At 68.7% G+C, this 56,183-nt stretch carries 50 protein-coding genes (2 of these 50 only partly in view); 16 read left to right on the top strand and 34 right to left on the bottom strand.

Annotation, left to right across the window (positions count from 1 at the left end; all coding sequences use genetic code 11):
- The 6 genes in view from galE to rfbC are tightly spaced (at most 4 nt apart) and all read left to right on the top strand, a layout consistent with a single transcriptional unit that may run on beyond the window.
- Positions 1-920: the 3' portion of a UDP-glucose 4-epimerase GalE gene (galE, locus tag JOY88_RS02495; RefSeq protein WP_293500096.1), read on the top strand. The gene continues 100 nt to the left of window position 1, outside the view; the window shows 920 of its 1,020 coding nt (coding positions 101-1,020); its start codon lies beyond the left edge, outside the window; it ends in the stop codon at positions 918-920.
- Between the two features lie 3 nt (positions 921-923).
- A complete protein-coding gene (locus JOY88_RS02490) occupies positions 924-2,357 on the top strand; it encodes a mannose-1-phosphate guanylyltransferase/mannose-6-phosphate isomerase (RefSeq protein WP_293500094.1) in 1,434 nt (477 codons plus the stop codon).
- Entirely contained in the window at positions 2,354-3,409 is a 1,056-nt protein-coding gene (gene rfbB / locus JOY88_RS02485) for a dTDP-glucose 4,6-dehydratase (RefSeq protein ID WP_293500092.1), read from the top strand. The genes JOY88_RS02490 and rfbB overlap by 4 nt, the downstream gene beginning before the upstream one ends.
- 4 nt (positions 3,410-3,413) lie before the next feature.
- Complete coding sequence (rfbD, locus tag JOY88_RS02480) at positions 3,414-4,310, top strand: dTDP-4-dehydrorhamnose reductase (protein ID WP_293500090.1); 897 nt, start codon at positions 3,414-3,416, stop codon at positions 4,308-4,310.
- Positions 4,311-4,312: 2 nt separating this feature from the next.
- Positions 4,313-5,200: a glucose-1-phosphate thymidylyltransferase RfbA gene (rfbA, locus tag JOY88_RS02475; protein WP_524539178.1), complete on the top strand. Its 888-nt coding sequence runs from the start codon at positions 4,313-4,315 to the stop codon at positions 5,198-5,200.
- A 3-nt stretch (positions 5,201-5,203) separates the two neighbouring features.
- Positions 5,204-5,755: a dTDP-4-dehydrorhamnose 3,5-epimerase gene (gene rfbC, locus JOY88_RS02470; protein WP_293500087.1), complete on the top strand. Its 552-nt coding sequence runs from the start codon at positions 5,204-5,206 to the stop codon at positions 5,753-5,755.
- Between the two features lie 3 nt (positions 5,756-5,758).
- Here the strand turns inward: rfbC and JOY88_RS02465 are convergent, their stop codons facing one another.
- Complete coding sequence (locus JOY88_RS02465; protein WP_293500085.1) at positions 5,759-7,084, bottom strand: UDP-glucose dehydrogenase family protein; 1,326 nt, start codon at positions 7,082-7,084, stop codon at positions 5,759-5,761.
- A 140-nt stretch (positions 7,085-7,224) separates the two neighbouring features.
- Entirely contained in the window at positions 7,225-8,232 is a 1,008-nt protein-coding gene (locus tag JOY88_RS02460; RefSeq protein ID WP_293500083.1) for an NAD-dependent epimerase, read from the bottom strand.
- Positions 8,233-8,426: 194 nt separating this feature from the next.
- Between JOY88_RS02460 and wecB the strand changes: the two genes are divergently transcribed.
- Complete coding sequence (gene wecB / locus JOY88_RS02455) at positions 8,427-9,533, top strand: non-hydrolyzing UDP-N-acetylglucosamine 2-epimerase (RefSeq protein ID WP_293500081.1); 1,107 nt, start codon at positions 8,427-8,429, stop codon at positions 9,531-9,533.
- Between the two features lie 190 nt (positions 9,534-9,723).
- Positions 9,724-12,216, top strand: coding sequence for a heparinase II/III domain-containing protein (locus JOY88_RS02450; RefSeq protein ID WP_293500080.1), 2,493 nt, complete (start codon positions 9,724-9,726; stop codon positions 12,214-12,216).
- Between the two features lie 22 nt (positions 12,217-12,238).
- Here the strand turns inward: JOY88_RS02450 and JOY88_RS02445 are convergent, their stop codons facing one another.
- The 21 genes from JOY88_RS02445 to pstS form a co-directional block, all read right to left on the bottom strand.
- Positions 12,239-12,916 carry a class I SAM-dependent methyltransferase gene (locus tag JOY88_RS02445; protein ID WP_293500079.1) on the bottom strand — a complete coding sequence of 226 codons (678 nt, stop codon included), beginning with the start codon at positions 12,914-12,916 and terminating at the stop codon, positions 12,239-12,241.
- Positions 12,913-14,217, bottom strand: coding sequence for a phenylacetate--CoA ligase family protein (locus JOY88_RS02440; protein ID WP_293500078.1), 1,305 nt, complete (start codon positions 14,215-14,217; stop codon positions 12,913-12,915). The genes JOY88_RS02445 and JOY88_RS02440 overlap by 4 nt, the downstream gene beginning before the upstream one ends.
- A 131-nt stretch (positions 14,218-14,348) precedes the next feature.
- Complete coding sequence (locus JOY88_RS02435; protein WP_293500077.1) at positions 14,349-15,101, bottom strand: WecB/TagA/CpsF family glycosyltransferase; 753 nt, start codon at positions 15,099-15,101, stop codon at positions 14,349-14,351.
- Positions 15,098-17,047, bottom strand: coding sequence for a heparinase II/III family protein (locus JOY88_RS02430; RefSeq protein ID WP_293500076.1), 1,950 nt, complete (start codon positions 17,045-17,047; stop codon positions 15,098-15,100). Before JOY88_RS02430 ends, JOY88_RS02435 begins: the two co-directional genes overlap by 4 nt.
- On the bottom strand, positions 17,044-18,105 hold the full coding sequence (locus JOY88_RS02425; RefSeq protein ID WP_293500075.1) for a glycosyltransferase family 4 protein: 1,062 nt from the start codon (positions 18,103-18,105) through the stop codon (positions 17,044-17,046). The genes JOY88_RS02430 and JOY88_RS02425 overlap by 4 nt, the downstream gene beginning before the upstream one ends.
- Positions 18,102-19,430, bottom strand: coding sequence for an AMP-binding protein (locus JOY88_RS02420; RefSeq protein WP_293500074.1), 1,329 nt, complete (start codon positions 19,428-19,430; stop codon positions 18,102-18,104). Before JOY88_RS02420 ends, JOY88_RS02425 begins: the two co-directional genes overlap by 4 nt.
- Positions 19,430-20,524: an NAD/NADP octopine/nopaline dehydrogenase family protein gene (locus JOY88_RS02415; RefSeq protein WP_293500073.1), complete on the bottom strand. Its 1,095-nt coding sequence runs from the start codon at positions 20,522-20,524 to the stop codon at positions 19,430-19,432. The genes JOY88_RS02420 and JOY88_RS02415 overlap by 1 nt, the downstream gene beginning before the upstream one ends.
- Positions 20,521-21,780 (bottom strand): glycosyltransferase, encoded by a 1,260-nt coding sequence (locus JOY88_RS02410; RefSeq protein ID WP_293500072.1) that lies wholly within the window; start codon positions 21,778-21,780, stop codon positions 20,521-20,523. The genes JOY88_RS02415 and JOY88_RS02410 overlap by 4 nt, the downstream gene beginning before the upstream one ends.
- A 22-nt stretch (positions 21,781-21,802) precedes the next feature.
- Positions 21,803-22,213 (bottom strand): serine O-acetyltransferase, encoded by a 411-nt coding sequence (locus JOY88_RS02405; RefSeq protein ID WP_293500071.1) that lies wholly within the window; start codon positions 22,211-22,213, stop codon positions 21,803-21,805.
- A gap of 11 nt (positions 22,214-22,224) precedes the next feature.
- Positions 22,225-23,154, bottom strand: coding sequence for a glycosyltransferase family 2 protein (locus tag JOY88_RS02400; protein WP_293500070.1), 930 nt, complete (start codon positions 23,152-23,154; stop codon positions 22,225-22,227).
- Positions 23,147-24,592 carry an O-antigen ligase family protein gene (locus JOY88_RS02395; RefSeq protein ID WP_293500069.1) on the bottom strand — a complete coding sequence of 482 codons (1,446 nt, stop codon included), beginning with the start codon at positions 24,590-24,592 and terminating at the stop codon, positions 23,147-23,149. The genes JOY88_RS02400 and JOY88_RS02395 overlap by 8 nt, the downstream gene beginning before the upstream one ends.
- Before the next feature lie 57 nt (positions 24,593-24,649).
- Complete coding sequence (locus tag JOY88_RS02390) at positions 24,650-26,167, bottom strand: lipopolysaccharide biosynthesis protein (RefSeq protein ID WP_293500068.1); 1,518 nt, start codon at positions 26,165-26,167, stop codon at positions 24,650-24,652.
- 84 nt (positions 26,168-26,251) lie between these two features.
- Positions 26,252-26,932 (bottom strand): exosortase-associated protein EpsI, B-type, encoded by a 681-nt coding sequence (gene epsI / locus JOY88_RS02385; protein WP_293500067.1) that lies wholly within the window; start codon positions 26,930-26,932, stop codon positions 26,252-26,254.
- Positions 26,929-27,786 carry an exosortase B gene (gene xrtB / locus JOY88_RS02380; protein ID WP_293500066.1) on the bottom strand — a complete coding sequence of 286 codons (858 nt, stop codon included), beginning with the start codon at positions 27,784-27,786 and terminating at the stop codon, positions 26,929-26,931. The genes epsI and xrtB overlap by 4 nt, the downstream gene beginning before the upstream one ends.
- 70 nt (positions 27,787-27,856) lie before the next feature.
- Positions 27,857-28,738 carry a polysaccharide biosynthesis tyrosine autokinase gene (locus JOY88_RS02375; protein ID WP_293500065.1) on the bottom strand — a complete coding sequence of 294 codons (882 nt, stop codon included), beginning with the start codon at positions 28,736-28,738 and terminating at the stop codon, positions 27,857-27,859.
- Positions 28,739-28,780: 42 nt separating this feature from the next.
- Complete coding sequence (epsF, locus tag JOY88_RS02370) at positions 28,781-30,202, bottom strand: chain length determinant protein EpsF (RefSeq protein WP_293500064.1); 1,422 nt, start codon at positions 30,200-30,202, stop codon at positions 28,781-28,783.
- A 21-nt stretch (positions 30,203-30,223) separates the two neighbouring features.
- A complete protein-coding gene (gene epsE / locus JOY88_RS02365) occupies positions 30,224-31,054 on the bottom strand; it encodes a polysaccharide export protein EpsE (RefSeq protein ID WP_293500118.1) in 831 nt (276 codons plus the stop codon).
- Positions 31,054-32,022, bottom strand: a complete 969-nt coding sequence (locus tag JOY88_RS02360; RefSeq protein ID WP_293500063.1) for an EpsD family peptidyl-prolyl cis-trans isomerase — start codon at positions 32,020-32,022, stop codon at positions 31,054-31,056. The genes epsE and JOY88_RS02360 overlap by 1 nt, the downstream gene beginning before the upstream one ends.
- A 239-nt stretch (positions 32,023-32,261) precedes the next feature.
- Positions 32,262-32,993 (bottom strand): bifunctional demethylmenaquinone methyltransferase/2-methoxy-6-polyprenyl-1,4-benzoquinol methylase UbiE, encoded by a 732-nt coding sequence (gene ubiE, locus JOY88_RS02355; RefSeq protein WP_293500061.1) that lies wholly within the window; start codon positions 32,991-32,993, stop codon positions 32,262-32,264.
- 4 nt (positions 32,994-32,997) lie between these two features.
- Positions 32,998-33,390, bottom strand: a complete 393-nt coding sequence (locus JOY88_RS02350) for a gamma-butyrobetaine hydroxylase family protein (protein WP_293500059.1) — start codon at positions 33,388-33,390, stop codon at positions 32,998-33,000.
- Between the two features lie 14 nt (positions 33,391-33,404).
- The gene (pstS, locus tag JOY88_RS02345; RefSeq protein WP_293500057.1) at positions 33,405-34,451 is read right to left on the bottom strand and encodes a phosphate ABC transporter substrate-binding protein PstS; all 1,047 of its coding nucleotides are present in this window, start codon (positions 34,449-34,451) and stop codon (positions 33,405-33,407) included.
- A 105-nt stretch (positions 34,452-34,556) separates the two neighbouring features.
- Between pstS and JOY88_RS02340 the strand changes: the two genes are divergently transcribed.
- From JOY88_RS02340 to JOY88_RS02330, 3 genes are all read left to right on the top strand, one after another.
- Positions 34,557-36,593 carry a M13 family metallopeptidase gene (locus JOY88_RS02340; RefSeq protein WP_293500055.1) on the top strand — a complete coding sequence of 679 codons (2,037 nt, stop codon included), beginning with the start codon at positions 34,557-34,559 and terminating at the stop codon, positions 36,591-36,593.
- A 210-nt stretch (positions 36,594-36,803) separates the two neighbouring features.
- On the top strand, positions 36,804-37,301 hold the full coding sequence (locus JOY88_RS02335; RefSeq protein ID WP_293500054.1) for a hypothetical protein: 498 nt from the start codon (positions 36,804-36,806) through the stop codon (positions 37,299-37,301).
- Between the two features lie 241 nt (positions 37,302-37,542).
- Positions 37,543-38,040 (top strand): hypothetical protein, encoded by a 498-nt coding sequence (locus JOY88_RS02330; RefSeq protein WP_293500052.1) that lies wholly within the window; start codon positions 37,543-37,545, stop codon positions 38,038-38,040.
- Here JOY88_RS02330 and JOY88_RS02325 read toward each other — a convergent pair.
- The 3 genes from JOY88_RS02325 to JOY88_RS02315 are packed head-to-tail and all read right to left on the bottom strand — an operon-like array spanning position 38,013 to position 42,665.
- The gene (locus tag JOY88_RS02325) at positions 38,013-38,453 is read right to left on the bottom strand and encodes an HIT family protein (protein WP_293500050.1); all 441 of its coding nucleotides are present in this window, start codon (positions 38,451-38,453) and stop codon (positions 38,013-38,015) included. The two genes, JOY88_RS02330 and JOY88_RS02325, sit on opposite strands and share 28 nt — an antisense overlap.
- Before the next feature lies 1 nt (position 38,454).
- Positions 38,455-38,817 carry a 2OG-Fe(II) oxygenase family protein gene (locus JOY88_RS02320; protein ID WP_293500048.1) on the bottom strand — a complete coding sequence of 121 codons (363 nt, stop codon included), beginning with the start codon at positions 38,815-38,817 and terminating at the stop codon, positions 38,455-38,457.
- On the bottom strand, positions 38,817-42,665 hold the full coding sequence (locus JOY88_RS02315) for a DUF3683 domain-containing protein (RefSeq protein ID WP_293500046.1): 3,849 nt from the start codon (positions 42,663-42,665) through the stop codon (positions 38,817-38,819). The genes JOY88_RS02320 and JOY88_RS02315 overlap by 1 nt, the downstream gene beginning before the upstream one ends.
- Positions 42,666-42,713: 48 nt before the next feature.
- Here JOY88_RS02315 and ugpQ point away from each other — a divergent pair, with 48 nt between their 5' ends.
- Positions 42,714-43,451, top strand: coding sequence for a glycerophosphodiester phosphodiesterase (gene ugpQ, locus JOY88_RS02310; RefSeq protein ID WP_293500044.1), 738 nt, complete (start codon positions 42,714-42,716; stop codon positions 43,449-43,451).
- 16 nt (positions 43,452-43,467) lie between these two features.
- Positions 43,468-44,316, top strand: coding sequence for a hypothetical protein (locus tag JOY88_RS02305; RefSeq protein ID WP_293500042.1), 849 nt, complete (start codon positions 43,468-43,470; stop codon positions 44,314-44,316).
- 6 nt (positions 44,317-44,322) lie between these two features.
- On the opposite strand, the gene JOY88_RS02300 is transcribed toward JOY88_RS02305, so the two are convergent.
- The 4 genes from JOY88_RS02300 to JOY88_RS02285 form a co-directional block, all read right to left on the bottom strand.
- Positions 44,323-44,901 (bottom strand): GNAT family N-acetyltransferase, encoded by a 579-nt coding sequence (locus JOY88_RS02300; RefSeq protein ID WP_293500041.1) that lies wholly within the window; start codon positions 44,899-44,901, stop codon positions 44,323-44,325.
- Positions 44,898-46,175, bottom strand: coding sequence for an MFS transporter (locus JOY88_RS02295; protein WP_293500039.1), 1,278 nt, complete (start codon positions 46,173-46,175; stop codon positions 44,898-44,900). Before JOY88_RS02295 ends, JOY88_RS02300 begins: the two co-directional genes overlap by 4 nt.
- 140 nt (positions 46,176-46,315) lie before the next feature.
- A complete protein-coding gene (locus JOY88_RS02290) occupies positions 46,316-46,693 on the bottom strand; it encodes a PPC domain-containing DNA-binding protein (protein ID WP_293500038.1) in 378 nt (125 codons plus the stop codon).
- Positions 46,693-48,297 (bottom strand): gamma-glutamyltransferase family protein, encoded by a 1,605-nt coding sequence (locus tag JOY88_RS02285; RefSeq protein WP_293500036.1) that lies wholly within the window; start codon positions 48,295-48,297, stop codon positions 46,693-46,695. The genes JOY88_RS02290 and JOY88_RS02285 overlap by 1 nt, the downstream gene beginning before the upstream one ends.
- Before the next feature lie 133 nt (positions 48,298-48,430).
- On the opposite strand from JOY88_RS02285, the gene JOY88_RS02280 reads away from it, so the two are divergent.
- Entirely contained in the window at positions 48,431-48,697 is a 267-nt protein-coding gene (locus JOY88_RS02280) for a hypothetical protein (RefSeq protein WP_293500034.1), read from the top strand.
- Between the two features lie 193 nt (positions 48,698-48,890).
- Complete coding sequence (locus JOY88_RS02275) at positions 48,891-49,799, top strand: choice-of-anchor A family protein (protein ID WP_293500032.1); 909 nt, start codon at positions 48,891-48,893, stop codon at positions 49,797-49,799.
- On the opposite strand, the gene JOY88_RS02270 is transcribed toward JOY88_RS02275, so the two are convergent.
- Genes JOY88_RS02270 through JOY88_RS02255 form a run of 4 tightly spaced genes read right to left on the bottom strand, consistent with a single transcriptional unit; the run spans position 49,800 to position 52,764 of the window.
- Positions 49,800-50,789 carry a S49 family peptidase gene (locus JOY88_RS02270; RefSeq protein WP_524539176.1) on the bottom strand — a complete coding sequence of 330 codons (990 nt, stop codon included), beginning with the start codon at positions 50,787-50,789 and terminating at the stop codon, positions 49,800-49,802. It abuts the gene before it with no gap.
- Between the two features lies 1 nt (position 50,790).
- On the bottom strand, positions 50,791-51,177 hold the full coding sequence (locus JOY88_RS02265) for a Rieske (2Fe-2S) protein (protein ID WP_293500030.1): 387 nt from the start codon (positions 51,175-51,177) through the stop codon (positions 50,791-50,793).
- Complete coding sequence (locus JOY88_RS02260; protein ID WP_293500028.1) at positions 51,170-51,829, bottom strand: HAD family hydrolase; 660 nt, start codon at positions 51,827-51,829, stop codon at positions 51,170-51,172. Before JOY88_RS02260 ends, JOY88_RS02265 begins: the two co-directional genes overlap by 8 nt.
- Positions 51,826-52,764 (bottom strand): RluA family pseudouridine synthase, encoded by a 939-nt coding sequence (locus JOY88_RS02255; RefSeq protein ID WP_293500026.1) that lies wholly within the window; start codon positions 52,762-52,764, stop codon positions 51,826-51,828. Before JOY88_RS02255 ends, JOY88_RS02260 begins: the two co-directional genes overlap by 4 nt.
- Positions 52,765-53,436: 672 nt before the next feature.
- Between JOY88_RS02255 and JOY88_RS02250 the strand changes: the two genes are divergently transcribed.
- Positions 53,437-56,183, top strand: the 5' portion of a protein-coding gene (locus JOY88_RS02250) for an Rne/Rng family ribonuclease (protein ID WP_293500024.1). It continues 133 nt past the right edge of the window; only the first 2,747 of its 2,880 coding nucleotides appear in the window; its start codon is at positions 53,437-53,439; its stop codon lies beyond the right edge, outside the window.

The raw sequence follows: 56,183 nt of genomic DNA, 5'->3' as shown, positions 1-56,183 counted from the left end.
TCGCCAACAGCTCGCCCATCGTGCTGGAGCGCCTGGCCGAACTGGCCAGCGCACCCATCGAGTTCGAGCGCGCCGACGTCTGCGACGCCGCCGCGCTGGACGAGATCTTCGCCAGCCACCGGCCGGCGGCGGTCGTGCATTTCGCCGCCTACAAGTCCGTCGGCGAGTCGGTCAGCCAGCCGCTGGCCTACTACCGCAACAACCTCGGCGGCCTCATCAACACCTGCGAGGTGATGAAGCGCCACGGCTGCACGCGCATGGTCTTCAGCTCCAGCGCCACCGTCTACGGTGCGCCGCAGGAGCTGCCGCTGCGCGAGGACGCGCCGACGTCGGCGACCAACCCCTATGGCGCCACCAAGCTGATGGGCGAGCAGATCCTGCGCGACCTGGGCGCCAGCGAGCCGGCATGGCAGACCGCCTGCCTGCGCTACTTCAACCCGGTTGGCGCGCATGAGAGCGGCCGCATCGGAGAAGACCCGCGCGGCACCCCCAACAACCTGATGCCCTACGTCGCCCAGGTGGCCGTGGGCCGGCGCAGCCGACTGTCCGTCTTCGGCGGCGACTACGCGACGCCGGACGGCACCGGGGTGCGCGACTACATCCATGTGACAGACCTCGCCGAGGGTCATGTCGCGGCGCTGCACTGGCTGCTGGACCAGCCCGGCTCGCTCACCGTCAATCTCGGCACCGGCCGGGGCTACAGCGTGCTGGAACTGGTGCGCGCCTACGAGGCCGCCAGCGGCCGCAGCGTGCCCTATGACATCGTGGCGCGCCGCCCCGGCGACGTGGCCGCCTGCTGGGCCGACCCGGCACAGGCCCGCGAGGCCCTCGGCTGGCAGGCCAAGCTGGATCTCGCACGCATGTGCGAGGACAGCTGGCGCTGGCAGCATCTCAACCCCCACGGCTTCAAGCCCGCCTGAACAATGATCCAGGTCCAACCCGTCATCATGGCCGGCGGCTCCGGCACGCGGCTGTGGCCGCTGTCGCGCGCCGGCTATCCCAAGCAGTTCCTCGTGCTGTCGGGCAACGAGAGCCTGTTCCAGCTTGCCGCACGCCGCCTCGCCGCGCTGGCCGCGCCCGACCTGGCGCTGGCCGCGCCCTGCATCGTCGGCAACGAGGAGCACCGTTTCCTCGTGCTGGACCAGTTGCGCGAGGCCCGCCTGGAGCCCAGCAGCGTGCTTCTGGAGCCCTGCGGACGCAATACCGCGCCGGCGATGACGCTGGCGGCGCTGGCGGCACTGGAAGGCGGCCAGGACCCCGTCCTCGTCGTCACGCCGGCCGACCAGACCGTCACCCGGCCGACCGCCTTCACGGTCGCATTGCAGCAGGCGGTACGCATCGCCGCGGATGGCGCCATCGCCATCCTGGGCATCACGCCCGACCGGCCCGAGACCGGCTACGGCTATATCCGCACGCTGGAAGACGGCACCGGCCTGGCCGTGGCGCAGTTCGTCGAGAAGCCCGACCTGGAGACGGCCCAGCGCTACCTCGCCGAGGGTGGCTACTACTGGAACAGCGGCATGTTCGTATTGCGGGCCAGCGTCTGGATGCAGGCGCTGGAGCGCTTCCGCCCCGACATCGCTGCCGCCACCCGCGCCGCCTGGGCGCAACGCCAGACCGACGCCAAGTTCGTCCGGCCGGGCAAGGCCGAGTTCGCCGCCGTGCCTGCCGAGTCCGTCGACTACGCCGTCATGGAGCGCTGCCCCGGCACCGACCTCCCGCTGCGCATGGTGGCGCTGGACGCCGGCTGGAACGACCTGGGCGCCTGGGAGGCCGTCTGGCAGGTGGCCGACAAGGACGCCGACGGCAACGCCTTTGTCGGCGACGCACTGATCGCCGACAGCCAGAACACGCTGGTGCATGCCACCAGCCGACTGGTCGGCGTCGTGGGCCTGAAGGACGTCGTCGTCGTCGAGACGGCCGACGCCGTGCTGGTGAGCGACCGCGCACGCAGCCAGGAGGTCAAGCAGATCGTCAGCCGCCTGGGCGCCGAGCAGCGCGGTGAGCACGCACTGCACCGCAAGGTGCACCGCCCCTGGGGCTGGTACGACAGCATCGACCACGGCCCGCGCCATCAGGTCAAGCGCATCATGGTCAAGCCGGGCGCCAGCTTGAGCCTGCAGATGCACCACCACCGCGCGGAGCATTGGATCGTCGTCAGCGGCACGGCCGAGATCGTCAACGGCGACAAGACCATCCTGCTGACCGAGAACCAGTCCACCTACATCCCCCTCGGCCAGACCCACCGCCTCGCCAATCCGGGCAAGGTGCCGCTGGAGATCATCGAGGTGCAGTCCGGCTCCTATCTCGGCGAGGACGACATCGTCCGCTTCGAGGACACCTACGGCAGAACATGACCCTCCTCGTCACCGGCGGTGCCGGCTTCATAGGCAGCAACTTCGTGCTGGACTGGCTGCGCCAGTCCGACGAGCCGGTCGTCAACCTCGACGCGCTGACCTATGCCGGCAACCCGGAGAACCTGGCGACGCTGGCAGGAGATGCGCGCCATGTCTTCGTCAGGGGGGACATCTGCGACCGCGCGCTGGTGGACCAGCTGCTGGCGACGCACCGGCCGCGCGCCATCGTCCACTTTGCGGCCGAGAGCCATGTGGACCGCTCCATCCACGGCCCAGGCGCCTTCGTGAAGACGAATGTGGAAGGTACGTTCACCCTGCTGGAAGCGGCTCGCGCGCACTGGAACGGGCTGGAGGGCGATGCCAAGCAGGCCTTCCGCTTCCATCATGTGTCCACCGACGAGGTCTACGGTTCGCTCAGGCCCGAAGACCCGCCCTTCGCCGAGACCCACCCCTACGAGCCCAACAGCCCCTACTCGGCCAGCAAGGCCGCCAGCGACCACATCGTGCGCGCCTGGCACCACACCTATGGCCTGCCGGTCATCACGACCAACTGCTCCAACAACTACGGGCCCTTTCACTTCCCGGAAAAGCTGATCCCGCTGATGATCGTCAACGCGCTCGCGGGCAAGCCCCTGCCCGTCTACGGCGACGGCCAGCAGATCCGCGACTGGCTGTACGTGACCGACCACTGCAGCGGCATCCGCGCCGTGCTGGCCGGCGGCAGGCCCGGCGAGACCTACAACATCGGCGGCTGGAACGAGAAGGCCAACATAGCCATCGTGAAGACCGTCTGCGCGCTGCTGGACGAGCTCAAGCCCTCGGCGGACGGCCCCTACGAGCGCCTCATCACCTATGTGAAGGACCGCCCGGGCCACGATCGCCGCTACGCCATCGACGCCCGCAAGATCGAGCGCGAGCTGGGCTGGCGCCCGGCCGAGACCTTCGAGACCGGCATCCGCAAGACGGTGCGGTGGTACCTGGATCACCCGGAATGGGTCGCCCGCGTGCAGAGCGGCGCGTACCGGGATTGGCTCAGCAAGCAGTACGGCTGACGCCATGAGGATTCTTCTGCTCGGCAAGGGCGGTCAGGTCGGCTGGGAACTGCAGCGTTCGCTGGCGGTGGCCGGCGAGGTCGTCGCGCTGGACTTCGACGATGGCGCCGACTTCACGCAGCCCGAGGCCCTGCTGGCCCGGGTGCGGGCCGTCGCGCCGCAGGTCATCGTCAATGCCGCTGCCCACACGGCGGTCGACAAGGCCGAGAGCGAACCCGAGCTCGCACGCCAGATCAACGCGCAGACGCCGGCCCTGCTGGCCATCGAGGCCCGGCGCATGGGTGCCCTGCTGGTGCACTATTCGACGGACTATGTCTTCGACGGCAGCGGCAGCCATCACCGCGACGAGGAGGCCGCCATCGGCCCGCTGAGTGTCTACGGCGCCACCAAAGCCGAGGGCGAGGACGCCATCCGCGCGAGCGGCTGCCAGCACCTCATCCTGCGTACCAGCTGGGTCTATGCGGCCCGCGGCGGCAACTTCGCCAAGACCATGCTGCGCCTGGGCCAAGAACGCGAGCAGCTCAAGGTCATTGCCGACCAGATCGGCGCACCGACGGGCGCCGATCTGCTGGCCGACCTGACCGTGCCCATGCTGCGCGCCGCGCGCGTGAACCCCGCCCTGGTGGGCACCTATCACGCGGTGGCCGGCGGCGCGACGAGCTGGCATGAGTACGCGCGCTTCGTCATCGAATTCGCCCGTGCCCGAGGCGTCGGCATCCGCGTCGCGCCGGACCAGATCCTCGCCATCCCGACCAGCGACTACCCGACACCTGCCAGACGCCCGCTGAACTCCCGCCTGGCCACGGCCAAGCTGCAGCAGCGCTTCGGCCTGCACCTGCCGCCCTGGCAACAGGGCGTGACGCGCATGCTGAACGAGATCCTGCCGGAGACCCACGCATGAGCATGAGCAAGGCCCGCAAGGGCATCATCCTGGCCGGCGGCTCGGGCACCCGCCTGCACCCGGCCACGCTGGCGGTCAGCAAGCAGTTGCTGCCGGTCTACGACAAGCCCATGGTCTATTACCCGCTGAGCACGCTGATGCTCGCGGGCATACGCGACATCCTGCTGATCAGCACGCCGCAGGACACGCCGCGCTTCGAGGCCCTGCTGGGCGACGGTTCGCGCTGGGGGCTGAACATCAGCTACTGCGTGCAGCCCAGCCCCGATGGCCTGGCCCAGGCCTTCATCCTCGGCCGTGACTTCGTCGGCGACCATCCCAGCGCACTGGTGCTGGGCGACAACATCTTCTACGGTCACGACTTCGGCGGCCTGCTGGACAGCGCCACCAGGCGCGAGGTCGGCGCCAGCGTCTTTGCCTATCACGTGACGGACCCGGAGCGCTATGGCGTCGTCGAGTTCGATGCGGCCCGGCGGGCACGGTCCATCCAGGAGAAGCCCAAGGTGCCCAAGAGCAACTACGCCGTCACGGGCCTCTACTTCTACGACGAGCAGGTCTGCGACATCGCGGCCGACATCCGCCCCAGCGCGCGCGGCGAACTCGAAATCACCGACATCAACGCCCATTACCTGAGCCGGGGCCAGCTCAACGTCGAGATCATGGGCCGAGGCTACGCCTGGCTGGACACGGGCACGCACGACAGCCTGATGGAAGCCGGGCAGTTCATCGCCACGCTGGAGAAGCGCCAAGGCCTGAAGGTCGCCTGCCCGGAGGAGATCGCTTTCCGCTCCGGCTGGATCGACGCCGGCCAGCTCGAGGCGCTCGCCAAGCCGCTCGCCAAGAACGGCTATGGGCAGTACCTGCTCAAGCTGCTGACGGACAAGGCCTTCTGAACCATGCAAATCACGCCAACCGCCCTGCCCGAAGTCCTGCTCATCGGACCCAAGGTCTTCGGCGACACCCGCGGCTTCTTTCTGGAAAGCTGGAACGAGATCCGTTTCAACCAGGCGCTGGGCTACGGCGTCAAGTTCGTGCAGGACAACCATTCACGATCCACTCGCCGGGTGCTGCGTGGACTGCACTATCAACTGCATCCCCACGCACAGGGCAAGCTGGTGCGCTGTGTCAGCGGCACGGTCTTCGACGTCGCGGTCGACCTGCGCCGATCCAGCCCGAACTTTGGCCGCTGGGTAGGCCATGAGCTTTCGGCGGAGAACCGGCTGCAGATGTGGATCCCTCCCGGCTTCGCGCACGGCTTCGTCGTCCTCAGCGACAGCGCGGATTTCCTCTACAAGACCAGCGGTGAATACGCGCCGGAGTACGAGGGGTCGGTGCGCTGGAACGACCCGACCATCGGCATCGCCTGGCCGCTGGACGGCCTCGCGCCGCAGCTTTCGCCCAAGGACGAGGCGGCGCCGCTGCTGGCCGACGCCAGGACCTTCGACTGAAGCTCAGCCGCGGCCTATGCCGCTGTAGTCCACGCCCAGCGCCTTCATCAGCTTGGGGTCGTAGAGGTTGCGGCCGTCCAGGATGACGGGGGCCTTCATCGCGGCCTTGATCGCGTCGAAGTCCGGCGTGCGGAACTCTTTCCACTCGGTCAGCACCAGCAATGCATCGGCCCCCTCGATCGCGGCCTCGGCGCGCTTGACCAGCCGCACGTCGTCGCGCGGCCCCAGCACGCGGGCCGCCTCGGGCATGGAGACGGGGTCATAGGCCAGCACCGTCGCGCCGCGCCGGGTCAGCTCGTCGAGCACGACGAGCGACGGCGCCTCGCGCATGTCGTCGGTATCGGGCTTGAAGGCAAGCCCCCAGACGGCGAAGCGGCGCCCCTTCAGATCCTCGCCGAAACGCGCCACGACCTTGTCGACCAGCACGCGCTTCTGGCGCTCGTTGGCCTCTTCCACGGCGGTCAGCACCTTCAGCGGCAGCCCCAGGTCGGCGGCCGTCTTCACGAGTGCCTTGACGTCCTTGGGGAAGCAGGAGCCGCCGTAGCCCGCACCCGCATAGAGGAACTGGTAGCCGATGCGGGGGTCGGAGCCGATGCCGCGGCGCACCAGCTCGATGTCCGCACCCACCTTCTCCGCCAGCAGGGCCAGCTCGTTCATGAAGCTGATGCGCGTGGCCAGCATCGCGTTGGCGGCGTACTTCGTGAACTCCGCGCTGCGCACATCCATGACCAGCATGCGGTCCTGGGTCCGGTTGAACGGCGAGTAGATGGCACGCATCAACAGCGTGGCCTGCTCATCGTCCGAGCCGACGATGATGCGGTCCGGCTTCATGAAGTCCTCGACCGCGGCGCCCTCCTTCAGGAACTCCGGGTTCGACACCACCGCAAACGGCATGTCGCCACGCCCGCGCGCATGCAGTTCCTCCCGGATCGCCGTGCGCACCCGGTCGGCGGTGCCGACGGGCACGGTGCTCTTGTCGACGATGACCTTGTAGTCCGTCATGCGGCGGCCGATGGCGCGGGCCGCCGCGACGACGTATTGCAGGTCCGCCGAGCCGTCCTCGTCGGGCGGCGTGCCCACGCCGACGAAGAGCAGCGTGCCATGCTGCACGGCATGGTCCACGTCCGTCGTGAACTGCAGGCGACCAGCCGCGACGTTGCGGCGCACCACCTCCTGCAGGCCGGGCTCGTGGATGGGGATCTCGCCCTCGTTGAGGATGCGGATCTTCTCGGCGTCGACGTCCAGGCAGACGACATGGTTGCCCATCTCGGCCAGGCAGGCGCCCGTGACCAGACCCACGTAACCGGTGCCGATGGCGGTGACTTTCATGCCGTATCTCGTTCAGTGCGGTAACGGCTTTTTAATGACCGCACATGACAGGCGCGTTGAAGTCCAGGCCTGCCGCCAGCTTCAAAAAATCGACACAAAAAATAGCCGCCTGGCGGCGGCTGTCGGTCAGGCGGCCCCGGTCAGACCCGGTAGTAGTCCCGATACCAGGCAACAAAGCGCTGGATGCCTTCGGGCACCGGCATGGCGGGGCGGAAGCCCGTCCAGGCGGCCAGCTCTTCCACGTCGGCATGCGTGGCCGGCACGTCGCCGTCCTGCATGGGCATGAAGTTCTTCACCGCCTCGCGCCCCACGGCCTGCTCGATGGCCTCGATGAAGCTCATCAGCTCGATGGGCGCGTGGTTGCCGATGTTGAAGACCCGGTAGGGCGCGCTCGACCGGGCGGGGTCGGCGCTGGCGGGGTCGTAGTCGGGGTCGGCCGTGGCCGTGCGGTCCAGCACGCGCACCACGCCTTCGGCGATGTCGTCGATGTAGGTGAAGTCGCGGATCATCTTGCCGTGGTTGAACACGTTGATGGGCCGTCCCTCGATGATGGCCTTGGTGAACAGGAACAGCGCCATGTCCGGCCGGCCCCAGGGGCCGTAGACCGTGAAGAAGCGCAGGCCCGTCGTCGGCAGGCCGAACAGGTGCGAATAGGTGTGGGCCATCAGCTCGTTGGCCTTCTTCGTCGCTGCGTAGAGGCTGATGGGATGGTCGACGCTGTGATGCTCGGAGAACGGCATCAGCGTGTTGCCACCGTAGACGCTGGAGCTGGACGCATAGGCCAGGTGCTGCACGCCGTTGTGGCGGCAGCCCTCCAGGATGTTGGTGAACCCGACGATGTTGCTGTCGATGTAGGCGTGCGGGTTCTCGATGGAATAGCGCACGCCGGCCTGGGCGGCCAGGTGCACGACGCGGTCGAAGCGCTGTTCGGCGAACAACCTGGCCATGCCCTCGCGGTCGGCCACGTCCATCTGCACGAAGCTGAAGCCGGGCTTGGGCGTCAGGCGGGCCAGACGGTCATGCTTGAGCTGAGGGCTGTAATAGTCGTTCAGGTTGTCCAGGCCCATCACCTGGTCGCCGCGGGCCAGCAGGATCTGGCTGACATGCATGCCGATGAAGCCGGCCGCGCCGGTGACAAGAATTTTCACGCGATCCACCCTGGAAGAAATAGGAACGGGGCAAGTACCGGCCGTTATTCTGGCTCAGCGCCCGGCCCCGCTCGCATGCGCGCTGGCACACGGCGCGTCGCGCGGCGCCCAGATACGCCCCTCGAATGAGCCTCGTCGCGGCCAAGCCCCCACTCCTAGAATCCCGCCCCAACCAGAGCCCCGGCCCGTCTGCCATGTCCAAACCCTGCATCCACCTGATTGCCGGCGCGCGCCCGAACTTCATGAAGATCGCCCCCATCGTGCGCGCCCTGCGCAGCGATGGCCGCCTGGACTGGAAGATCGTGCACACCGGCCAGCACTATGACCGGGACATGAATGACGTCTTCTTCGAGGAGCTGGGCATTCCCGCGCCGGACGTGCGCCTGGGCTGTGGCGGCGGCAGCCATGCCGAACAGACCGGCAAGATCATGGGGGCCTACGAGCAGCTGATCGCCGCCGCGAAGCCACAGGCCTGCCTCGTCGTCGGCGACGTCAATTCCACCCTCGCCTGCTCAATAGTCGCCAAGAAGGCCGGTGTGCCCGTCGTCCATGTGGAGGCCGGCCTGCGCAGCGGCGACATGTCCATGCCCGAGGAGATCAACCGCCTCGTGACCGACGCCATCACCGACTGGTTCTTCGTCACCGAACCCAGCGGCTACGCCCACCTGCAGCGCGAGGGCAAGGACATGAGCAAGGTCTGGGACGTGGGCCACGTCATGGTGGACAACGTGCTCTACCAGGCCGACAAGCTCGCCAAGCAGGACACCACCGGCCTGGAGAGCGACGCCTTCAAGCGCGAGCACCCCCGCTACGCGGTCGTCACGCTGCACCGCCCGAGCAACGTCGACAGCGCCGAAGCGCTGGAGAAGGTCGCCACCGTGCTGCGCCGCGTCGGCCAGGAATTGCCGCTCGTCTTCCCGGTGCACCCGCGCACCCGAGCCAACATCGAGAAGTTCGGCATCGACCTGGGCCCCAACGTCACCTTGATGGGCCCGCAGGCCTATATGAGCTTCCTGCACCTCTGGAAGGACGCCGTCGTCGTGCTGACCGACAGCGGCGGCCTGCAGGAGGAGACCACCGCTCTGGGCGTGCCCTGCGTCACCATCCGCGAGAACACCGAGCGCCCCGTCACCGTCGACGAAGGCAGCAACGTGCTGGCGGGCACGGCCCCCGCCAACGTCATCCACCACGCGCTGCAGGCCATCGCCGGCAATGGCAAGAAGGGCCGCCGCCCCGCGCTGTGGGACGGCAGGTCGGCCGAGCGCATCGTGGCCGTGCTGGCCGCCCGGCTCGACGCCTGACCCCGGTCACGCGCCGTGACCGCCCTTTCGCCGTGCGACAGTTGCATGTCAGCGGCTACCAGGTGTGGATTCGGTCACCCGATCACCGATGGTTACCGCCCAACGCGCCCCATTGTTAGGGGAGTTGAACAAGAATGGCCGGATCGATCTGTGCCAGTCCTTCCGTGCAGGTCGCCCTGGAGTTACGAGAATGCTGGCCGTTCGCCAAATCGCCCTGTCCTGCTGCGTCCTCGCCGCCTTGTCGCTGACCGCCTGCCAGCAACCCAGACAGCACCCAGCAATCGACGTTGACGAGCAGCTGCGCCGCGATCCCCCGTCCGCCGGCATCACGAGCTGCCCCGCCCTGCCGGCCGACTGGCTGTCGAACATGCCGACGCACCAGCGGCTCATCGAGCCAGACGATTGCGCCGTGCTCTCCAGCACGCCACTGTTCTCCTGGGCGGAGGCCCGCGACCGCCTCACCGGCACCGCCTACAGCCTGAGCGTGCGCCGCGCCGGCGGCGGCATCGTGTATGGCCTCTCGGGCATCACCGAGCCGCGGCTGCGCGTCACGCAGCAACTGGCTGTCGGCGACTACGAATGGGCGGTGAACTACGTCAACACCAAGGGCGCTGCCGTCACCACCAGCTGGCGCCGCTTTTCGATCGAGGCCGCCGCCACGGCGCGCGCCGCCCTGTCCGCCACGACCGGTGCCGACGCCAGCGCCACGCTAAAGATCGGCGACATGCCCGACGGCGCCACCGTCGCGACCCAGGTGGCCGCCCGTGCACGCCCTCGCATGCTGGCCGCCGGATCCAGCTACGCCTCGTTGCGCGGCACCGCCCTGCTGGCCGAGAACCTGCCCGTGCTGACGCTGATCCGCGCCCGCGCCAACTGGGCCATCACCCAGGCCCTGCCCGCCAACCCCGACGGCGGCGCCTCGACTGTGGGCACCGCGAACCTGGCCCAGGTGCAGGCCACCCGCGACCTCGTCCAGACCACGCGCAGCGAGCGCTTCAACATCGAGAACCTCGCGCTGATCGGCCGGCTCGACGGCAATGCCAGCCTGCTCGCGCAGGCCAAGGCTCGCGTGCTCAACCTCGCCGCCTGGAATCCGAACGGCCAGACCAGCGAGACGAATTCCGACCAGTCCAATCGCGAGATCTACCTCGCGCTGGCCGAAGGCCTGGACCTCTTCTGGAGCGACTTCACGGCCGCCGAGCGCACGAGGATCGTGACCGCTCTGCGTACCCGGGTGCTGCAGACCACGGCGTCGCTGCAGCAGCTGGACAGGGAGCCTTTCGACTCGCACGGCCAGACCAACCTGCGCTACGTCGCCCAGACCCTGATGCTGGTCAGCGGCGCAGCGGACTTCCCCGAGGCGTCCAGCATGCTGGCGCGCTACTGGGACCTCAGCCTCTACAACCTGGAGATCTGGGGTGCCGATGGCAGCTATGGCAATGGCATCGCCTACGCCTGGTACAACTTCACCGGCACGGTCCCCTATGCCGCCGCCGTGCGCGTCATCGCCGGCGTGAACCTCTATCAGCTGGCGGTGTTCAGGCGCGCAGGCGAGCAGCTCATGGCGTTCTCGGCCCCGGCCTGGCTGCAGTCCAGCGCCTTCGGCGACGAGATGGAGACGCGGGACCTGTACAACGTCTACAGCCCCGCCTACATGCGCATGCACGCGCAGCAGTCCCGCGACCCTCGCGACAGCTGGTACCTGCAGGCCCGCTCGGTCAACATGAGCAAGCCCGATGACGCCAGCGCCTGGGAGCTGCTGCTGCTGGGCGCCGATGCCCGGCCCCTGCCGGCCGCCGTGGCGCCGACGGCCAACGACTGGTTCTCGATGGACACGGGCCTGGCTGCGATGCACAACGACATCAGGCGCAGCGACCGCACCTCCGTGTTCTTTCGATCCAGCCGCTTTGGCGCCTACAACCACTCGCACGCCGACCAGAACTCGGTGGCCTATGTCTCGCAGGGCCTGCCGCTGCTCATCAACGCGGGCTACTACCCCTACTACAACAGCCCGCACCACAAGAGCATCCGCGCCACGCGCTACGCGAACGCGCTCACCTACGACGGGGGCTTCGGCCAGAGCGAGAGCTCGGCGGGTGCCGCCAAGCCCACCGACCCCTTCCAGAGCATGGATTCCAGCGGTTCGCTGACGTTGGCGAAGACCCAGGGCAGCTATGCGGCCGTCACCGGCGACGCCACGCTCGCCTACCGCGGCGTGCACCCGGTCTACGGCACCTGGGTGCCCGCACTGACCAATGCCGTGCGCAGCGTCGTGGTGGACAAGGCCAACGGCGTCACCCTGGTCTACGACTGGGCCACCAGCGCGACGGCCCGACAATGGGAGCTGAACTTCCACTCGCCCAACCCCTTCGTCGCCGACGCCGCCAACGTGCGCGCCGTCAACGGCGCGGCCTCGGTCTGCCTGGACCGCTACGGCCCCGCGACCTCGTTCGCCCAGACCACCGCCTGGGACGTCGCGCCAGAGACCACGCAGCCGGCCCAGTCGCACGGCCGCTTCACGGCACTGACACGCAGCGCGGAGTTCGCCCACCTGACCGTGCTGCGCGACGGCTGCCGCAACGTGCCCGTCCAGGTCCAGCGCACGGGCACGCAAGTGGTCGTCAGCGTGTCCGGCGGCCGGGCCGTCCAGTTCGACAAGCGCCTCGTCACGCTGCCGCAGTAGGCGGCTGCAGGCCTGGTCTTCGTCAGCTCGTCTCGAGCTGCACGAAGGTGAAACCGCCGTAGGCGCTGCGCGCCGTCTCGCGCACCGGCAGGTGCGCCAGCATCGTGGACAGGAAGGCCGGATCGGCGTAGATCACCCAGATCTTGCGCGGGTGCTGTTGCAACGACCGCGCCAGGTGCTCGCTGAAGCCGCGCATCACGTCGGCCGCGAACGGGTTGTAGAGGAAGAACACGCCGTCGCTGGGGCCGAACTCGGCCTGCGTCACATCGGCGCACTCCACGCTCACCCGGCTGCCGGCCGGCAACCGCTCGCGCACCAGGGCCAGGTTGCGCTCCGCCGCCTCCACCAGTTCCGGCGCAAAGTCCAGCCCGCGCACGTTGCGGAAGCCCTCGAGCGCGGCCGTGATCACCACCTTGCCCTTGCCGCAGCCGATGTCGTTGAAACGCAGGTCACGCGGCGCGGGACAGCGCTTGAAGGCATGACGAAGCGCGCGGGCACGCGTCATCACATAGGGCTTGGCGTCACCCTGCTTGTCGGGGCTCAGCACCTGCAGCCGGCTTTGCGGCACCGCCGCCGTCGTGTCGGTCCCCAGCCTGAGGTCGAACAGCGCATCCTCGACCATGCTCGCCAGCGTCTGCACGCTGCGACGCGGCCCGAGGCGGGTGGCGCTCACCCACATGCGACGCCACAGCGCCGTCATGCGGCAGCGAACTCGTGCACGACCGCGGGCAGCTTGCCGGCCGCGGTGCGCTCGATGCGGTCGACGCAGCGGATCTCGATGTCGATGGCGGCCCCCGTGTAGCGGCGGGCCACAGCCTCGACGTCGCCGTCGGGAATGCCCCGCCCCTGCTGGAACTGCAGCAGCAACTCGGCATGACCGGGCCTGCTCTGGCGCCACTGGCCGGCCACCAGGCCTGGCAGGTTGTCGAACACGTTGGCGGGCATGAAGACGCGATGGCCGTCGACGCCGTACAGCACATCCTGGCCACGCCCCAGTACCGCCCGCACACGCGGGAAGGCGCGCCCGCAGGGACAGGCCCCACAGCCGTCGGCCTCCATCAGCACCCGGTCGTTGACGCGGTAGCGCAGCAACGGCATGGCCCGATTGTCGAAGCCGGTGCCGATCAGGTCCTGCCCGTCCTCGGCCTCCTGCCACTCCGCATAGCCGTAGTCGCTGAGCAGGTGGTAGTTGCCCTCCTCGCAGGTGCCTATGGCCGCCACGCGTTCGAAGGCGCCATACCAGTCGAACACGCGGCAGCCGAACACCCGCTCCAGCAACTGGCGCTGGGCCGGCAGCAAGGTTTCCGAGGAGGTCACGATGGCCCTCAGCCGGCGCGGACTGCCGCAGGCATGCCCATAGCGGCGGCCTCGCGCATCCAGCACGGCCGCGATGAACACCAAGGCCGACGGATAGGCCTGGATGGCGACCGGGTCGAAGCGCTCCAGCGCCTCGACGTACTCGTTCACGCGCGCCGGCGTCAGGTGGTAGCTCGACAGCATCAGCAGGCGGTCGGCGCGGTTCAGGCGCCAGAACGCGCCTTGCTGCTGGTCGGCCGGCACGATCTTGTCGCCGCGCAACCAGGCGCGCCGATCGCCGGGCCGCACGCCCGCCCATTGCAGTTGACGCCAGACGAAGGCGTTCTCGCGCACGATAGAGCGCAGGTCGCGCCAGCCTTCCAGGTGGCTGCCCGTGGTGCCGCTGCTGGTGCTGCGAAAGCGCGGGCCGATCCGGGCGTCGGAGCACAACGCCTCGCCCGCGGCCTGCACCTGGGCCTTCTCCAGGATGGGCAGGGAGGCCAGTTGATCCAGCGACGTGAAATCGCGCGGATCGAAACCCAGGCGGGCGAACAGCGCCCGGTAGTAGGGCACCTCGCTGCCGGCCTGCACCAGGCGCTCCTGCAGGCGCAGCACCTGCAAAGCCTCCAGTTGCCGGTCATCCATGCGCTCGGTGCGCGACAGATCCAGCAGCTCGTCCTGCATGCCCCGGCCTTCGCGCAGCATGCCCCTCAACCAGGCACGCCCGCTCAGCAGCCAGGACTGCGCCCACGGCGGGCTAACCCTGTAAATACGACTGGTGTACAAGGGTCCTCCCCTTCTTCCCTGCCGCCATTTTCATTTATTCACATTTCAATTTATTTTCGCTTCGCTGTCGCGCGCCACTCGCGCCAGAGCAATCCGGCAAACGCCATGTCCTCGATGAAATAGCGCCGGAACATGCGCCGGGGCTCCTGCAGGAAGCGATAGAACCACTCCAGCCCGCTGCGCTGCATCCAGACGGGCGCGCGCCTCACCCTGCCGACCGCCACGTCGAAGGTGCCCCCCACGCCCATGGCGAAGGGCACCTTCATCATGGCCTGATAGCGGCCCAGGAACTGCTCCTTCTTGGGCGAGCTGATGGCGACGAACAGGATGTCGGGCCGCGCATCGGCGATCTGCCGCGCCACGGCCTCGTCCTCGCCGGCCTGCCAGTAGCCGTCCCGCGCGCCAGCCACCGTCAGGCCCGGGTACTTGCGCTCATAGAGGTCTTTGACGCCCTGCACCACCTCGTCACGCGCGCCCAGCAGATAGACCCGCCAGCCGGTTTGCGCCGAGCGCCGCATCAGGGCCTCGAACAGGTCCACGCCGGCCACGCGCTCCTTCAGCGGCTTGCCCAGCCAGCGCGAAGCCCACACCACCGGCATGCCGTCGGCGTTGATGAGCGCGCAGTCGTTGATGATGCGGCGCAGCTCCTCGTCGTGCTGCGCCTTGACGATCTTGTCGACATTGACGACCACATGCTGGTGCGGCCGGCCGCTGCGGATGAAGCCATCGATGACTTGCAGCGTCTCCTCCATGCTGAGGTTGTCGACGTTGCAGCCCATGATCTGGATGCGGTTGGCGGTCATTCGGAAAGGGATTCGATGTCGATGAAGGTGTTCCAGCGGGCCGCGGTGCCACGCCAGCGCAGCACGGGGCTGGGCTGCTTGTCGCCATAGGCGCCTGAGGCCCAGCCCAGCGGCGGATCGGTCTGCCCCTGCAGCAGCGCCAGCTCGCCCGGGGCGTCGGCCTGCACGCGCAGCCGCGCCTGCCAGCGCCCCCGGCGGGCCAACAAGGTGTCACCCAGCAGCTCGCACTGCCAGCCGGGTGCCAGGTGCCAATGCAGGGCCGCCGCCACCGGCCGCGGCGTCGTGTCCCGCAGCTCCAGGCGGCCGGCTTCGCAGTCCACCGCCAGCTCGCGCCTGTGCAGCAGCGCCGTGCCATAGCCGTCATGCTCGGCCACCACGCGCAGGCGGCCCGGGCCGGAACGCTCGCGCCGCAGCAGCCGTGCCCGGGCATGCCGCGTCCACATGAAGCGCCCGCCGCTGTCGCTCTGGTCGCGGCCCAGCAGCTCCAGCGTGTTGTGCGCCGAGGTGCCCCGAAAATAGTCGCGCCAGGCCTTTTCGGCCCAGTAGGCATAGGTGCCGGGGTCGATAAGCAGCGGCTCGCCCTGCACGCTGAGCCAGACCTGCAACGCATCGGCATGGCCATGCGCCGCAATGCCCAGGTAGCCCAGCGGGCCCACGTCCATGCCGCCTTGCAGGTGGCCGCCCTCGAAGAGCACGTAGCCACCGGCGTCAAAGTCCAGCGTGGCAGCCGCCCGCAGCGCCACCGGCGGGCGGGCCAGTCCCAGCCAGGCGATGTCGTCGCGCGGCCGCAGCCAGGGCGGCACGGCGCGATCACCGAGCGCCGCCTCCTTCTCCAGCAGGGCGGCCAGTGGCTCGCGGCCCGGCCGCGGGTCCAGCCGCAGGGCCTCGGCGCCGTCGGCGTCGCCCACGGCGGGCATGCCGCCGCTGGCACCGCCCAAGGCGTGCGCGAAGTCGGCCATCGCGCGCAGGCGCGCCCGGTAGGCCTCGGGCATGGGCTCGGCGTTCGCCGCTGCACAGCGCTCGGCCAGCCACAGGAAGTCGAAGATGAAGCCGGCGTACTCGAAGGCCTGCTCGGCAGGCACGCCATCGGCATGCACCTGGCGGTCGACCTGCGCGATCAGTTCCAGCCTGGCGGCGTCGCCCAACCGCACCAACTGCGGCCAGGCGGGCCAGGTGCGGCTGGCCACGTAGACGCCGCACAGCTCGCCAATCAGGTGGTTGTTGGCCGACGAATGCCGGGAGTAGGCCCGCGCGACCTGCCGGGCGTGGCGGTATACCGCCTCCAGCCAGGCGCCACGCAGAGCTTCATGACCCTGCCAGATCGCGCCGTTCGCGCCGCCCAGCAGCTGCCAGGTGACCGACCAGTTGACCAGGCGGATGGCTGCCTCCAGGCTGCTCGTGTAGTTGGGGCCCTGCCCCGGCGGGTTCTGCTTCAGCCAGCCGGCCAGTTGGCGGCGCAGCAGGTCCAGGTGCGCAGCGTCGCCGTCCAGCGCCCAGGCCTGCCCCAGCGTCACCCATTGCAGGTGGCGATTCAGCTCCCACAGGTACTTGATGTCCCCCACCTGGGCACGGTCGGTGATGGCGATGCGCCGCGCCGGCCTCAGCGGCGCCGTCACGCCGGTGAGCGGGCAGCGCAGCCAGTCGGGCTCCACGCCCACGTCGAAGCGCTCGCGCTCGAACAGCCGCACCCGGCCGGCATGCAGCGCGCCCGCCTCGTCCAGATACGGGGTCGTCCCGGCCACCAGTTGCTCGGACGCCGGCGGCACCTGCACCCAGCGCGGCGCCTCCACCAGGGCGGGCGCAGGCACCGGCTCGGCCATCAGGCGCTGGCGTCGTGCCGCCGTCGCGGCGCGCGCGGCCCGATGCACCACCTCCACCGGCGTCATGCAGCGCAGGCGGTTCCACAGCCAGCGCCAGCGGCCCTGTGCTTCCTGGCTGCTGCTCACGCGCCCAGCCCCTGGTAGACGTGGTCCAGCTCGGCCAGCACCGTGTCGGTCGCGTAGCAGGTGCGCACGCGCGCGACGGCGCCCGCGCCCAGCGCAGCGCGCAACCGGGCATCGCGGCCCAGCCGGAGCAGTGCCGCGGCCAGTTGCTGCGGCTGGCCCGGCGGCACCAGCACGCCGTCCACCCCGTCACGCACGGCCTGCGGGATACCGCCCACCGGCGTGGTCAGCACCGCCTTGCCTCGGGCCATGGCCTCCAGCATGGCCATCGGCAGGCCCTCGTCATAGGACGGCAGCACAAAGATCTCGGCCTCGGCCAGCTCGCGCTCCTTGGCCGTACCGCGCACCCAGCCCAGCAGCGTGACCGCGTCGTCCAGGCCCTCGCGAGCGACGGCTGCGCGCACCGCATCCAGGTCGCCATCGCCACCCACATGCAGGTGCAGATGCGGCAGTTGCGCCCGCGCCTGGCCCAACGCAGCGAGCAGGTCGAAGATGCCCTTGCGCTGGTCCGCGCGCCCCAGGAACAGCACGCGGCCCGGCACCGACCGCGCCTCAGGCTGCGGCGGCGGGAAGGCCACCGGGTTGGCCAGCACCGACACCCGGGCCTCGGGCACGATGGTGAGCAGGAAGTCGCGCCAGGCCTCGGACAAGGCCAGCACACGGGTACTGCGGCGCAGCGAGTGACGGATCCAGCGCTGGCGCCAGGCCGGCGAGCCGGCATAGAACTTCTGGAACTCGGCACCGTGCAGGTGGAAGACGGTGGGCACGCCAAAGCCCCGTGCCAGCGCGAGCAGCAGCGACTTGCGCGCGAAGCTGCCATAACTTGCCACCTGGGCGTGCAGCACGCTCACGCGACCCGCGAGCAAGGCGGCCAGCAGTTGCAGCAATGCCCAGGGGAACAGCAGGGCACGCGCCAGGGCCGAGCCGGCCCGGTGGCTCACCAGATAGCGCACGCCGTGGCGCGCCATCCAGCCCTGCTGCAGATAGACGCTGATGACGGCCGCGATGCCGCCCTGGCCGGCCGGGTCGGTACCGACCATCCATGGACGCCGGCTGCTCATGCCTGCACCTGGCTCACGACCAGCTTGCGCTTGCCGTTCGCGGCCGGCGGAATGTCGTCCACCTCCACGAGTTCCACGGCGAAGAAGCTGCCCCAGCGCTTGATCTGCGCATCCAGCACGAAGGCGCGCTGCGCGTCGCTGAGCGGCGCCTGGCGCGGTACCACGGCGATGCGGATGGCGCCCGGCCGCTCCTGCTGCACCTGGTACAGGCGCACGAAATCCCAGGTCACCTCGTCGATGACGATGGACAGGCCCGGCAGCTTGGCGCCGTTGCGGTCCACCAGGAACTCCTGGGCCCGCCCCTCCAGGCGCTCGCAGACGCCATGCGCGTCGATGCGGCCGAAGTCGCGCGTGGCGTAGCGGATCAGCGGCATCACGTCGTTCCACAGCGACGTACCGACGATCTCGGGCTGGCCCTGCCAGTCGCGGTTCTCGCTGACGCCGTACAAGGCGTCGAAGCTGTAGCGCAGCGGCCGACCCGGCTCGTAGCGCGCGAACGCGATGTTGGTGCGTTCCGTGAGGCCATAGTTGACGATGATGGGCATGCCGAACGCCGCATGCGTCGTGGCCAGCTGCGCCGCGGTGGCCGGCTCGGAGGCCAGCACCACGCCGCGCAACGCGTCCAGCCCACAGTCCTCGGGCCGCATACCCTGCAGCAGCTCGGCCAGCGCGGCAGCGAGGCTGGGGTAGGCGTGCATGCACTGCGGCCGGAAGGCACGCAACGCCGCCACGATGGCATCGCGGTGCCGAGCGTTCACGTGATACGGCGACAGCATCAGCCGGTTGCCCACCACGCGGCAGGGCGGCTCGTGCGCCTGCGCGCGGGCATCGGCACCGATGCGCAGCAGCCTCGCCTTGTCGAAACTGAAGCCCGCCGGCGCCCAGTGAAAAGTGAAGAAGGCCCGCTCGATGTCGGCCAGGCGCTTGTTGCGCCACAGGCCTATGCCCTCGCCGCTGGAGCCGCCGCTGGTGGCGTAGTGCATCAGCGGGCTCTTGAAGCGCTCGTCCAGGAAGCGGTTCTGCGCCGCCATCACCTCGGCCTTCTCCAGCACCGGGAAGCGCTGCAGCAGCTCCATGGCCGGCGCCCTCGCCAGCTCGGCTTCGGACAGCTTGACCATGTCGCGATAGTGCGGCACGTGGCGCAGCGCGCCGGTCAGCAGCGCGCGAAGCTTGGCATCCACCCAGGCCGCGCGTTCCTGCGGCCGCGCCGCGAAGCGCCGCTCCAGCGCCAGGATCTCGAAATGCCTGGGGTGGTACAGCAGCCGCGCCGGAACGAAGCGACGCCAGCGCAGGTAGGCCTTCTCGAACGAATCCGGCCAGGCCATCAGGCGTTCACCGCAGCCACGAAGCCGGCGCCGTCCAGGCCTCCGAAGCCGAGGTCGTCCAGCGTGCGGCTCTCGGCCGCGAAGTCACGGTCCAGCAGGCCGGAGGCGATCTCGATCAGCGCGCGCGTCATCGGCGTGGCGATGCCCAGACGTTCGCCCAGGCTCACCATCAACCCCAAACCCATGGGCACGTCCTCGGTGATGTAGCGGGTCTGCAGGTCCGGCGGCCCCTTGGGCCCGCCTTCACGCGCGTACTTGCGCAACACGTCGATGGCAGGCATCGACAGGTCCCGCTCGTTGCGGAACTTGAAGGACTCCAGGCAGGGCTCGGGCCTGGCGCCGCAGGCCTGCAGGAGGGCCATCTTCTCGGCGTCCAGCTTGTCCAGCAGGCGCAGCGTGCCGGGCGTGAAGCCCTCGCGGTACATCCAGAACTCGCCGCCCGAATGCTCGATGCGGCTGGCCGACAGCAGCGTGCCCACCGTGTGCACGATGAGGTTGGGGTTGTGCAGCGCCGACTCCACGACGTTGGTGCGCGTGGCGACATAGCGCGGCGTCAGCTGCTGGGCCAGCCTCAGGCCCTCCTCCGAACGCGAGCGCGGCAGGAAGGCCAGCGCGTTGCGCGTGTTCTCCCAGAGCACCTGCACGCAGCCCGGCTCGATGATGCGAGCGTCGAACGGCAGGCTCTCGCCCTCGGCGACCAGCACGTCTTGGTCGCGCAGATGCTTGCGGAAATAGGCGCTTCCCATATAGCCGGGGCTGGTGATGAGCAGTTGCCCGGCGCGCAGCTGCGGTGCGATGCGTGCGGCCAGCACCGGCTGCTGCGTGGACTGAACGGCCACGAAGACGATCTGCGGATCGAAGGCCAGCGCGGCCTGCAGGTCGCGCGTCACGAGCGCGAATGGCTGGAAACGCGGCGCCATGGCCTTGCCCGGCCCGTCGATCCAGTTCATGCCCCGGCGCGCGAGCACGGTCTCGAAGTTCTCGTCGTGCAATACATGCGAGGTCTTCAGCAGGGCCACCTCGTGCCCACGGGCCGAGAAAACCGACGCGTGCGCACAGCCCGCATTGCCGGCCCCAACGATCAACACCTTCATCTCATCTGCTCCTGCTGCGGCGGGCCGGCGGAGGGGCACAGGCGCTCATAAACCGAGGCGACCTGACGCGCCAACACGCTGTAGTCCCTATGCTGCTGCACCCAGGCTTTTCCGGCACTCCCCATCTTCGTTGCCATGGGGGGATCACTCAGCAGGCGCATGCTCGCATGCGCGAACGCCTCGACCTCCATCGGGACGCAAAACCCGCCCCCGCTTTGTGTAAGCACCAGTTGCTGGTCGGGGTTGTCATTGGCCACGCAAGGAATGCCCTGAGCAAGGTACTCAATGGCCTTGGTTGGTGAAGCTGAGTCCAACAGCGGCCCACGCGGAAAGGGTGAATATCCGAGTTCTGCATGCGCCAGCCAGCGCTGTGCCGTGTCTTGGTCTACCCAGCCGGTGAGATGAATGGAGCTCGCCGAACTGCTGCTTGCGATCATTTCTCGCAACCATGCCCGCTCATCAGAGTTGGGCGCATCACCTATCAGCAGCAGGAAGGCTCCAGGCTCGACTTCACGAACCCTTTCAAGCACTTGCACCAGAAACTCGGGTCTTCGCGAACGTGCCAATGTGCCCACATAGGCAAGAACACGGCGCCCACGCAATGGTTCGGGCACGTCTCCCGCCATCGCTGCCCTGTCGCGATCGAACCATTCCGAATTCACGCCCATGGGAACCGCCGTCATGCGCGCGGCGGGTACGCCGTGCTCCCGCATCTCCCGGCACATCTCGTCACTCTGTACAAACAGGTGGTCGACGCGCTTGATCAGAAAGCGATAGAAAACCTGCTGCGCCAACTGAGCTCTTGCCCAGTTGGCGATCCACACTATGGGCCCCTTGGTAAAGCCCACGTCCCTTGCACGAACGGCATGGCCCTCGGCGAAGGGGAAGGACATCCAGTACACGAAGCGCCGCCCCGTCAAGCGTGCAACGATCCATGCCAACAGTCCGGTCCGGATCTTGTCGCGCACCTGGATGACCTGGTGCTCGCTTTCAAGACGGCGCATGGCCAGCAAATCCTGAAAGGGCCTGACCAGTTCCCCGACCAACCCCTTTCGCAGGGGACCCGTCACATGCATGACGCCACCACCCCAACTACCCGTCGCGTCAAGGCCGCCTCCCGCTTGGCCTGCGACATCGGACAGCACACCCAGCTTGGGTAGCTCCTGCCCGAACAAGACCTTGACGTCCGACCTAAACGGCGGCAGCGCGTCATACATGAGAAAGAAGATCCGCATAGGTTGGGTGCCTGACTGCATACAAGGCTCCATCCAACTGTCCTCAGTTCCGCAGCAGCGTGGCCGGCACGCCGACCGCCACCGCGCCGGGCGGAATGTCATTGAGTACGACTGCGTTGGCACCGATCTTTGCCCCCTGCCCCACGCGTATCGGACCGAGAACGCAGGCGCCCGCGCCAATCTCGACGTCGTCCTCGATGACCGGTACGGCCACATGCCCTGACCTCCCACCAATGGTGACGTTCTGACTGATCTTCACGTTATTGCCGATCACGCAGTTGGCGTGCACCACGATCCCAAGGCCGCTGTAGCCGAAGAGCACGTTGCGGCCCAGCGTGACCGAAGGCGGCAAGGCGATCGAGAAAAGAATCCGGTTCAACACATACAGGAACCGGGGCAGCAACGGAACTCGCTTTCGATGAAGGAAGCTCGCGAGCCTGAAAATCCTGATCACGGCGCCCCCATTCAACGGTTCAACAACGACTTCCAGCCGGTGGACAATCCCAAAGCCGTGATCCACCAACGATGCCCGCGAGCCGCGGCTCGAGCCATGCAGAGGTGGCGCCATGCCTCGCGACGGCGCCCCGCCCTGGCCAGCCGCCGCGCCAGCGTGATCTCCATCTCCGCAGCCAAGCGCAAGGACGAAGACCGCAGGTGCGAGGGCATGGGCCCCGTAAGGGCACGCTGACGCAGGCGTCGCCAGACAGGTAGCCAGACGGCATCGCGATAGCTACCCATCAGGCTGTCCGACCGCCCGACACGATAGACCGCCAGCGGCGCCGCCGTGTATGCCACCGGGCCTCGCTCCGCCAATCGGAGCCAAAGGTCAAGGTCCTCGCCCATGTTCTCCCCTTCTGGGAACCAGACATCGAGGCACTCAAACAGGGCGCGGCGGACCGCAATGGAGCTGGTGAAGAAAGGCATGCCGAGTTGGAGAAAGCGGGCCGGCACGTCGCGCATGAGTTCGCCTGGTACGTCGGCTAGCGGTTCGAAACGGTAGCTGGCCATGTCCTCGTGGGCGACGCGCACATAGCCGCCAGCCAGCATGTCCGCCACCGGAAACTGCCGCCGCAATGCGGCTAGCCGTGAAAGGCATTCGGGATGATGGAGGTCATCGCCGTCGAGGAAGACGACGAATTCGCCCCTGCACTGCCGCACCGCGTTGTTGCGCGCCGCGGAAACACCGGCATTGGCCTGGATCATGAGGCGAATGCGCGGATCGGCCATGGCCTGGACGATCGCAGCACTGCCGTCCCGCGAGCCGTCATCGACGACGACGATCTCGAAATCGCCCGCGCACTGCTGGGCGAGCACGGACCGTAGCGTAGCTTCGACGTAGGGCGCCTTGTTGTAGACCGGAACGACGACGGACCAGGCCGGCGCGACTTCAGACATGCCGCACCTGCAAACCCGCCGTCCCGCTCAATCGACGACCATGCGGCCCTCGCGCCCTCTCCAGCGCAGGCGCACCGGCGAGGGCCATCAACAGCAGCATGTGGAACAAGGATTCGCTGCCGAAACTCTGCAGGTTCAACGGCACCTCGCTGATCGATCGCATGAAGATCAACACCAGCAACGCCGCCGTGAAGCCGTTGTAACTGGTGAAGCGCGGAATGAAGCGCTTCACCAGCATTCCCATGTACCCCAGGAAGCTGGTCAGGCCGATGAGGCCCGATGCGGCCAGGATGTTGAGCAGCTGGTTGTGCGCGTGGACGGCTGCGGGGATCCGGATCTGGTAGCGGTACAGCGGGTCCCAGAGGGAGGGCCCGTAGCCGAACAGGATGTTCTGCTTCCACTCGCCGAAGGCGACGGCCCAGATCTCGTTGCGGCCGGTCAGGCTGGCCATGTCGGCGCCGAGCTTGGTAGCCAGGAACTTCTCCATCTTGGCCGCCAGCACACCCGACGACAACAGAAGCATGGCGAACAGAATCAGCGCGGCAACGCTGATCAGCACGGCCAGTGTGGAGCGACGCAGGCGCGGGTCGGTCAAGTACACGTGAACCTGTCCACGCGCCCGGATTGAGAACAGCACGATGAAGCAGGCGACGGCCGCAAGCCAGCTGGTTTTGGACTGCGTCAGCAGCAGCGTCAGCAACGCGACAACCCAGCCCAGCCACTGCAGCGCACGCCAGCGGAACGGATAGCACCACAGGCAGATCAATGCCAGTACGGCCAGCGGCCCCATCGCGTTGGGGCCGGTCGCCAACCCTGAGAAGCGCTGCGCGAAGCCGGGAATCAGGCTGCTCGGATACGGGGCAAGCACCATGCTCTTCTTGACGACGATCAGCGCGAGGCTGGCGAGCATGAAAACCACCAGCACGACACGCGCAAAGCGGATCGCCCGCTCAGCGCCCGCTTCGGTACTCAGCAGCGCCGCCATACCGATCAGCAACGAATAGATGTATTCATGCGAGACGGTAGGCCGAGTGCCGAAAGCAGCCGGGAGGGCGACGGAACAGAGCCAGAACAGCCCGAAGGCGATCATCAGGCCATGCGGCTTGCGCGGATCGAACGGCGTGAGCACGAACACGGTCAGTCGCTCGATCGATGCAGCCAGCAGGAACACCGTCGTGATTCTCTGCACCCATTTGGCCATCCCGCCGCCACCGGCTTGCGAAAAGCCGGCCAGGTACTCATCCGGCAAGCTCAGGTCTCGCCCGGAAGCAAGTGTGCTCACCGCTAGTGCAAAGATCATCGGCAGCACGAAATAGAGCAGAAAGCCGTCCGTGCTCTTCGTGCCGAAATGGATGGTGCCCCCCACGATGAACACGAGGGCCATGGCCAGCAAAAAGGCCAGCAATAGGTAGCCGCTGTAGAAGAGGATCAGTTCCATGGCGTCTTTCGTCTTCTCGGCATCGGTCCGTGATTGAAGGGGCTGGACAAGGTGGCCTCAGGGCCTGCGGGCCAGTTGCCGGGCCAGCAGGCCGGACAAAGGGCCGGACTCGCGCAGACGTTGCGGCACGAAGCGCAGCAGCAGGCTGGCGGCATGCTGACCCATCAGTCGCGGCACGGCAAGCAGCAGCATCGCCAACACCAGGCCTCCGACAACGGTGCGAAACGTCATCAGCAGTGCGTCGTGGCGGGTGACGGCCTCGCCGACTTGGCCCGCAAGCAGCGCGAGTCCGGCCACACCGCAATTGACGACGACGCTGCGACCGATAAGAGCCAGCACGTCGCGGCAGCTCACCGCCAGCGCGCGGCAGACCGGTACTGCCATGGCAACGAAGCGCAACGCGAACACGGCTGCTGCGACGGCGGCCACGAAAGCGACGCCCGCGCCGGCTGCCCAAGCCAGTGCCGGCACCGCGAGAAGCAGCACAGGCAGCTGCAACATCACCTCCTGGCGGCGCCGGCCGGTGTTCCACAGCACGGGTGTGGACATGGCCCAGGCCAGATAGAGCGGCATGGCCAGCACCAGCAGGCCGAAGACCGGGCCGCTCTCCACCCAGGCCGGGCCATACAGCAGAGCGATGATGTCGCGCCCGGACAGGGCCAGCAGCGCGAACAGAGGTGCGATGACGATCCAGACGAAGGACTGAATCTCCAGGTACGCACGCCGCAGGCGCTGCCGGTCGTCCTGCAACTTCGCCCCCGACGCCAGGAAGGCAGGCTGGAGTGCCGATATCAGCAGCGAGTTGGGCACGCTGGCGAGGTTGTAGCCGACCGCGTACAGGCCCGCAGCGTGCGTGCTCACGATGCGCCCCAACAGCAGCCGGTCGATGTTGAGCAACATCCAGTTGCAGACGTTGGTCAGGAAGACGACAGCGCCGGTGTTGATGAACTCGCGCGGCTGCTCGATTGTCGGCAGCGGCTTCAAGGCATGCGGCCTCGCACGCAGGCTCAGCAGCAACTGGGCCAGGGACTGCATGATCCAGGCCGTCACGAGGCTCCATACCCCACATCCGAGCGCCGCCATCGGCAGGCCGAACAAACCGTAGGCCACCAGGTAGCTCTGGATCTGGACGACGGCAATGTCCTTGAAGCGCAGTTCCCGGCGCAGCAGGTTGTTGGCCGTTGATGCCATGCCGTTGAGCAGGCAGGTCAGCGCCAGCCAGCGCACCACGTCGACCAGGCGCGGGTCGCGCATGAAGCCGGCGATCAGCGGCGCCGCCGTGATCAGGACCAGCGCGCCGAACAGGCCCGACAGCGTCTGCCAGGTGAAGACGAAGCGGACCTGCTCGTCGGTGATGTGCTGGCGCTGCATCAGCCCCCAGCCCAAGCCGAAGTCGGAGAAGAAGGTGGCCAGCATCAGCACCAGCGTGCCAAGCGCGAACAAACCATAGCTGTCTGGGCCCAGCAACCGGGCCACCGCGACATTGACGGCGAGCTGCAGCACGAACTTGGCCGCCGTGGAGATCACTCCCCACTTGGCTGCCGTCACGCTCTTGTTTGCCAGCTCGCTGCTCATCTTGCTGCCTGTCCTGCCTGGGTGCTGTCCGGGGTAGCACCCGTCAGCAGATGCCACCGTCACACGCGTGGACCAAGCCCAAGCCTACTTACCAAACACCCGCAGGCTGGCCTGCGGCGTCAGCGAACGGGCAAGATCGGCGATGTATTGCTGCTGAAGGCTGAAGGCCCGGCTCGCCTCGGGGTCGATCGAGGAAACCCGCACCAGCAGGCCGTCCGGGATCACGCCCCGCAGGCCATAGCGCAGTTGCGCCAGCTTCTGCTCGGACGCCGAGACGACGACACTGTCACCCACGACCACCCAGTAGGTGATGGGCTCCAGCCTCTGCTCCAGCTTGGACTCGAGGCGGCGCACCTTGAGCGGCTCGCGGCCCGGCATGCCGATGTGATCAACCCGGTTGGACAGGATCTGGAAGCCCTGCGCCGGATAGCAAACCTCGGGCCGGTGGATGCGCGTGCCATCGGACTGGTCGCCGCCATAGGCGACCGACAGCATGATGCGCTGTCCGCGATCATCGACATAGGTACGGCTGAGCACCTGGTTGTAGATCGCGTCCAGGCGTGCCTGCACGTCCGGCGCGGGCAGGATGACCGGCACGTTGGCGTCGACGCGCCAGACGCCGAACTGCCTGGGGAACAGCGTTTCGAGGTCGGGCTTGCCGACCTTGTCGGCCAGGTGCTCGGTCGGCGTCATGTAGCGCGACGCGCCGCTGGAGGCGAGCATCAGCGCCGTCATCACCCCCACGACCATGCGATTGAGCTTCATGACTTGACTTGCCGGCTGCCGGGCCAGAACAGGTTGAGCAGCTTGTCCACGACCAGCATGATCATCAGCGCGACCAGGAACAGCACCATGCCCGCGAAGCCGTGCACGAAGCCCTGGCCCGCCGCGTCACCGAAGTGGTAGGTCACCAGCACCAGCACCATCACGCGAACGATGTTGGCGACGAAGGAGATCGGCACCAGCAGCAGGGCCAGCGTGATGTTGCGGCCGGCCGAGGTGTAGTTCATCAGCTTCATGTAGAGCATGCCGAGCGCCTCGAGCGTAAACATCGAGTTCAGGCCCGCGCAGGCATCGGCGACCAGCAACTGGTACTGGCCCACCGTGATGATGACGCCGGCCCGGCCGACCGGGTAGCCGGCCCAGTACAGCAGGCTGGACGCCACGGCCGACACGGCCGACTTCAGCGGCGTCGTGACGGCGGTCACCAGCACCTCGGGCAGAGGCACCATGAAGATGAGGAAGAACAGCGGGAACCAGATCAGCCTCAGCCCGCGCCAGCCCAGGACGAGCAGCGTGCCGCCGGCGAGCAGGAATATCTGCGAGGAGACCTCGAACAGGTAGATCGATTGCGAACGCCCGAAGGTGTAGAGCAGCAGCGCGAACAGGAACACCGCCGCGCCGGCCCCGTAGGCCGGGCGCGCCTGCAGCGCCGCCAGCGCACTGCGCTGCTGGTACAGCAGCCACAGGCTGACGGCCAGGATGATGGGCCCGTGGCCCTGCTCGTCGCTGGCCCAGACCGTATGGGCCAGCCCGTAGTAGGTGGGCAGGTACAGGGCCGCGAAGCCCAGCAGCAGCAGGCCCAGCAGGCCCTTGTCCTCACGCGTCAGCGTCGACATGGTCTCCCTCGCTGCAACGCCGGTTCGATCCGTCCAAGACCCGTCCATCGCCCTGCGTCGCCGTTCCCGATCAATACTCGTTCAGCACCGCACCAGCGATCTTGGTCGAGGCGTCGGTCAGGCCCTGGACAAGCTCCTGGAACATGTCCAGCTTGGATTCGCTCTTGCGCGCCACGGGCAGCGCGGCACCACAACGGGCGGCGATGACCAGCGAGTCGGCGCCGAGCTCGGCGGCGGGCGTGTCGACGATCACGTAGTCGAACTTGACCAGCAGCTCGCGCAGCAGCAGGCCGAAGGCCGGACGCTCGATGAGCTCCAGCGGGTTCGGCGGCGTGATGCCGACGGGCAGCAGGAACAGACCCGGCACGGCCGTGACTTGCTGGATCAACTGGCCCTCGGCTCGACCGGACAGGATGCCCGACAGACCATGGGTGTTGGGCACACCGAACACCTCGTGCTGACGCGGGCCGCGCATGTCGGCATCCACCAGCAGCGTGCGGCCGCCGAGCTGGGCCAGCGCCACGGCCAGGTTGGCCGCGAAAAAGGTCTTGCCATCACCCTGGTTGGGGCTCACCACCGCGACAGCGCGACGGGGCGCGTCGGGCTCGTTGAAGACGCGCATCATCACCTGGCTGCGCACGGCGCGGAACACTTCCGCCTGTGGCGAGAAAGGCTGGTTCAGCGCGATCAGTTCGGGATTCTGGTGGCGCGACTCTTCCGGCGCATAGGGATAGTGGAACTGCTGCGCCAGCGCGAACAGCACGTCGTCGGCATTGGCATAGCCCAGCGCAATGGCGGCTTCGCCGAAGCGGACGTTGTGATCGCGCTGATAGGCCAGCACCCGGTCGACCTGGTCGGCCGACAGATCGCGCGTCTCGGCAATGATGGCGCCGATCGAACGGTCGCGGACCTCGGTCCCCGCCATGGATTGCCCGGCGTTAGCGTCGGTCATGTTGAATCTTCGTCCTTCTCTGACTCTTGGGTTCGCGACTGATCACTTGGCGGGGTTCGGCAGCTGACCGACCACGCGACGCTGTGCGTCGGCAATCGCCAGGCGGCCCTTTTTCTTCGAACCCGGCTTGGGCATCACGCCGATGACGGGAATCCCCAGGCCCACCGTGAGGTCCTCGACCAGGCGGATGCGGCGGTCGGTGATCTCCTTGATGAAGGCCACCAGCACGCCCAGCAGCGTGCCGCCGAACACGGCCAGCAGCAGGTTCAGCGTCAGGTTCGGGAAGGACGGGTCCGGCGGCGGCAGCGCCACGGTCAGGCCGGACACGTTGCTCTGCGTGGCCTGGCCTTCCAGGCTGGATTGCGTCAAGCGCGCCAGCACGGCGTCATAGGCCCTCTGTGCGTTGTCAACGTCGCGCATCAGCACGGAGCCTTCGTCGCGGACCTGCTTCATGTGCAGCACCTTGGTGCGCTGGGCTTCGAGCTCCGAGCGGACCTGGGCCTCACGCTGCCTGTTGATCGTGTTGGTGACGCCCACGCCACCGGTGATGCGGCGGGTTTCGTCGGCGATCTTGAGCTTGGTCTCGGCGATGTTGGCCTTCAGCTCGATGACCTGCGGATTGCTGTCGCCCAGACGGGCACTCAGTTCCTGCAGACGGGCTTCCGAGCGCGCGAGATCGGCCTTGAGCTGACCCACGATGGGGCTGTTCAGAACCTCGGTCAGGCGGTCTGCCGAAGAGCCGCTGGCCTGGGCATTGCGGCTGACGGATTCGGCCGAGACAGCCTGCAAGGCCACCAGCTGGGAGGACAGCTCGCTCATGCGCGCGTTCTCGACGTCCAGGCGCTCATCGGCGTTGAAGATGCCCTTCTCGCGCTGGAAGGCGCTCAACTTGGTCTGGGCCGCCTCGAGCGTGTCACGGGCCTCCTTGGAGCGGGCGTCGAAGAAGCTGCTGTAGCGCTTGGCCGGATCGGTCTTCAACTCCAGCACGGTGTCCAGATAGGCCTGGACGAAGGCATTGGCCAGGCCTGCCGCGAACTTCGGATCGGGGGCCTTGTAGGAGACGCTGACGACGTTGGACTCGCGCGAGGGCTTGACGTCCATCTTCTTCTGGAAGCTGTCGGCCAGCCAGGCTTCCATGCTGCCCTCACCACCGGTCGCATCCATCCACTGCTTGCGGACCTGCGGGTTCTCGGTCAGCCTCAGCATGCGCACGACGCGCTGGGCGACACGATCGCTCTGGATGATGTCGACCTGCGTGGCCATGAAGGCCGGCGTCACCATGGACGGATAGCCCAGTGCCGAAAACGGATCCGGCTTGGCGTCGACCACGATGCTGGCCGTCGCCGTGTACTGCTTGGGCAGAGTCAGGCTCAGCGCGACACTGATGAGCACGATCCCGAGCAGCACGCCCAGGGCAAGCATCCAGCGTGCGCGCAGGATGGCAATGAATTGTCCGAAGGTCATAGCAAGCTCAATTCACAGTTTTCAGAACAGGCTTTCCTTGACGTAGACCACATCGCCCTCCTTGAGGCTGTCGTCCATGCCCGGCTGCACGACCTGGACCTTGCCGTCAGCCGACTTGCGGTGCACGCGGATGCCACGCTCCGTGCCGCGCTGGTTCAGGCCACCACCGGAGGCAAGGGCCTGCATCAGCGTCATGCCACGCTCCAGCCGCATCGGGCCGGGACGCTGCACCTCGCCGTAGATGTAGACCAGCGGCGCGCGGTCCACCCACAGCACGTCGCCGTTCTGGATCAGCACGTCGCTGGCGCCACCGGCCGCAGTATTGGGGCCGAAGACGCTGGGCAGGTCGATCTCCATGCGGAAGGGCTTGCCGCCACGCGTGCCGCTGAGCACGACGATGTCGCCGCCGGTGGTGGCCACGCCGCCGGCATTGGCCAGCAGGTCGGTCATGCGCATGTCGGTCGTCTCGATCGGGTAGCGGCCCGGACGATTGACCTGGCCCAGCACGCTGGCCTGGTTGCCCTTGATCTGCAGCAGGATCAGCGTGACCTGGGGCGCCTTCACGAAGTTGCCGTTCTTCAGGCCGTCGGCGATGAGCTTTTCGGCGGCGCTGACACCGAGGCCACCGATGCGCACACTGCCCAGCAGCGGGTAGCTGATGACGCCGGTCTCGGAGACCCGGGTCTCCAGCGTCAGGTCGGGGTTCTGGTAGACGACGACGCGCACGACGTCGCCCGCACCGAAGCGGTACTCGGCCGCTGCCGCGGCGGCGGGCGCACCGGCCTGCGCCTGCGCGCCCAGGGCGCCGAGGCCGAGCGCGGCAGCGAGAAGCAGTTCCTGCACGCGCCGCATCATTTCAGGCCCATGCCCTTGGAGATGGCGTCGTGGTCGAGGCCGCTGGCCGCCGGGGCCGGGGCCGGGGCCGGGGCCGCAGGCTCGGAGGCGGCCTGCGGCGCGGGCGTGCCGGCAGGCGCGGGCTGCGCGAACTTGCCGACATATTCGATCTTGGAACTGTCGCGCAGCGCCTTGATGTCCTTCTGCAGCGCCTCGGCCCTGCGCTGGTTCAGCAGGAATGCCTCGATGGCAGGGCGCGCGCGCGCCTCGTCCACCGGCTGGCTGCGCGAGCCGACGAGGAAGAGCACCGTCAGCCCTGCGGGGTTCGGGCTGATCATGGAATCGCCATCCTTCATGCGAGAGATGGCGTCCACGCTGGCCAGCGGCAGCTGCTCGGCGGCGCGCACGGCCTGGTTGCCGCTGAAGCGCAGCTCGGCGGACTTCAGGTACTCGGCGAACTCGTTGAGGCTTTTGGCGGCGGCCAGCTTGGCGCGGATCGCCTCGAACTGCTCGGGCTTGGCCTCGATCTGCAGCTCCTGCAGGCTGTAGATGCGGCGGTCCTTGAACAACGCCGGCTTGTCGTTGTAGTACTTGGCGATGTCCTCGTTGCCGGGCTTGGCGACGCTCTCGCCGACGCGCTCGGCGTAGGCCCGCGAGATGATCTCGCGCTTGGCGGCTTCGATCTGCTGCACCACGCGCGGATCGCGGTCGAGCTTGAGCTCCTGGGCCTTCTGCACCGCGAGTTCCTGGTCGATCAGCCGCTCCAGCACCTGGCGGCTCGCGGCCTCGGCCTGCTCGGGCTTGAGGCCGGGCTGGCGCTGCAGCACGAAATTGATCTGGTGGACGGTGATCTCTTCCTTGTTGACCTTGGCGGCCGTCTGGGAGGCCTTGTCGCCCTTGTCACCCCCGCAGGCCACCAACAGCGCCGTGGCGGCAACGACAGCCAGCAGCGGGAAGACACGGTTGTTAATCAGTCGGTGAGCCATCTGATGCGGGTCCTTGTGATGCATGGGAAGGGCCTCCTGCCCCAAGTGAGCGGACGAGTGTAGCGGCGCGATATGTCGCCTCTGTGGACCTCCCGGCACCCATGGCAGGCACCGCGGACGGACCCTGCTTAGAGCGATTTCAAGCCGAAAGTTCCCGCACCCCCATGTTCATGGGGGATGGACCGGGGCGACCCGGCATGGCGCCATCAGGCGCGCGACGCCGAGTCAGGCGCAGGGCCTCAGCACTTGATGCCGGCGTGCAGCGCGACGATGCCGGCGCTCATGTTGTGCACGTCCACGTGGCCGAATCCGGCCGTCTTCATCATGGCCTTCAGCGTCGCCTGGTCGGGGTGCATGCGGATGGACTCGGCCAGGTACTTGTAGCTCTCGGCGTCGCCGGCGAACAGCGAACCCAGCTTGGGCAGGATGTTGAAGGAGTACCAGTCGTACGGCTTGCGCAGCGGCTCGGCGATGCGCGAGAACTCCAGCACCAACAGCCGGCCGCCGGGCTTGAGCACGCGGCACATCTCGGCCAGCGCGCGGTCCTTGTGCGTCATGTTGCGCAGGCCGAAGGCGACGCTGACGAGGTCGAAGCTCTCGCTCTTGAACGGCAGCTTCTCGGCGTCGGCCAGGCTGGTGGGCAGGATGAGCCCTTCATCCAGCAGCCGGTCGCGGCCCTGGCGCAGCATGGCCTCGTTGATGTCGGTGTGCACGACGACGCCGGTCTCACCCACCTTGCGGGCGAAGGCGCGCGACAGGTCCCCGGTGCCGCCGGCGATGTCCAGGACACACTCTCCCGGCTTCAGGTTGGCCACCTGCACGGCATAGGCCTTCCACGCCCGATGCAGGCCGGCCGACATCAGGTCGTTCATCAGGTCGTACTTGGACGCGACGGAGTCGAACACCCCGCGGACCTTGCCGGCCTTCTCCTGTTCGTCGACCTGCTGGAAACCGAAATGAGTCTGCGTCATGGCATCAATGAGAGTGGCAGGAGCCGCCGGCCTTGACCGGCATGGCGTCGTCGCGGCCTTTACCGGCGGCGGCCAGGCGAGCCTCGTAGTCGCGCCACAGCGCGTCCTGCTGGCTGCCGAGCTTGTAGAGATAGTCCCAGGAGAACAGGCCGCTGGCATGGCCGTCCGAGAACTCGGGTCGCACGGCGTAATGCCCCACCGGCTCCAGCGCCATGATGACGACGTCGCGCTTGCCGGTCTGCAGCACCTCCTGGCCCGGGCCATGGCCCATGACCTCGGCGGAAGGGCTGTAGACACGCATCAGCTCGAACGGGATGCGGAAACGCGCGCCATCGTCGAAGGCGATCTCCAGCACGCGGGACTGCTGGTGGACGGTGATCTCGGTGGGCGAAGCCATGACGCAAGTGTCCCTCAGAACGACTGATAGACCGGCAGCCGGCCGTCCCTGGGACGCACGTGCGTGAAGCGCGCCGCCAGGCGGGACTGCACGCTCACCGGCAGCGGCGCGAAGCCGGAGCCGCGGGTCAGGTCGTCGCCATGCATGAAGCACCAGTACAGGAACTTCAGCGCGCCCTGGGCCTTGGCTGCCTCGGCGGGCTCGGCGTCGACGAGGACGAAGCTGGTCAGGGTGATGGGCCAGGCGTCGGCGCCGGGGCGGTCCAGCAGCGTGGCGAGGTCGTCCCCCTGTCGGTGCATGTCACTCTCCAGCACCGCGGCGCTGAAGCCGCGCTCCGAAGGCGCAACGAAATGGCCGGCGGCGTTGCGCAGCTTCACGGCGGCGAGCTTGTCGCGCAGCACGCGGTCGTAGGAGACGTAGGCGATGGCGCCCGGCGTGGCGCGCAGCGCCTGCACCATGCCGTCGTTGCCCTCGGCCTTCAGCGGCTCGCCGGGCCAGGCCGGCGCCTGGCCGGCGCCCACCTCGGCCTTGAACGCGGCGGAAGCGCTGGCCAGATAGCGGCTGAAGCCGTCGCTGGTACCCGACTTCTCGGCACGCACCACGCGCTTGATGGGCAGCGCCGGCAGCGTGGCGCCGGGGTTGAGCGCGGCGATGCGCGCGTCGCTCCAGACCTTGACGCGCCCCATGAAAATGTCGGCCAGCACCTCGCCGCTGAGCTGCAGCGGCGCGCCATGGCCGGGCAGGTTGACGACGGGCACGACACCGCCCACCAGCATGGGGATCTGCACCAGCCTGGCCTTGGCCAGCTCGGCGGCGGCCAGCGGCGCGTCGGTGCCACCGAAGTCCACCTGCCGGGCCGTGATCTGCTTGATGCCATCGCCCGAGCCCGTGCCCTTGTACGCGACGGCGCCGCCGCCGGCCTTGGCGAAGGCGCGGGCCCAGGTGTCGTAGACCTTGGACGGGAACGTGGCCCCTTGTCCCGCCACCGGCTGGGCCTGGATGGCTGTGCACAGCAGCAGGGAGGCAAGGAAGGCCAGAGTCGCGCGCATGAAGTGGGGCATGTCCGGGGCCGAGGTCCTGGTGAAAACCCGCAATCATGCCCTGTGTCTTCCGGCGCGTACCGGCAGGGACGGTCTAATCTTTCTTTTCCCCCGCTCAAGCCCCCCATGACCCGAATCCCCCGCCACCGCCTGGCCGCCGCCGCCGCGGCCGCCCTGCTGGGCCTGTCCACCACGGTCCACGCCCTGGACCTGCGCGGTCTGTCCAAGGACGTCGCCCCCTGCGACGACTTCTATGCCTTCGTCAACGGCAACTGGGAGGCCGCCACCGAGCTGCCCGCCAGCCGCGCCCGCATTGGCAGCTTCGAGCAGTTGCGCCAGGCCAACGACGCATTGCTGGAGAAGGCGCTGAAGGAGCTGGCCGACAAGCCCGCGCTGCAGACGACGCCCGGCCTGAAGCTGATCGCCGCCTACTACACCAGCGGCATGGACGAGGCGGCCATCGAGGCCCGCGGCATCAGCTCCATCACGCCGCTGCTGAACCGCGTCGACGGCCTGCAACGCGCCGAGGACCTGCCGGCATTGGTCGCGCTGCTGAACCGCAGCGGCATCGCCGCGCCGCTGGGCTGGGGCGTGCAGCCCGACCGCAAGGACACGCGCCGCAACGTGCTGATGCTGGGCCAGTCCGGCCTTGGCCTGCCGGACCGCGACGACTATTTCCGCGACGACGAGCGCACCCGCACCGTCAAGGCGGCCTACCGGGCCTACGCCAAGACCCTGCTCGCCGCCGCCGGCCGCCCGGCCAGCGACGCCGAACTGGACGCGCTGACCGCCTTCGAGACGCAGCTCGCCGAGGCCACGCGCGAGCGCGCCAAGATGCGTGACCCCAACGCGAACTACAACCCGATGAGCCCGGCCGAGCTGGCCGCGGCCGCGCCGGGCTTCGACTGGACCGGCTACTTCGCCGTGCTGACGGCCGGCGCCAAAGCGCCACAGCGCCTCATCGTCGGCCAGCCCGAGTTCGCCACCCGCTTCGCCAAGCTGGCCGCCGAGGCGCCGCTGGACGTGTGGCGCCGCTACCTGACGCTGCGCGTGCTGGACGCCGCCTCGCAGCGCCTGCCCAAGGCCTTCGCGGACGCAGCGTTCGAGTACCGCGGCAAGACCATCACCGGCCTGCAGGCCCCGGCGCCGCGCAGCGAGGACGTCATTCTGCAGATCGGCGGCCGCACCGGCGGCGAGCCGGTGGGCCTGGCGCTGGGCGAGCTGTTCGTCGCCCGCGCCTTCTCGCCCGAGGCGCAGCGGCGCTCGTTGCAACTGGTCGAGGACGTGCGCGCCAGCATGAAGGCGCGCATCGAGAAGCTGGAATGGATGACGCCCGGCACCAAGGCCCGCGCGCTGGAGAAGCTGGCCGCGATGCAGCCCATGATCGGTGCGCCCGACAAATGGCCGCAGTTCGAAGGCCTGCAGCTCAGCGCCAACGACTACGCCGGCAACTGGCTCCGGGCCGCGCTGTGGCAGAGCGGCCAGCAGGTGAAGGACCTGGACGCCCCCGTCGAGCGCGCCCGCTGGCGCACCAGCCCCCACATCGTCAACGCCTTCGCCGGCGGCCTGAACCAGATCATCTTCCCGGCCGGCATCCTGCAGCCGCCCTTCTTCGACGCCAAGGCCGACGACGCCGTCAACTACGGCGGCATCGGCATGGTCATCGGCCACGAGATCACGCACCACTTCGACGACAGCGGCCGCAACTTCGATGCCGGCGGCTCGCTGACCGACTGGTGGACGCCGGCCGACGCCGCGGGCTACAAGGCCCGCGCCGACAAGGTGGCCGAACGCTACGGCGCGATCTCGCCGTTGCCGGGCTACAACATCAACGGCCGCCTGACACTGGGCGAGAACATCTCCGACATGTCGGGCCTGCCCATCGCCTACGAGGGGCTGCTGCGCGCGCTCAAGCGCAGCGGCGGCGCGGACAAGAAGGTCGACGGCTACACGCCGGCGCAACGCTTCTTCCTCAGCAACGCGCTGGTGTGGCGCAACAAGGTGCGCACCGAGTTCCTGATCAACCAGCTCCGCACCGACTCGCACTCGCCGGCCAAGTACCGCGTGCTGACGCCGATGAGCAACTCGGCCTACTTCGCGCAGGCGTTCAGCTGCAAGCCGGGCAGCGCGATGGTGGCGAGCGACCCGCTCACCGTCTGGTGACCCCGCCACGGCCCGCGGCTGACGGAAGTCGGCCACGGGTCGTCGGCACGCATGCGACGACAGGCCGTTCAATCGCGGTTTTCTGCGGACCATCGCATGCAGGCTGCACTTCATCGCTTCCGGTTTGGGAGCGCCCCCGCGGGCGCCTAGCCTGAAGACGGGTCGACGCGAATCGCGTCGACCTCCCTTCAGACCCACCAGGAGCTTGTCATGCACACTCCCTTCCACCGCGCCCGGCGCACGCCGGCGCTGCACCGTCCGTTCGCCGGCCTGGCCTGCGCCGCCGCGCTGGCACTGGGCGCCGGCCCCGCGCTGGCCCAGTCCGCCGGCGTCGACCGCGTCGAGATCAGCGGCCATGTCGTCGAAGCACCGCCGCGCTACGATGTGCATGCCAGCTGCACGCAAATCGAGCCCAAGCTGCAGGAGGAGCTGCTGCGCACCTGGTGGCGCGAGCGCGACTACGGCGTCGTCGACGTCCGCTTCGTCGTCACGGACGGCAAGGTCACTGCCGTCAACACGCGCAGCGGCCTGTCGTTCCGGGCAATGCGCGACGTGCGCAACGCCGTCGGCCATCTGGAGTGCCCTGGCGCACAGGCCGGCACCAGCCTCTACAGGATGCACGTCGTCTTCGCCGACCCGGACCGCATGCCGGACACCGTGGCCGGTGCCGACCAACCCAGCCGCATCGCGCTCGTCGAGATTCGCTGAGCGATGACGGAAGTCACCCCGGTGGGCATCCCGGCATGGCGAGCCCCATGACGACCGGCATCCAAGCCGCCGAACGCGCACTCGCGGCGCCCCGCAGTTCGGTCACGGTTTTCGGCGCGTCGTCGCATGCCCCAAGCAACTCATCGCTTGCGGCTTGGGGGCGTGCATTCCGGCGCCTAGTCTGAAAACGGGTCGACGCGTTTTGCATTGCCCGCCCGCTCAGCCCCAACAGGAGCCCATCATGCCCATCCGTTATTCCATCGCCCAGCGCACACCGCTGCTCAACGGCCTGTTTGCCGGCCTTGCCTGCGCCCTCACGCTGGCGCTGACGGCGGGCCCTGCGCTGGCCCAGACCGCCGGCCTGGACCGCGTAGAAATCAGCGGCCACGTCATCGAAGCACCCGCGCGCTACGACGTGCGCGCCAGCTGCAACGCCATTGACCGGCAATTGCAGGATTCGCTGCAGACCACCTGGGACCGCGAGCGCCGCACCGGCCAGGTCAAGGTCCAGCTCGTCATGGACGGCGGCAACATCACCGCGGTCCAGGCCGAAGGCATGTCCAGCAGCATCGAGCGCTCCGTGCGCCACGCCATCAACGACCTTGACTGCGGCCAGCAGGCCTCGGCCGGCCCGCAGATCTACCGCTTCCGCATCGATTTCCTCGACCCCGACGACCGCAGCCAGCGCACGGCTGGCCTCACACGCGCGGGCTACCGGATCGCACTGCTCAACGACTGAGCAATCGCCGCGTCGACACGCTGCAGCGGCAGCCGCAAACGGGCCGCTGCGCCGCCGGGGAAGTCACGCTGCGCGCCGGCCCAGACGGGCGCCGGGAAATGGCTGTCCCAGTCGAAGCGCGCGATGACATGCCAGTGCAGATGCGGCACGACATTGCCGAGGCTGGCAATGTTGACCTTGGTCGGCGTGAGCAGGGCTCTCAGCTGGCGCTCGATCTCGGTGACGGCATCCATGCAGGCATGCCTGTCCGCGGCCGCGAGGTCGCTGAACTCGGCGACATGGTCGGACCAGATGAGACGGTAGAAGGCCGGGAAGCGCAGCGCCTCGTCGCCCTCGACGGCGCGCACGACACGGAACCGGGGCGTGCGCGCGACGACGAGGCCACCATCGGTCGTGCATAGCGGGCAATTCATGTCATCGATCTCCGAGTACCCAGCCCAGCGACAGCACGTAGCGGCTGCCACCCTCGACGCGCGTCACGCTGTGCTCGCAGGCGTCGGGCCGGAAGAACTTGATGCGCCGGCTCTGCCAGATCGGCGTCGCGCAGACGAACTCGCCGCCACGCGGCGAGGCCTTCAGGACGATGTTGAGCCGGTAATGGCGCCCGGCCCGCACCGGGTCCGTATGCGGTGGGATGGCGCTGCCCTCGGGGTAGCGGATCAGGTAGCTGTCGAAGGGCAGCGGCCAGCGCGCCGTGAGCAGCAGCATCTTGTCGTAGCCGCTGCCCTGGCGCCCGCGCTGCCACCTGAAGGCGGTGCGCAGGTAGCCCGCCAACATCACACCAGCACCCGCTCGATGCCGCCGTTGTTGGCCCTGGCCACGTAGTCGGGCATCCAGTTGTCGCCCAGGATCTGGCGCGCCATCTCGACGACGATGTAGTCGGCTTCCAGCAGGCCGTTCTGCAGGTCGTTGCCGTAGCGGCTCAGACCTTGCAGACAGCTGGGGCAGGAGGTGAGGATCTTCAGATTGTCGTCCGCCCCCACCTTGCCGCTCGCGCGCAACTGGGCTTCGGTCTTGCGCAGTTCCTCTTCCTTGCGGAAGCGCACCTGCGTGGAGATGTCAGGCCGCGTGACGCCCAGCGTGCCGCTCTCGCCGCAGCAGCGCTCGCTCTTGACGACACCCTCGCCCACCAGCGCCCTCACCGTCTTCATCGGCTCCTGCTGCTTCATCGGCGAATGGCAGGGGTCGTGGTACAGGTAGCTGCTCTTGGAGCCCAGCGTGATGCCCTTCTCCAGCAGGTACTCGTGGATGTCGATGATGCGGCAACCAGGGAAGATGTCCTCGAACTTGTAGCCCTGCAGCTGGTCGAAGCAGGTGCCGCAGCTGACCACCACGGTCTTGATGTCCAGGTAGTTCAACGTGTTGGCGACGCGGTGGAAGAGCACCCGGTTGTCGGTGATCATCTTCTCGGCCTTGTCGAACTGGCCCGAGCCGCGCTGCGGGTAACCACAGCACAGGTAGCCAGGCGGCAGCACGGTCTGCACACCGGCATGCCACAGCATGGCCTGCGTGGCCAGGCCCACCTGGCTGAACAGGCGCTCCGAGCCGCAGCCGGGGAAATAGAACACCGCCTCCGTCTCGCTCGCCGTGGCCGGCGGGCGAATGATGGGCACGTAGTTCTTGTCCTCGATGTCCAGGAGCGCCCGCGCCGTCTTCTTGGGCAGGCCGCCGGGCAGCTTCTTGTTGATGAAGTGGATGACCTGTTCCTTGACCGGCGCTGCGCCGACGGTGGCCGGCGGCGCGCTGGTCTGCTTGCGGCCTGCGGGCTTGAACAGGTCCACGGCCAGGCGCTGCGCCTTGAAGCCCAGGCCCACCATGGCCGTGCGCGCGAGCTTGATGGTTTCCGGGTTGGTCGCGTTCAGCATGAACATCGCCGCCGCGTTGCCGGGACGCCAGGTCTTCTGGCCCATCTTGCGCAACAGGTTGCGCATGTTCATCGTCACGTCGCCGAAGTCGATCTTGACCGGGCAGGGCGTCAGGCATTTGTGGCAGACCGTGCAGTGGTCGGCCACGTCCTCGAACTCCTGCCAATGCTTGATGGACACGCCGCGGCGCGTCTGCTCCTCGTACAGGAAGGCCTCCACCAGCAGCGAGGTGGCGAGGATCTTGTTGCGCGGGCTGTAGAGCAGGTTGGCACGCGGCACATGCGTCGCGCAGACCGGCTTGCACTTGCCGCAGCGCAGGCAGTCCTTGACCGAGTTGGCGATCTCGCCGATGTCGCTCTGCTGCATGATCAGCGACTCATGCCCCATCAGGCCGAAGGACGGCGTGTAGGCATTGCGCAGGTCCGCATCCTTCAGCAGCTTGCCCTTGTTGAAGCGGCCTTCGGGGTCGATGCGCTGCTTGTACTCGGTGAACGCGGCCAGCTCGGCGTCGCTCAGGAACTCGACCTTGGTGATGCCTATGCCGTGCTCGCCCGAGATGACGCCGTCCAGCGAGCGCGCCAGCGTCATGATGCGCGCCACGGCCTCGTGGGCCGTCTGCAGCATCTGGTAGTTGTCGCTGTTGACGGGGATGTTGGTGTGGACGTTGCCGTCGCCCGCGTGCATGTGCAGGGCCACCCAGACGCGGCCGCGCAGCACCTCCTTGTGGATGCGCTTGCACTCGGCCAGCAGCGGCTCGAAGGCCGCGCCGCTGAACAGGGCCTGCAGCGGCTTGAGGATCTGCGCCCGCCACGAGGCGCGCAGCTCATGCGTCTGCAACCGCTCGAAGAAACCGGCGCTGTCCAGGCCGTCCAGCCATTGGCGCCACTGCTCGCCCACCTCGCGCAGCAGCGCCAGCGCCTGCTGCACACGGTCCTCCAGCAGCTCGGCGCTGGGGATCTCGCCCGCGTCGTCGCTCTTGCCCAGCGGCAGTCGGCCGGCCGCAAACAGCGTCTGGAGCGCCGTCACCAGCTCCAGCTTGTTGCGCAACGAGAGCTCGATGTTGATGCGCTCGATGCCCAGCGTGTACTCGCCCATGCGGTGCAGCGGGATCACCACGTCCTCGTTCACCTTGAACGCGTTCGTGTGCTTGCTGATGGCCGCGGTGCGCTTGCGGTCCAGCCAGAACTTCTTGCGCGCGTCGGCGCTGACGGCGACGAAGCCCTCGCCCGAGCGGCCGTTGGCCAGGCGCACGACCTCGCTGGTGGCACGCGCCACCGCGTCGGCGTCGTCGCCGACGATGTCGCCCACCAGCACCATCTTGGGCAGGACGGCGCGCTTGCTCTTGGTCGCATAGCCCACCGCCTTCAGGTAGCGGTCGTCCAGATGCTCCAGGCCCGCCAGCAGCACGCCCGTGTCCGCGATCGAGAACATGTAGTCCTTGATGTCGACGATGCTGGGCACGCAGTCCTTGGGATTGCCGAAGAACTCCAGGCACACCGTGCGCGTGTGCGCGGGCATGCGGTGCACGATCCAGCGCGCGCTGGTGATGAGGCCGTCGCAGCCTTCCTTCTGTATGCCCGGCAGGCCGGCGAGGAACTTGTCCGTCACGTCCTTGCCCAGGCCCTCCTTGCGGAACACCCGGCCGGGGATGTCCAGCCGCTCGGTGCGCTCCAGCACCTTGCCGGTGGCGTCGAAGTAGCGCAACTCGAAGCTCGCGACCTCCACGTCGTGGATCTTGCCGAGGTTGTGGTTGAGGCGCTCGACCTCCAGCCACTTGGCCTCCGGCGTCACCATCTTCCAGCTCGCCAGGTTGTCCAGCGCCGTGCCCCACAGCACCGCCTTCTTGCCGCCCGCATTCATGGCCACGTTGCCGCCTATGCAGCTGGCCTCGGCCGAGGTCGGGTCGACCGCGAACACGAAGCCATTCGCCTCGGCCAGGTCCGCCACGCGCTGCGTGACGACGCCTGCCTCGCTGAAGATGGTGGGCACCTCGGCGGCGAGGCCCGGCAGGCGCAGCATCTCGACACCGCGCAGCGCCTCCAGCTTCTCGGTGTTGATGACGGCGCTGTTCCACACCAGCGGCACCGCGCCGCCCGTGTAGCCCGTGCCGCCGCCGCGCGGGATGACAGTCAGCCCGAGCTCGAAGCAGGCCCCCACCAGCCCGGCCATCTCGGCCTCGGTGTCGGGCGTCAGCACGACGAAGGGGTATTCCACGCGCCAGTCGGTCGCGTCCGTCACATGCGACACGCGCGACAGGCCGTCGAACTTGATGTTGTCCCTGGCCGTGTGGCGGGCCAGCGTCCTGGCAGCGCGCTTGCGCAGCGTGGTGACGCTGTCGAAGAACTGGGCGAACTCGGCCACCGCGCCGCGCGCGGCATTCAGCAACTCGCCCACGGCCGCGTCGCGCTGCGGGTCGCTCGCCGGGTCGCGGCGCTTCTGCACCTCGGCCAGGCGGTGGTGCAAGGCCTCGATCAGCAGGGCACGGCGCTTGGGGTTGTCCAGCAGGTCGTCCTGCAGGTAGGGGTTGCGCTGCACCACCCAGATGTCGCCCAGCACCTCGTACAGCATGCGCGCGGATCGACCCGTGCGCCGCTCCAGCCGCAGCTTGTCCAGCAGCTCCCAGGCCCGGGGGCCCAGCAAGCGGATGACGATCTCGCGGTCGGAGAACGACGTGTAGTTGTACGGAATTTCGCGCAGGCGCGGCGCGTCGGTGTCGGCGGCTGCAGCGGCCTCCGGCAGCAGGGGATGCGGGGCGTTCATAGAGGGAAAGGATCGTAGCGCAGGGGGTTTCACCCCAGAATGCGCGGGATGAAGCCCTGGCCCTATCCCCTTTGGCTGGCCCACCGCGGCGCCGGCCCGCTCGCCCCGGAGAACACGCTGGCCGCGTTCAGGCGGGGCCATGGCTTCGGCTTCCGAGCCTTCGAATGTGACGTCAAGCTCAGCCGGGACGGCGAAGCCTTCCTGCTGCATGACGACACGCTCGAGCGCACCAGCAACGGCCGGGGCTCGCCCGCCGGCATGGACTGGGCGACGCTGGCCCGGCTGGACGCCGGCAGCTGGCACAGCCCGCCCTATGCCGCCGAGCCGCTGCCGCGCTTCGCGCAGATTGCCGCCTTCTGCCAGGCCAATGCCTGCATGCTCAACGTCGAGATCAAGCCCTGCCCCGGCGACGAGGCGCGCACGGGCGCGGCCGTCGCGCGCGAAGCCGCGCGGCTGTGGGCCGGCGCGCTGCCGCCGCTGCTGAGCAGCTTCAAGCCCGAGGCCCTGGCCGCCGCTCGCGACGCGGAGCCCGCCCTGCCCCGCGCACTCCTGCTGGACGAACTCTGGCCCGGCTGGCCCGAGGTCGCCGAGGCGTTGGGCGTCGTCGCCGTCATCACGAACTGGCAGCTGATGGAGCGCAGCCTCATCGAGCGCCTGCACGCCAACGGCTGGCGGGCGCTGGTCTACACGGTGAATGACGCCGCGGTGGCCCAGCGGCTGATCGCCGACGGCATAGACGGTCTCATCACGGACGAGGTGGACCGGCTCGGCCCCGGCGAACCATGACCCCAGGGAGAGAACGATGAAGCTCAAGTCCGCCACCGCGCTGCTGGCCGGCTGGCTCGCCCTTGGCACGGTGCTGGCCGCGCCAGAATGCGACGCCCCGCCTCAGGTCGATCTCGCCAAGATCCAGGCTCGCGTCATCGTCGTCGGAGAGTTGCGTGGCACCGAGCAGGCGCCAGCCTTCGTGGGTCAACTGGTCTGCGGCCTGCTGAAAAGCGGCCGGCCGGTGATTCTGGCGTTGGAACGCGAGGGCCAGGAGCAGGTGGCGTTGAACAGCTACCTGGCTTCTGCCGGCCGGCCCTCGGATGTACGGGCACTCGTCGGCACCGGCGCCTGGGCGGGCCCCTTCCAGGACGGCGGCAGCAGCGAGGCCATGCTGGCGCTGATCGAACAGGTGCGCCTATGGCGGCAGGCGGGCCAGCGCGTGGGCGTGCTGGCCATGCGGTTCGATCGCCACCCTATCGCCCCGCCTGCCACCGACCGGAGCACGTTCTCCGATGCTGATATCGCACGCTACGAGGCCATCCTCGAACGCACGATGGCAGACAAGGTCTGGGTCACGCAGATCACGCACCAGGGCTACACCATCGTTGCGTTGGCCGGCAACGTGCTGACGACGCTTGACTTCAAGGCAAGGGTCCGCGCGAACGGCCCATCGTTCGCCGAGATGCTCGCAAGCTACACGTCGATCCATGTCATCGGGCTCAACACCAGCGCAGGCGGCACCCGTTGGCAGCAACGGCCAAACGGCAAGAGCGGCCCGGGCCCGTTGACCGCGGGGCCGATGTTCATCGCCGGCACCCGCATCGACACCGAGGTCGACCTCGGCCAGATCACTGCCTCGCCGCCGGCCAGCGCCGCGCGCTGACGCCGCTCAACCCGCGATGCGCGCGTAGACGCAGGTGTCCCGCGGCGCACCGTCCACGCCCAGGCTGTCGCAGCGCAGAATGCCCTCCAGCTCGAAGCCGCAGCGCTGCGCGACGGCACGGCTTTTCGCGTTGTGCGAGTCCATCCGGATCTCGACGCGCCTGGCACCCAGCTGGCCGAACGCCAGCGCAGCCAGCAGCTGCACGGTCTCGCTGGCATGCCCCTGGCCCTGCGCCTCGGGACGTACCCAATAGCCGATCTCGAAGCGGCGCACGGCCCAGTCGATGCGGTGCAGCCCCGTGCCGCCCAGCAGGCGGCCGGCGCTGCCGTCGGCGCGGCGGGCATGCATGTGGAAACACAGGTCGCGACGGGCGATGAAGTCGGCCTGCATGCGGCGCACGACGAGCTCCGAACTCTCGGCCGTGGGCGCCTCCTGCGCCCACGGCATCCAGGGCCGCAGGTGCGAGAGGGACTGCGCGATGACCACAGCCATCTCCGCCCCCGTGCCGGCGCGCGGCACCAGCAGCACGGTGCGCTCGCCGGTCAGGCGCTCGGGAACGTCGATCAGCGGGGCTTCGATGCTCATGCCGTCACAACCTCCACCGGCTTGGGCAGCTCGCGCACGCCGCGTATCACCGGATGCCGCCAGGCCAGCGTCGCCAGCAGGCAGGCACCCGCGCCCGAGAAGGCCAGCGCCGAGCGCAGCCCCATATGCTCGCCCAGCCAGCCGCCGATCAGCGCGCCAGGGCCGGCCGGCAGCAGGATGAGCCAGCGCATGGTGCTCGTCATGCGGCCCAGCATGGGCGCCGGCGTGACGGCCTGGCGCAGCGACAGGAAGTTGATGAAGATCAGCACGGCGCCGACGCCGAAGGCGAACAGCATCAGCGCGAAGCTGGGCACACCCCAGCGCGCCGGCATCGCCGCCAGTTGCGCCCAGCCGGCCCCGCAGGCCGCGAAGCCCAGCACCAGGCAGGGCCCCGGGCCGACACGGCGGCTGATGCGGTGGCCGAACACGCTGGCCAGCACGGTGCCGGCCCCCAGCGCGACATAGGACAGGCCCACCGTCTGCGGGCTCAGCTGCAGCTCGCGCGTGGCGTACAGGATCTGCACCACCAGCGCCGCGTTGTGAAAGAGCTGCCAGCAGCCCACCGCCGTGGCCAGGCTCACGAGCAGCCGGCGTTCGCGCACGAAGCGAAGGCCGGCCTTGAGCTCGGTCCAGAAATGCTGGTCGCGCCGCGCCGCCAGCGTCTCCTGCACGCGGATGCCGCGCAGGATGCCGGCCGACACCAGCAGCAGCCCCGCGTTCACGGCCAGTGCCAGCGGCGCGCCCAGCAGCTTGATCAGCGCGCCCGCCAGCCCCGGCCCGGCCACTTCGGCGCCCGAAGAAGCCAGCGCGTTCTTCGCATGGGCCTCCACCAGGCGCTCGCGCGGCACCACCTGGGTCAGCACGATCTGCGCCGCGCTTCCGGCCACCGTGTAGACGCAGCCCAGCACGAAGCCGACGACGTACAGCCAGCCCATGCCCAGCCAACCCAGCCAGGCAGCCAGCGGCACGGTGGCCACGGCCACCGCCAGCAGGCTCTCGCCCCAGATGTAGACGGGCAGCTTGCGGACGCGGTCCAGCAGCACGCCGGCCGGCAGCGAGAACAACACGAAGGGAAGGATCTCCATCGCCTGCAGCAGGCCCATCTGCGTGGGGCTGGCTTGCAGCAGCACGGCCGCCGTCAGCGGCAGGGCCAGCATGGTGATCTGGCCACCGAGCGAGGACGTCAGGATGGACGACCACAGGCGGCGGTAGACCGCGTCGCGCAGCAGGTCGCCGGGCGCGAGGGTGAAGAACTGGATCAGGCGGGAGAACATGACGGGCTGCTTTCGAGACTCGACAGGCGGGGGCGGCCCCGCCGGGAAAGGACGCGCGTGAGGCGCGTCAGTCGAGGTCGAGCAACTTGGTCATGAGCGGCATGCTAGCAGCGCGGCCGGCCGGTGTCGCGTGCCGGCCGTCATGATCGACGCAACACCAGCTCGGCATGGCCGGTCGCCGCGTCGAAGGCGCGCCCCAGCGAGCCGGCAGGCAGCGGCGCGACGAGCAGCTCGGCCGTCGTGCGCACCGTGCAGCCGGCGCACACATGGCCGCCGATGACCCGGCCCGCGGCATCGGCGACGCTGGCATGCAGGTGAGCACCGTCCGGCGTCAGGCTGCCGCTCAGCGTCAGGATCTCCAGCGGCCCGGCGATGGGGGTCGGCTCCGGCTCGCCGGCCAGGCGCAGCTGCGCCTGCGACAGGCTGCCTATGCCCGCCACGACGAAGCCCGTGCGCCCGGTCGCCTCCAGCGCGCCGCGCAGGTCGTCGCCGGGGTTCAGGCGCAGCGCCTCCAGCATCACCAGCCCACCGCCGCGCCGTCGCGGCGCGGATCGCTGGCGGCCACATAGCCTTCGACCCCCGGCTCGCCCAGCCGCCAGATGAACTGGCCGGCGCCGAAGTCCTGATAGCTGTCATGGATGTCGCCGATCTGGTGGCCGCGCGCCTGCAGCGCCGCGACGGTGGCCCCCGGCATGTGCGGCTCGACGTTGATGGACAGGCCCTCGTTGAAGCGCCAGCGCGGCGCGTCGCAGGCTGCCTGCGGGTTCTGGCCATAGCTGAGCATGCGCACCAGCGTCTGCAGGTGGCCTTGCGGCTGCATGTTGCCGCCCATAACGCCGAAGCTCATGACGGGCGCGCCGTCGCGGGTCAGGAAGCCGGGGATGATGGTGTGGAAGGGCCGCTTGCCCGGCGCGACCCGGTTCGGATGGCCCGCCTCCAGCGTGAAGCAGTGGCCGCGGTTCTGCAGGCTGACGCCATAGCCCGGCAGCACCAGGCCGGAACCGAAGCCCATGTAGTTGCTCTGGATGAAGCTGACCATCATGCCGCGCTCGTCGGCCGCAGTCAGGTAGATGGTGCCGCCCTTGACGGGGTTGCCGGCACCGAAGACCTGGGCACGGGCCGGGTCGATGAGCCTGGCGCGGGCGGCGAGGTAGCCGGGATCCAGAAGTTGCTCCGCGCCGACCGGCATCGACCCCGGCTCGGCGACAAAGCGGTAGACGTCGGCGAAGGCCAGCTTCATCGCCTCGATCATCAAGTGCTGGGCCTCGGGGCTGTCCACCGCATGCGCCGCGATATCCCAATGCTCCAGCAGCCCCAGTGCCATCTGCGCCGCGATGCCCTGGCCGTTGGGCGGGATCTCGTGCAGCGTGTGGCCGGCGAAGTCCTTGGCCAGCGGCGCGACCCATTCGGGCCGGTAGGCCGCGAGGTCGGCCTCGGTCAGCGCGCCACCGGTCTCGCGGGCGAAGCGGGCCAGCGCGGCAGCCATCTCGCCGCGATAGAAGGCCTCGCCCCGGCTCTCGGCGATCAGCCTCAGGCTGCGTGCCGCGTCTGGGAAGCGGAACAGCTCGCCCACCTCTGGCGCACGGCCCCGGGGCAGGAAGGCCGGCGCAAAGCCGGGCTGCGACGTGAGCTCGCCCAGCGCCGCGGCCATGGCCCACTTGCCCTGCACGATGGGCGGCACGGCGTAGCCGCGCTCGGCGATCTCGATGGCCGGCTGCATCAGGTCCGCGAACGGCAGCCGGCCGAAGCGCTCGCTCAGGGCAGCCCACCCCCCGACGGCGCCCGGCACCGTCACCGAGCCCCAGCCGCGCCTGGGCATGGCCGGCCCTTCGAAGGACTCCGGTGTCCATGCGGCGGGCGCCGGTCCGGACGCGTTGAGGCCGTGCAGGCGGCTGCCGTCCCACAGGATGCAGAAGGCGTCCGATCCCAGGCCGTTGCTGCAGGGCTCCACAAGCGTCATGCAGGCCGCGGTGGCAATGGCCGCGTCGACCGCATTCCCGCCCACCTGCAGCACGCGCAGGCCGGCCTGAGCCGCAAGCGGATGCGAGGTCGAGACGATGTTGCGCGCGAACAGCGGGCTGCGCCGGCTCGGATAGCCGGTCTTCCAGTCGAAGAGAGTCATGGCGCCCGATTCTGGCCGTTGTAATGTTTTGCAACGCAGGTTGTGGGGGTCAACCGGCGGCGGCGGGGCCTCGTTGTCTCCACAAGCTCTCGCGAGCCCGAACCGAAATCTCAACCACCCTGGAGCCTTGAAGATGAACACGCTGAAGACCACCCTCGCTACCGCCCTCATCACGCTCGCCTCGGGCGTGGCCCTGGCGCAGACCCCGGCCCCGGCCGCAACGCCTGCACCGGCCACCAAGCCGGCCGCCGCCACGACGACGGCGATGCCCGCTGCGGCCACCGCGCCCGCCGAAGCGGCCAGCGGTGCCAAGCATGGCCACAAGCACCATGCCAAGAAGAAGCACGCCGAGGCCAAGACCGGCGACGCTCCCGCCAAGACCGACACCAAGGCACAGTAAGCGCAACTGCGCTACACGCAAGGCCGCAGCCCGCCAGGCTGCGGCCTTTTCCTTTGTGGGAGCTCAGCCAACACTTTGCCGGCCAATCGTGAACTGCGTCGCGAAGCGGCTCGCCTTCCCCCGCATCGGGGCGTGGTGCGCCCGAGGAAAGGCTTCCTAGACTGGCGAGCTACGCCAACCCTCCCCACGCCCGATGCGCCGACTCGCCCTTCTCGCCGCCGTTTTCGCCACCTGCGCCGCGCATGCCGCGCCGGTCACGCTAGGCCTGGACGCCAGCCTCAACCTGCTGGCCTTCGGCAACATGAACGTGAGCAGCAGCGACGTGGAGGGCCGCGTGGCCGTCGGCGGCAACGCCAACATCAGCGGCTATTCGATCAACACCAAGACCGGCTCCAGCGCGCTGTACGCCGGCACGGGCCTCACCGTGGGCGGCAACCTGACCTTCACGAGCGGATCGATCTGGGGTGGCGTGCAGGTGGGCGGCAGCTACACGCCATCGCAGTCCGGCACGGTCAAGGGCGGCGTGCAGTCCGGCACGGGCATCGATTTCGCCGCAGAGCGCGCGCGGCTGAGCCAGCTCTCGCAAGCCTGGGACGCGATGGCCAACACCGGCTCGGCCTACGACCAGTGGGGCACGCTGCACTTCAACGCGAGCGGCCAGTCGTTGGCCGTCTTCGACGTCCAGGCCTCGGACCTGCTGAAGAACATGCAGATCGACGGGCTGGCCGCCGGCTCGCAGGTGCTCATCAACGTGCACGGCAGCATGGTGGACTTCGGCAACCACGGCTACACGGGCTTCGAGAAGGGTCAGGTCATCTTCAACCTGGTCGACGCCGTCAGCGTGCTGCTCAACGGCGGCATCAACGCCTCGCTGCTGGCGCTGGACGCCACGGTCAACCCGGGCTGGGGCCAGATCAACGGCCAGGTGGTCGTGAACAACTGGAACACCAGCATGCAGGTGAACGACGCGCCCATCCCGGGCACGACCAGCGTGCGACCGCAGACGCCGACGGCGCAGGCGCTGCCGGAGCCGGGCTCGGTCGCGCTGGTCGGTTTGGGCCTCGCGGCGCTGCTGGCCGCCGGCCGCCGCGCCCGCCGCTGATCAGCGGATGGGCGCGATATCGCGCAGCGCCTTCACGGCGCCGGCGCCGATGGCCGCGCCGAAGCGCTTGGCCAGGCGCTCGGCCACGTTGTCCTTGGGCGTGTAGTCGACGACCTCCTCGGCCTTGACGACCTCGCGCGCCACGTAATCCAGGTTGCCGAAGTGATCGGCCAGCCCCATCGTGACGGCCTGCTCGCCATTCCAGAACAGGCCCGAGAAGGTGTCGGGCGTCTCCTTGAGCCGCTTGCCACGACCCTCGCGCACGACGGTGATGAATTGCTGGTGGATCTGGTCCAGCATGGCCTGGGCATAGGCCCGCTGCTTGGGTTGCAGCGGGCTGAACGGGTCCAGCATGCCCTTGTTCTCGCCGGCGGTCAGCAGGCGGCGCTCGACACCCAGCTTGTCCATCAGCCCGGTGAAACCGAAGCCATCCATCAGCACGCCGATGGAGCCCACCACCGAGGCCTTGTCGACGTAGATCTCGTCGGCCGCCGCGGCGATGTAGTAGGCACCCGATGCGCACATCTCCTCGACGACGGCATAGACCGGCTTGTCGTACTGCTGGCGCAGCCGCTTGATCTCGTCGTAGACGATGCCGGCCTGCACCGGGCTGCCGCCGGGCGAGTTGATGCGCAGCACGACGGCCTGGGCAGCATCATCCTTGAAGGCGTCCTTCAGCGCGGCAAGCAGCAGCTCGGCACTGGCCTCGGAGTCGGCGGCGATCTCGCCGCGCACCTCGACGAGTGCCGTGTGCGGCGTGGCCGACGGCGTCAGGTGCCGGCCCTGCCACACGCCGTAGACGAGCAGGATTGCCAGCGCGAGCCAGAACAGCCGGAAGCTCGTACGCCAGCGCCGCTCGATGCGCCGCTCGTGCAGGAAGTCGCGCGCCAGCTGGGCCAGCAAGGCCTCGTGCTGCGGCGCCACGCGGGGCGGCGGAACGCCCACGGGCTCTTGCATGGGAGGCGGCAGGTCGTCGTCGGGAGTGCTCATGTCAACCTTCGAAGGCGGGTTGGGTGTCGCGCGTCGGGTGCCAATACACCTGACCGTCGCGTTCAGTCAGTTCTATCTTCGTCAGCCGCCCACGGGTGCAGGGGCCCATCAGGCACTGGCCGGTCAGGGGGTCGTAGACCGCGCCATGGATGCTGCACATGATGTAGCGCTTGTCGCGGTCGAGGAACTCGCCCTCCTGCCAGTCCATCTCGGTAGGCACATGGGCGCAGCGGTTCAGATAGGCCACGGCCTGGCCGTCGAAGCGCAGCGCGAAGGCGCGCACCGGCTCGCGCCACTGGATGACGTCGAAGCCGACGGCCTTGCCGCGCTCCTGCAACTCGGTCGACGCGCACAGGCGCTGCGGCGGCGAGGCATCGTGCTCAGGCATGCTGGATCAGCCAGTCGTGCAGTTCGCGCGTGGAATGCGCGACGAACAGCGGTCCGTGCTCGGCAAAGGTCTCGGGGTCATGCGCGCCGAAGCTGACACCCACGCTCGCCACGCCGGCATTGGCCGCCAGCAGCAGGTCATGCGTGGTGTCACCGACCATCAGCGTGCGCTCGGGCTCGGTACCGAACTCGCGCATCAGCTCCAGCAGCATCTGCGGGTGCGGCTTGGAACGCGTCTCGTCGGCCGTACGGCTGCCGTCGAACATGCTCGTCAGCTCGGCATGGGCCAGCACGCGGTCCAGGCCCACGCGGTTCTTGCCGGTGGCGACGGCCAGCCAGTGGTGGCGCGCCTTCAAGGCCTTCAGCATCTCCAGGCTGCCGTCGAACAGCGACACCTCGTGCTCGGAACCCAGGTAGTGGTGGCGATAGTGCAGGCCCAGCTCGCCGTAGCGGTCGTGCGACAGACCCGGCACCACATGCTCCAGCGCGTCGCGCAGGCCCAGGCCAATGACGTACTTGGCGCGCTCGAACTCGGGCTCGGGTTCGCCGATGTCGACGGCCGCGCGCTGGATGCAGCGCGCGATCAGGGCGGTGGAATCGAACAGGGTGCCATCCCAGTCGAAGGCGATCAGGTCAAAGCGTTGGGGTCTCATGGGTTCATCAGCTTCGCACAGTCCGGCGGCAGCGGCGCTTCCAGCGTCATCTCGGCCCCGGTGGCCGGATGGGTGAAGCGCAGCCGGCGGGCGTGCAGGAACATGCGGTCGAACTTCAGCGCGCCGCGCGCCAGCTCGCGGTTGCGCTCGAAGTCGCCGTACTTGGGGTCGCCCACGATGGGGTGGCCGGCCTGCTGCAGGTGGACGCGGATCTGGTGCGTGCGGCCGGTCTTGATGGTCACATCCAGCAGGCTGAAGCGCGGCGTCCGTTGAGCGACCTTGACGAGGCTGATGGAGCGCTTGGCCTGCGCCTCGTCCGGCTTGCCGGGCCTCACCCAGCGCTCGCCGTCGCTGCCGACGAACTTCACGAGGGGCACGTCGACGACCTTGAGCTTGTCGGGCCAGTCGCCCCACACCAGCGCGGCATAGGTCTTGCCGGTCTCGCGGTCGCGCAACTGGTCCTGCAGGTTGACGAGCGCGCTGCGCTTCTTGGCGATCATCAGGAGACCCGAGGTCTCCTTGTCCAGCCGGTGCACCAGCTCCAGGAACTTGGCCGTCGGGCGCGCGCGGCGCAGTGCCTCGATGACGCCGTAGCTGACGCCCGAACCGCCATGCACGGCAACGCCGGCCGGCTTGTCGATGACCAGCAGATGCTCGTCCTCGAAGACGACCGGGAACTCGCGCGCCGGCACCTCGGGCGCGGCCGCCTTCTCGGGCAGGCGCACCGGCGGGATGCGCACCTCGTCACCCAGCTCGACGCGCGTGTCGGCCTGCGCCCGCCCCTTGTTGACGCGCACCTCGCCCGAGCGGATGAGCCGGTAGACATGGGTCTTGGGCACGCCCTTGAGCTCGCGCAACAGGAAGTTGTCCAGGCGTTGGCCAGCCGATCCATCGTCCACGACGACGCGCCGAACCGAGGGTTTGTCCGTACCCACAGCGGATGTCAACGCCGTGGCGGGGGCCTCAGGGCCTGCCCCTATAATCCTTTTCACCACGTTGCTGCCGTAAGTGTTTGATTTTTTTGATTTTAGCGGCGGCAATGCGGGGCCGGTGGGGCTAGCCCCCTGGCCACAACCAGGCGATGCAACGCATCTTGCGGTCGGCAGGCGGTTTCCCCAAGTGAAACGGCGGTCGGCAACAGGGTGCGGCAGAGCGATGACACCCGGAACCCACCGGCTCCTCTTCAAAAGTCCAGAAACGAGAAGAGCGCCGGCTGCCAAACAAGGTTTTCACGGCGTGAGCGCGCGTGGTCCGATCCAACGACCGGACCGCAAAGGCTTGCGCCAGCGTCCAGCAGTCCTTCGCGGATGAGCCCTTTCCTCCCCCACCCGCTGCGCCCCGCCGCGCGACCCCAGCCAGAAGCTGCGGTGGTCGCCTGGCCCGGCGCGTTCGCGTTCACGCGCGGCTGGGTCGAGGCTGGACTCCGCCGTGCCATGACCGCCCGGTCGCATGCGCCAACGCCGCCCGGCGTCTGACCCCCGTCAGAAACCCGAGCGGTCCAGGGCACTCCTTCCACGGTTCCACGCTGTCGCTCGTGCGTCTTGAACGCCACCTGCGGGTGGCATGACGTGGCGCGTCTCCGCACGGGGCGCGCGAGGAGTGATGACATGAAACGCATGCTGATCAATGCGACGCAGCCGGAAGAGCGGCGCCTCGCGATCGTCGACGGCCAGAAGCTGCTGGACTTCGAGACCGAAATCGAAGGCCGCGAACAGCGCAAGGGCAACATCTACAAGGCCGTCGTGACGCGGGTCGAGCCCTCGCTCGAGGCCTGCTTCGTCGACTACGGCGAGGACCGCCACGGCTTCCTGCCGTTCAAGGAAATCTCGCGCCAGTTCTTCCGCGAAGGCGCGGACGTCAAGAACGCGACGATCAAGGACGCGATCAAGGAAGGCCAGGAGCTGCTGGTCCAGGTCGAGAAGGAAGAGCGCGGCAACAAGGGTGCGGCGCTGACCACCTTCATCTCGCTGGCCGGCCGCTACCTGGTGCTGATGCCCAACAACCCGCGCGGCGGTGGCGTGAGCCGCCGCATCGAGGGCGAGGACCGCGAGGAGCTGAAGGAGAACCTCGACCAGCTCGAGTACCCCAAGGGCATGAGCCTGATCGCCCGCACCGCCGGCATCGGCCGTTCCGCCGCCGAGCTGCAGTGGGACCTCAACTACATGCTCAAGCTCTGGACCGCGATCGATGACGCGTCCAAGGGCGGCAAGGGCGCCTTCCTGATCTACCAGGAGAGCAGCCTCGTCATCCGCGCGATCCGCGACTACTTCACCGCCGACATCGGCGAGATCCTGATCGACACCGACGACCTGTTCGAGCAGGCCCACCAGTTCATGAACCACGTGATGCCCGACCAGGGCCATCGCGTGAAGCGCTACCGTGACGACGCGCCGCTGTTCAGCCGCTTCCAGATCGAGCACCAGATCGAGACGGCCCACAGCCGCACGGTGAACCTGCCCTCGGGCGGCGCCATCGTCATCGACCACACGGAAGCCCTCGTCTCCGTCGACGTCAACTCGGCCCGCGCCACCCGCGGCGGCGACATCGAGGAGACCGCCACCCGCACCAACCTCGAAGCGGCCGACGAGATCGCCCGCCAGATGCGGCTGCGCGACCTGGGCGGCCTGATCGTCGTCGACTTCATCGACATGGAGGAGAGCAAGAACCGCCGTGACGTGGAACAGCGCCTGCGCGACGCGCTGCGCAACGACCGCGCACGCGTTCAGTTCGCCTCGATCAGCAAGTTCGGCCTGCTGGAAATGAGCCGCCAGCGCCTGCGCCCGGCGCTGAGCGAAGGCAACCACATCACCTGCCCGCGCTGCAACGGCACCGGCCACATCCGCGACACCGAGTCGTCGGCGCTGCAGATCCTGCGCATGGTCCAGGAAGAGGCCATGAAGGACAACACCGCCGCCGTGCATGTGCAGGTGCCGGTGGAGGTGACCTCGTTCCTGCTGAACGAGAAGCGCACCGAGATCACCAAGATCGAACTGAAGCAGCGCGTCACCGTGCTGCTGGTGCCCAACAAGCACCTCGAGACGCCCAACTACAAGCTGGAGCGCCTGCGCCATGACGATCCGCGCCTGGAGAACCTGCAGGCCAGCTACACGATGATCGAGGAGCCGCAGGACGAGGTGGGCATCACCCGCCGCGGCGACATCGAGAAGAAGAACAAGCAGGAGCCCGTCATCAAGGGCATCCTGCCCGAGCAGCCCGCGCCCGTCGCCGCACCGGCGCCTGCGCCCGTCGCGGCACCGGCCCCCGCGCCCGTGGCGGCCACACCCGCACCGGCCGCCAAGGGCTTCTTCAGCCGCCTGATCAGCTTCTTCGGCGGTGGCGACTCGGCCCCGGCCCCCGTGCCGACCGTGGAGGCGCCCGCCCCCGCCGCCACCGACAAGCCCAAGCGCGAAGGCGGCCGTGACGGCCGCCGCGACGGTGGCCGCGATGGCCGCCGTGGCGAACGTGGCGAACGTGGCGAACGTGGCGAACGTGGTGAGCGTGGTGAGCGTGGCGAACGCGGTGGCCGCCGTGACGGCAAGCCGCAGGAGGCCCGCAGCGAGCGTGGCGAACGCACCGACCGCAACAACAAGCGTGCCGAAGGCGGCGACAAGCCCGAACAGCAGCAACGCCCCGAGCGTGGCGAACGCAGCGAGCGCCAGGAGCGCCAGGAGCGCCGCCCGCGTGGCGAGCGCCAGGAACGCCAGGAGCGCCCGCCGGTCGAGGCCGCCCTGCCGGCGACCGCGCCGCTGAGCGAGGACCTGACCGCGGTCCACGATGCGCCGCCCGCCTTCATTGACAGCCAGGCCGAAGCCGCCCTGCCTCCGACCGGCGACACGCCGGCCGGCGAAGAGCGCCAGGGCCGCGGCCGTCGCCGCCGCCGTGGAGGTCGTGACCGTGAGGAGCAGGCCGGTGCGGCCGGCACCGAGGGCGCCGTCGAAGCCGGCACGGACACGCCGGCCGAAGCCGCCGCGGCTGACGCCACGCCGGTGGTCGAGAGCGATGACACCGGCGAAGGCCATGGCCGCGAAAACCGCCGTCGCGGTGGCCGCAACCGCAATCGCAACCGCCGCGAGGAAGGCGCCGTCGATGGACAGGACACCCCGGTCGCCCACGAGACCGCAGCCGCCGAACCGGCCGCGCCCGCCGCCCCGGTGCAGAGCTCGCTGATCGAGGAGGCCATTGCCGCCGCGCCGGCCTCGGCACCCGTGGTCGCGGCGCCCGCGCCGGTCCAGGCTCCCGCCCCCGTCGCCGAAGCCTTCAAGCTGCCGATGAACGAGCTGCAGGCCATCGCCGCAGGCGCCGGTCTGCAATGGGTCAACTCGGACGCCGGCAAGATCGCCGCCGCCCAGGCCGC

The organism is Roseateles sp. (assembly GCF_019237615.1).
In the GTDB taxonomy this organism is placed as follows: Bacteria; Pseudomonadota; Gammaproteobacteria; order Burkholderiales; family Burkholderiaceae_C; genus Pelomonas.
Note: the sequence above shows the minus strand (reverse complement) of the source record. Positions and strands in the feature narration are given on the sequence as shown.

Excerpts from the sequence above, each read along its gene's own strand:
- JOY88_RS02340 (WP_293500055.1), top strand. The coding sequence starts at position 34,557 with ATGACCCGAATCCCCCGCCACCGCCTGGCCGCCGCCGCCGCGGCCGCC.
- rfbA (WP_524539178.1), top strand. The coding sequence starts at position 4,313 with ATGAGCAAGGCCCGCAAGGGCATCATCCTGGCCGGCGGCTCGGGCACC.
- JOY88_RS02440 (WP_293500078.1), bottom strand. The coding sequence starts at position 14,217 with ATGCTGCGCGAAGGCCGGGGCATGCAGGACGAGCTGCTGGATCTGTCG.
- JOY88_RS02290 (WP_293500038.1), bottom strand. The coding sequence starts at position 46,693 with ATGCTGGAGGCGCTGCGCCTGAACCCCGGCGACGACCTGCGCGGCGCG.
- JOY88_RS02285 (WP_293500036.1), bottom strand. The coding sequence starts at position 48,297 with ATGACTCTCTTCGACTGGAAGACCGGCTATCCGAGCCGGCGCAGCCCG.
- JOY88_RS02360 (WP_293500063.1), bottom strand. The coding sequence starts at position 32,022 with ATGGCTCACCGACTGATTAACAACCGTGTCTTCCCGCTGCTGGCTGTC.
- JOY88_RS02300 (WP_293500041.1), bottom strand. The coding sequence starts at position 44,901 with ATGAGCATCGAAGCCCCGCTGATCGACGTTCCCGAGCGCCTGACCGGC.
- JOY88_RS02325 (WP_293500050.1), bottom strand. The coding sequence starts at position 38,453 with ATGAATTGCCCGCTATGCACGACCGATGGTGGCCTCGTCGTCGCGCGC.
- JOY88_RS02490 (WP_293500094.1), top strand. The coding sequence starts at position 924 with ATGATCCAGGTCCAACCCGTCATCATGGCCGGCGGCTCCGGCACGCGG.
- JOY88_RS02415 (WP_293500073.1), bottom strand. The coding sequence starts at position 20,524 with ATGAAGGTGTTGATCGTTGGGGCCGGCAATGCGGGCTGTGCGCACGCG.
- JOY88_RS02305 (WP_293500042.1), top strand. The coding sequence starts at position 43,468 with ATGAAGCTCAAGTCCGCCACCGCGCTGCTGGCCGGCTGGCTCGCCCTT.
- JOY88_RS02400 (WP_293500070.1), bottom strand. The coding sequence starts at position 23,154 with ATGTCTGAAGTCGCGCCGGCCTGGTCCGTCGTCGTTCCGGTCTACAAC.
- JOY88_RS02315 (WP_293500046.1), bottom strand. The coding sequence starts at position 42,665 with ATGAACGCCCCGCATCCCCTGCTGCCGGAGGCCGCTGCAGCCGCCGAC.
- JOY88_RS02465 (WP_293500085.1), bottom strand. The coding sequence starts at position 7,084 with ATGAAAGTCACCGCCATCGGCACCGGTTACGTGGGTCTGGTCACGGGC.
- JOY88_RS02280 (WP_293500034.1), top strand. The coding sequence starts at position 48,431 with ATGAACACGCTGAAGACCACCCTCGCTACCGCCCTCATCACGCTCGCC.
- JOY88_RS02275 (WP_293500032.1), top strand. The coding sequence starts at position 48,891 with ATGCGCCGACTCGCCCTTCTCGCCGCCGTTTTCGCCACCTGCGCCGCG.
- JOY88_RS02260 (WP_293500028.1), bottom strand. The coding sequence starts at position 51,829 with ATGAGACCCCAACGCTTTGACCTGATCGCCTTCGACTGGGATGGCACC.
- rfbB (WP_293500092.1), top strand. The coding sequence starts at position 2,354 with ATGACCCTCCTCGTCACCGGCGGTGCCGGCTTCATAGGCAGCAACTTC.
- JOY88_RS02375 (WP_293500065.1), bottom strand. The coding sequence starts at position 28,738 with ATGACCGACGCTAACGCCGGGCAATCCATGGCGGGGACCGAGGTCCGC.
- epsE (WP_293500118.1), bottom strand. The coding sequence starts at position 31,054 with ATGCGGCGCGTGCAGGAACTGCTTCTCGCTGCCGCGCTCGGCCTCGGC.
- JOY88_RS02425 (WP_293500075.1), bottom strand. The coding sequence starts at position 18,105 with ATGAGCAGCCGGCGTCCATGGATGGTCGGTACCGACCCGGCCGGCCAG.
- JOY88_RS02350 (WP_293500059.1), bottom strand. The coding sequence starts at position 33,390 with ATGGCTTCGCCCACCGAGATCACCGTCCACCAGCAGTCCCGCGTGCTG.
- rfbC (WP_293500087.1), top strand. The coding sequence starts at position 5,204 with ATGCAAATCACGCCAACCGCCCTGCCCGAAGTCCTGCTCATCGGACCC.
- xrtB (WP_293500066.1), bottom strand. The coding sequence starts at position 27,786 with ATGTCGACGCTGACGCGTGAGGACAAGGGCCTGCTGGGCCTGCTGCTG.
- JOY88_RS02410 (WP_293500072.1), bottom strand. The coding sequence starts at position 21,780 with ATGCAGTCAGGCACCCAACCTATGCGGATCTTCTTTCTCATGTATGAC.
- JOY88_RS02295 (WP_293500039.1), bottom strand. The coding sequence starts at position 46,175 with ATGTTCTCCCGCCTGATCCAGTTCTTCACCCTCGCGCCCGGCGACCTG.
- JOY88_RS02390 (WP_293500068.1), bottom strand. The coding sequence starts at position 26,167 with ATGAGCAGCGAGCTGGCAAACAAGAGCGTGACGGCAGCCAAGTGGGGA.
- JOY88_RS02450 (WP_293500080.1), top strand. The coding sequence starts at position 9,724 with ATGCTGGCCGTTCGCCAAATCGCCCTGTCCTGCTGCGTCCTCGCCGCC.
- pstS (WP_293500057.1), bottom strand. The coding sequence starts at position 34,451 with ATGCCCCACTTCATGCGCGCGACTCTGGCCTTCCTTGCCTCCCTGCTG.
- JOY88_RS02335 (WP_293500054.1), top strand. The coding sequence starts at position 36,804 with ATGCACACTCCCTTCCACCGCGCCCGGCGCACGCCGGCGCTGCACCGT.
- ugpQ (WP_293500044.1), top strand. The coding sequence starts at position 42,714 with ATGAAGCCCTGGCCCTATCCCCTTTGGCTGGCCCACCGCGGCGCCGGC.
- JOY88_RS02265 (WP_293500030.1), bottom strand. The coding sequence starts at position 51,177 with ATGCCTGAGCACGATGCCTCGCCGCCGCAGCGCCTGTGCGCGTCGACC.
- JOY88_RS02320 (WP_293500048.1), bottom strand. The coding sequence starts at position 38,817 with ATGTTGGCGGGCTACCTGCGCACCGCCTTCAGGTGGCAGCGCGGGCGC.
- epsI (WP_293500067.1), bottom strand. The coding sequence starts at position 26,932 with ATGAAGCTCAATCGCATGGTCGTGGGGGTGATGACGGCGCTGATGCTC.
- rfbD (WP_293500090.1), top strand. The coding sequence starts at position 3,414 with ATGAGGATTCTTCTGCTCGGCAAGGGCGGTCAGGTCGGCTGGGAACTG.
- wecB (WP_293500081.1), top strand. The coding sequence starts at position 8,427 with ATGTCCAAACCCTGCATCCACCTGATTGCCGGCGCGCGCCCGAACTTC.
- JOY88_RS02395 (WP_293500069.1), bottom strand. The coding sequence starts at position 24,592 with ATGGAACTGATCCTCTTCTACAGCGGCTACCTATTGCTGGCCTTTTTG.
- JOY88_RS02270 (WP_524539176.1), bottom strand. The coding sequence starts at position 50,789 with ATGAGCACTCCCGACGACGACCTGCCGCCTCCCATGCAAGAGCCCGTG.
- JOY88_RS02420 (WP_293500074.1), bottom strand. The coding sequence starts at position 19,430 with ATGGCCTGGCCGGATTCGTTCGAGAAGGCCTACCTGCGCTGGCGTCGC.
- ubiE (WP_293500061.1), bottom strand. The coding sequence starts at position 32,993 with ATGACGCAGACTCATTTCGGTTTCCAGCAGGTCGACGAACAGGAGAAG.
- JOY88_RS02435 (WP_293500077.1), bottom strand. The coding sequence starts at position 15,101 with ATGACCGCCAACCGCATCCAGATCATGGGCTGCAACGTCGACAACCTC.
- JOY88_RS02445 (WP_293500079.1), bottom strand. The coding sequence starts at position 12,916 with ATGACGGCGCTGTGGCGTCGCATGTGGGTGAGCGCCACCCGCCTCGGG.
- JOY88_RS02330 (WP_293500052.1), top strand. The coding sequence starts at position 37,543 with ATGCCCATCCGTTATTCCATCGCCCAGCGCACACCGCTGCTCAACGGC.
- epsF (WP_293500064.1), bottom strand. The coding sequence starts at position 30,202 with ATGACCTTCGGACAATTCATTGCCATCCTGCGCGCACGCTGGATGCTT.